The organism is Amycolatopsis sp. cmx-8-4 (genome assembly GCF_046548675.1).
Classification (GTDB): Bacteria; Actinomycetota; Actinomycetes; order Mycobacteriales; family Pseudonocardiaceae; genus Amycolatopsis.
Window position 1 is genome coordinate 335,766 of record NZ_JAEBDZ010000003.1, and the last position, 54,103, is coordinate 389,868.

Annotated in this window: 60 protein-coding genes, 2 tRNA genes and 1 pseudogene (1 of these 63 running past the window's edge); 42 read left to right on the forward strand and 21 right to left on the reverse strand. The window is 68.5% G+C overall.

Annotation, left to right across the window (positions count from 1 at the left end; translation table 11 throughout):
* Positions 1–668, reverse strand: the beginning of a protein-coding gene (locus ACLJQZ_RS07665; RefSeq protein WP_410619359.1) for a penicillin acylase family protein. Its footprint begins 2,551 nt before the window's first position; only the first 668 of its 3,219 coding nucleotides appear in the window; the start codon lies at positions 666–668; its stop codon lies beyond the left edge, outside the window.
* Between the two features lie 141 nt (positions 669–809).
* Between ACLJQZ_RS07665 and ACLJQZ_RS07670 the strand changes: the two genes are divergently transcribed.
* From ACLJQZ_RS07670 to ACLJQZ_RS07695, 6 genes are all read left to right on the forward strand, one after another.
* Entirely contained in the window at positions 810–1,184 is a 375-nt protein-coding gene (locus ACLJQZ_RS07670) for an FKBP-type peptidyl-prolyl cis-trans isomerase (RefSeq protein ID WP_410619360.1), read from the forward strand.
* A gap of 101 nt (positions 1,185–1,285) precedes the next feature.
* Positions 1,286–2,041 carry a S1 family peptidase gene (locus ACLJQZ_RS07675; RefSeq protein ID WP_410619361.1) on the forward strand — a complete coding sequence of 252 codons (756 nt, stop codon included), beginning with the start codon at positions 1,286–1,288 and terminating at the stop codon, positions 2,039–2,041.
* 141 nt (positions 2,042–2,182) lie between these two features.
* The gene (locus ACLJQZ_RS07680; protein WP_410619362.1) at positions 2,183–2,935 is read left to right on the forward strand and encodes a S1 family peptidase; all 753 of its coding nucleotides are present in this window, start codon (positions 2,183–2,185) and stop codon (positions 2,933–2,935) included.
* A 114-nt stretch (positions 2,936–3,049) separates the two neighbouring features.
* On the forward strand, positions 3,050–3,790 hold the full coding sequence (locus ACLJQZ_RS07685; RefSeq protein ID WP_410619363.1) for a S1 family peptidase: 741 nt from the start codon (positions 3,050–3,052) through the stop codon (positions 3,788–3,790).
* A 113-nt stretch (positions 3,791–3,903) separates the two neighbouring features.
* A complete protein-coding gene (locus ACLJQZ_RS07690) occupies positions 3,904–4,212 on the forward strand; it encodes a type II toxin-antitoxin system RelE/ParE family toxin (RefSeq protein ID WP_410619364.1) in 309 nt (102 codons plus the stop codon).
* Positions 4,209–4,493 (forward strand): helix-turn-helix domain-containing protein, encoded by a 285-nt coding sequence (locus ACLJQZ_RS07695; protein ID WP_410619365.1) that lies wholly within the window; start codon positions 4,209–4,211, stop codon positions 4,491–4,493. Before ACLJQZ_RS07690 ends, ACLJQZ_RS07695 begins: the two co-directional genes overlap by 4 nt.
* Positions 4,494–4,723: 230 nt before the next feature.
* On the opposite strand, the gene ACLJQZ_RS07700 is transcribed toward ACLJQZ_RS07695, so the two are convergent.
* A tRNA-Leu gene (locus tag ACLJQZ_RS07700) sits at positions 4,724–4,806 on the reverse strand.
* A 130-nt stretch (positions 4,807–4,936) separates the two neighbouring features.
* Between ACLJQZ_RS07700 and ACLJQZ_RS07705 the strand changes: the two genes are divergently transcribed.
* The 7 genes from ACLJQZ_RS07705 to pknB all read left to right on the forward strand — a co-directional run bounded on the left by ACLJQZ_RS07705 (position 4,937) and on the right by pknB (position 14,404).
* Complete coding sequence (locus ACLJQZ_RS07705) at positions 4,937–6,193, forward strand: DUF3662 and FHA domain-containing protein (RefSeq protein WP_410619366.1); 1,257 nt, start codon at positions 4,937–4,939, stop codon at positions 6,191–6,193.
* A 100-nt stretch (positions 6,194–6,293) separates the two neighbouring features.
* Positions 6,294–6,755 (forward strand): FHA domain-containing protein FhaB, encoded by a 462-nt coding sequence (locus tag ACLJQZ_RS07710; RefSeq protein WP_247059705.1) that lies wholly within the window; start codon positions 6,294–6,296, stop codon positions 6,753–6,755.
* The gene (locus tag ACLJQZ_RS07715; RefSeq protein WP_410619367.1) at positions 6,752–8,149 is read left to right on the forward strand and encodes a PP2C family protein-serine/threonine phosphatase; all 1,398 of its coding nucleotides are present in this window, start codon (positions 6,752–6,754) and stop codon (positions 8,147–8,149) included. Before ACLJQZ_RS07710 ends, ACLJQZ_RS07715 begins: the two co-directional genes overlap by 4 nt.
* The gene (locus ACLJQZ_RS07720) at positions 8,149–9,633 is read left to right on the forward strand and encodes an FtsW/RodA/SpoVE family cell cycle protein (protein ID WP_410619368.1); all 1,485 of its coding nucleotides are present in this window, start codon (positions 8,149–8,151) and stop codon (positions 9,631–9,633) included. Before ACLJQZ_RS07715 ends, ACLJQZ_RS07720 begins: the two co-directional genes overlap by 1 nt.
* Positions 9,630–11,099 (forward strand): peptidoglycan D,D-transpeptidase FtsI family protein, encoded by a 1,470-nt coding sequence (locus ACLJQZ_RS07725; protein WP_410619369.1) that lies wholly within the window; start codon positions 9,630–9,632, stop codon positions 11,097–11,099. The genes ACLJQZ_RS07720 and ACLJQZ_RS07725 overlap by 4 nt, the downstream gene beginning before the upstream one ends.
* 3 nt (positions 11,100–11,102) lie before the next feature.
* Entirely contained in the window at positions 11,103–12,434 is a 1,332-nt protein-coding gene (locus ACLJQZ_RS07730; RefSeq protein ID WP_410619370.1) for a serine/threonine-protein kinase, read from the forward strand.
* Positions 12,431–14,404, forward strand: coding sequence for a Stk1 family PASTA domain-containing Ser/Thr kinase (gene pknB / locus ACLJQZ_RS07735; protein WP_410619371.1), 1,974 nt, complete (start codon positions 12,431–12,433; stop codon positions 14,402–14,404). The genes ACLJQZ_RS07730 and pknB overlap by 4 nt, the downstream gene beginning before the upstream one ends.
* A 50-nt stretch (positions 14,405–14,454) precedes the next feature.
* Here the strand turns inward: pknB and ACLJQZ_RS07740 are convergent, their stop codons facing one another.
* The 4 genes from ACLJQZ_RS07740 to ACLJQZ_RS07755 form a co-directional block, all read right to left on the reverse strand.
* On the reverse strand, positions 14,455–14,769 hold the full coding sequence (locus tag ACLJQZ_RS07740; protein WP_326945464.1) for an effector-associated constant component EACC1: 315 nt from the start codon (positions 14,767–14,769) through the stop codon (positions 14,455–14,457).
* 100 nt (positions 14,770–14,869) lie between these two features.
* On the reverse strand, positions 14,870–15,511 hold the full coding sequence (locus tag ACLJQZ_RS07745; protein ID WP_410619372.1) for a hypothetical protein: 642 nt from the start codon (positions 15,509–15,511) through the stop codon (positions 14,870–14,872).
* Positions 15,499–16,299 (reverse strand): ABC transporter ATP-binding protein, encoded by an 801-nt coding sequence (locus ACLJQZ_RS07750; protein WP_410619373.1) that lies wholly within the window; start codon positions 16,297–16,299, stop codon positions 15,499–15,501. Before ACLJQZ_RS07750 ends, ACLJQZ_RS07745 begins: the two co-directional genes overlap by 13 nt.
* Complete coding sequence (locus tag ACLJQZ_RS07755; RefSeq protein ID WP_410619374.1) at positions 16,296–16,940, reverse strand: aminodeoxychorismate/anthranilate synthase component II; 645 nt, start codon at positions 16,938–16,940, stop codon at positions 16,296–16,298. The genes ACLJQZ_RS07750 and ACLJQZ_RS07755 overlap by 4 nt, the downstream gene beginning before the upstream one ends.
* 111 nt (positions 16,941–17,051) lie before the next feature.
* Here ACLJQZ_RS07755 and ACLJQZ_RS07760 point away from each other — a divergent pair, with 111 nt between their 5' ends.
* Positions 17,052–18,371, forward strand: a complete 1,320-nt coding sequence (locus ACLJQZ_RS07760; RefSeq protein ID WP_410619561.1) for an FAD-dependent oxidoreductase — start codon at positions 17,052–17,054, stop codon at positions 18,369–18,371.
* Positions 18,372–18,587: 216 nt separating this feature from the next.
* Here the strand turns inward: ACLJQZ_RS07760 and ACLJQZ_RS07765 are convergent, their stop codons facing one another.
* Both ACLJQZ_RS07765 and ACLJQZ_RS07770 read right to left on the reverse strand, forming a co-directional pair.
* Positions 18,588–19,244 (reverse strand): response regulator, encoded by a 657-nt coding sequence (locus ACLJQZ_RS07765; protein ID WP_410619375.1) that lies wholly within the window; start codon positions 19,242–19,244, stop codon positions 18,588–18,590.
* Complete coding sequence (locus tag ACLJQZ_RS07770; protein ID WP_410619376.1) at positions 19,184–21,019, reverse strand: histidine kinase; 1,836 nt, start codon at positions 21,017–21,019, stop codon at positions 19,184–19,186. Before ACLJQZ_RS07770 ends, ACLJQZ_RS07765 begins: the two co-directional genes overlap by 61 nt.
* A gap of 168 nt (positions 21,020–21,187) precedes the next feature.
* Here ACLJQZ_RS07770 and ACLJQZ_RS07775 point away from each other — a divergent pair, with 168 nt between their 5' ends.
* From ACLJQZ_RS07775 to ACLJQZ_RS07785, 3 genes are all read left to right on the forward strand, one after another.
* Complete coding sequence (locus ACLJQZ_RS07775; protein WP_410619377.1) at positions 21,188–21,898, forward strand: ABC transporter ATP-binding protein; 711 nt, start codon at positions 21,188–21,190, stop codon at positions 21,896–21,898.
* A 13-nt stretch (positions 21,899–21,911) separates the two neighbouring features.
* Positions 21,912–22,646: an ABC transporter permease gene (locus ACLJQZ_RS07780; protein ID WP_410619378.1), complete on the forward strand. Its 735-nt coding sequence runs from the start codon at positions 21,912–21,914 to the stop codon at positions 22,644–22,646.
* A gap of 100 nt (positions 22,647–22,746) precedes the next feature.
* Complete coding sequence (locus ACLJQZ_RS07785) at positions 22,747–23,139, forward strand: SCO5389 family protein (RefSeq protein ID WP_410619379.1); 393 nt, start codon at positions 22,747–22,749, stop codon at positions 23,137–23,139.
* A 118-nt stretch (positions 23,140–23,257) separates the two neighbouring features.
* On the opposite strand, the gene ACLJQZ_RS07790 is transcribed toward ACLJQZ_RS07785, so the two are convergent.
* Both ACLJQZ_RS07790 and ACLJQZ_RS07795 read right to left on the reverse strand, forming a co-directional pair.
* On the reverse strand, positions 23,258–23,413 hold the full coding sequence (locus ACLJQZ_RS07790; protein ID WP_410619380.1) for a hypothetical protein: 156 nt from the start codon (positions 23,411–23,413) through the stop codon (positions 23,258–23,260).
* Positions 23,413–24,414: a class E sortase gene (locus ACLJQZ_RS07795; protein WP_410619381.1), complete on the reverse strand. Its 1,002-nt coding sequence runs from the start codon at positions 24,412–24,414 to the stop codon at positions 23,413–23,415. The genes ACLJQZ_RS07790 and ACLJQZ_RS07795 overlap by 1 nt, the downstream gene beginning before the upstream one ends.
* Before the next feature lie 243 nt (positions 24,415–24,657).
* On the opposite strand from ACLJQZ_RS07795, the gene crgA reads away from it, so the two are divergent.
* Positions 24,658–24,924, forward strand: a complete 267-nt coding sequence (gene crgA, locus ACLJQZ_RS07800; protein ID WP_176173814.1) for a cell division protein CrgA — start codon at positions 24,658–24,660, stop codon at positions 24,922–24,924.
* Between the two features lie 112 nt (positions 24,925–25,036).
* Entirely contained in the window at positions 25,037–25,414 is a 378-nt protein-coding gene (locus ACLJQZ_RS07805) for a PH domain-containing protein (RefSeq protein WP_410619382.1), read from the forward strand.
* On the opposite strand, the gene ACLJQZ_RS07810 is transcribed toward ACLJQZ_RS07805, so the two are convergent.
* On the reverse strand, positions 25,411–26,367 hold the full coding sequence (locus ACLJQZ_RS07810; protein WP_410619383.1) for a rhomboid family intramembrane serine protease: 957 nt from the start codon (positions 26,365–26,367) through the stop codon (positions 25,411–25,413). The two genes, ACLJQZ_RS07805 and ACLJQZ_RS07810, sit on opposite strands and share 4 nt — an antisense overlap.
* 33 nt (positions 26,368–26,400) lie before the next feature.
* On the reverse strand, positions 26,401–26,925 hold the full coding sequence (locus tag ACLJQZ_RS07815; RefSeq protein ID WP_410619384.1) for a peptidylprolyl isomerase: 525 nt from the start codon (positions 26,923–26,925) through the stop codon (positions 26,401–26,403).
* A gap of 89 nt (positions 26,926–27,014) precedes the next feature.
* Here ACLJQZ_RS07815 and ACLJQZ_RS07820 point away from each other — a divergent pair, with 89 nt between their 5' ends.
* Positions 27,015–27,578: a hypothetical protein gene (locus ACLJQZ_RS07820; RefSeq protein WP_410619385.1), complete on the forward strand. Its 564-nt coding sequence runs from the start codon at positions 27,015–27,017 to the stop codon at positions 27,576–27,578.
* Positions 27,579–27,641: 63 nt separating this feature from the next.
* Here the strand turns inward: ACLJQZ_RS07820 and ACLJQZ_RS07825 are convergent, their stop codons facing one another.
* Both ACLJQZ_RS07825 and ACLJQZ_RS07830 read right to left on the reverse strand, forming a co-directional pair.
* The gene (locus ACLJQZ_RS07825; protein ID WP_247059677.1) at positions 27,642–28,094 is read right to left on the reverse strand and encodes a DUF6918 family protein; all 453 of its coding nucleotides are present in this window, start codon (positions 28,092–28,094) and stop codon (positions 27,642–27,644) included.
* A gap of 147 nt (positions 28,095–28,241) precedes the next feature.
* Positions 28,242–28,775: a DUF2020 domain-containing protein gene (locus ACLJQZ_RS07830; RefSeq protein ID WP_410619386.1), complete on the reverse strand. Its 534-nt coding sequence runs from the start codon at positions 28,773–28,775 to the stop codon at positions 28,242–28,244.
* 161 nt (positions 28,776–28,936) lie between these two features.
* On the opposite strand from ACLJQZ_RS07830, the gene ACLJQZ_RS07835 reads away from it, so the two are divergent.
* The 5 genes from ACLJQZ_RS07835 (at position 28,937) to ACLJQZ_RS07855 (ending at position 33,103) form a co-directional block, all read left to right on the forward strand.
* Entirely contained in the window at positions 28,937–29,230 is a 294-nt protein-coding gene (locus ACLJQZ_RS07835; RefSeq protein ID WP_410619387.1) for a hypothetical protein, read from the forward strand.
* A gap of 95 nt (positions 29,231–29,325) precedes the next feature.
* Positions 29,326–29,961: a hypothetical protein gene (locus ACLJQZ_RS07840; RefSeq protein ID WP_410619388.1), complete on the forward strand. Its 636-nt coding sequence runs from the start codon at positions 29,326–29,328 to the stop codon at positions 29,959–29,961.
* Position 29,962: 1 nt separating this feature from the next.
* Complete coding sequence (locus tag ACLJQZ_RS07845; RefSeq protein ID WP_410619389.1) at positions 29,963–30,601, forward strand: pyridoxal 5'-phosphate synthase; 639 nt, start codon at positions 29,963–29,965, stop codon at positions 30,599–30,601.
* A 52-nt stretch (positions 30,602–30,653) separates the two neighbouring features.
* Entirely contained in the window at positions 30,654–31,658 is a 1,005-nt protein-coding gene (locus ACLJQZ_RS07850; RefSeq protein WP_410619390.1) for an SMP-30/gluconolactonase/LRE family protein, read from the forward strand.
* Between the two features lie 53 nt (positions 31,659–31,711).
* On the forward strand, positions 31,712–33,103 hold the full coding sequence (locus ACLJQZ_RS07855) for an alpha/beta fold hydrolase (RefSeq protein WP_410619391.1): 1,392 nt from the start codon (positions 31,712–31,714) through the stop codon (positions 33,101–33,103).
* Between the two features lie 46 nt (positions 33,104–33,149).
* On the opposite strand, the gene ACLJQZ_RS07860 is transcribed toward ACLJQZ_RS07855, so the two are convergent.
* Positions 33,150–33,222, reverse strand: a tRNA-Ala gene (locus ACLJQZ_RS07860).
* Positions 33,223–33,254: 32 nt separating this feature from the next.
* Positions 33,255–33,422, reverse strand: a complete 168-nt coding sequence (locus ACLJQZ_RS07865) for a DLW-39 family protein (RefSeq protein WP_086679331.1) — start codon at positions 33,420–33,422, stop codon at positions 33,255–33,257.
* 566 nt (positions 33,423–33,988) lie between these two features.
* Between ACLJQZ_RS07865 and ACLJQZ_RS07870 the strand changes: the two genes are divergently transcribed.
* Positions 33,989–34,792 carry an SDR family oxidoreductase gene (locus ACLJQZ_RS07870; protein ID WP_410619392.1) on the forward strand — a complete coding sequence of 268 codons (804 nt, stop codon included), beginning with the start codon at positions 33,989–33,991 and terminating at the stop codon, positions 34,790–34,792.
* A gap of 66 nt (positions 34,793–34,858) precedes the next feature.
* Positions 34,859–35,731: a helix-turn-helix transcriptional regulator gene (locus tag ACLJQZ_RS07875; protein ID WP_410619393.1), complete on the forward strand. Its 873-nt coding sequence runs from the start codon at positions 34,859–34,861 to the stop codon at positions 35,729–35,731.
* 373 nt (positions 35,732–36,104) lie between these two features.
* Here ACLJQZ_RS07875 and ACLJQZ_RS07880 read toward each other — a convergent pair whose 3' ends face one another.
* Entirely contained in the window at positions 36,105–38,567 is a 2,463-nt protein-coding gene (locus tag ACLJQZ_RS07880) for a hypothetical protein (RefSeq protein ID WP_410619394.1), read from the reverse strand.
* Positions 38,568–39,413: 846 nt separating this feature from the next.
* Positions 39,414–40,565, reverse strand: coding sequence for a helix-turn-helix domain-containing protein (locus ACLJQZ_RS07885; RefSeq protein WP_410619395.1), 1,152 nt, complete (start codon positions 40,563–40,565; stop codon positions 39,414–39,416).
* Positions 40,566–40,637: 72 nt separating this feature from the next.
* Between ACLJQZ_RS07885 and ACLJQZ_RS07890 the strand changes: the two genes are divergently transcribed.
* The 7 genes and pseudogenes from ACLJQZ_RS07890 to ACLJQZ_RS07920 all read left to right on the forward strand — a co-directional run bounded on the left by ACLJQZ_RS07890 (position 40,638) and on the right by ACLJQZ_RS07920 (position 43,426).
* A complete protein-coding gene (locus ACLJQZ_RS07890) occupies positions 40,638–40,877 on the forward strand; it encodes a hypothetical protein (protein ID WP_410619396.1) in 240 nt (79 codons plus the stop codon).
* On the forward strand, positions 40,874–41,071 hold the full coding sequence (locus ACLJQZ_RS07895) for a hypothetical protein (RefSeq protein WP_410619397.1): 198 nt from the start codon (positions 40,874–40,876) through the stop codon (positions 41,069–41,071). The genes ACLJQZ_RS07890 and ACLJQZ_RS07895 overlap by 4 nt, the downstream gene beginning before the upstream one ends.
* Positions 41,068–41,367: a hypothetical protein gene (locus ACLJQZ_RS07900; RefSeq protein ID WP_410619398.1), complete on the forward strand. Its 300-nt coding sequence runs from the start codon at positions 41,068–41,070 to the stop codon at positions 41,365–41,367. The genes ACLJQZ_RS07895 and ACLJQZ_RS07900 overlap by 4 nt, the downstream gene beginning before the upstream one ends.
* A gap of 49 nt (positions 41,368–41,416) precedes the next feature.
* A complete protein-coding gene (locus ACLJQZ_RS07905; RefSeq protein WP_410619399.1) occupies positions 41,417–41,626 on the forward strand; it encodes a hypothetical protein in 210 nt (69 codons plus the stop codon).
* Positions 41,623–41,823 (forward strand): annotated as a pseudogene (locus ACLJQZ_RS07910) (helix-turn-helix domain-containing protein); the annotation flags it as partial. The gene ACLJQZ_RS07905 and the pseudogene ACLJQZ_RS07910, both read left to right, overlap by 4 nt.
* Positions 41,824–42,414, forward strand: a complete 591-nt coding sequence (locus tag ACLJQZ_RS07915; RefSeq protein WP_410619562.1) for a Scr1 family TA system antitoxin-like transcriptional regulator — start codon at positions 41,824–41,826, stop codon at positions 42,412–42,414.
* Positions 42,415–42,529: 115 nt separating this feature from the next.
* On the forward strand, positions 42,530–43,426 hold the full coding sequence (locus ACLJQZ_RS07920) for a phosphotransferase family protein (protein ID WP_410619400.1): 897 nt from the start codon (positions 42,530–42,532) through the stop codon (positions 43,424–43,426).
* Here the strand turns inward: ACLJQZ_RS07920 and ACLJQZ_RS07925 are convergent.
* The gene (locus ACLJQZ_RS07925) at positions 43,385–44,755 is read right to left on the reverse strand and encodes a hypothetical protein (protein WP_410619401.1); all 1,371 of its coding nucleotides are present in this window, start codon (positions 44,753–44,755) and stop codon (positions 43,385–43,387) included. The two genes, ACLJQZ_RS07920 and ACLJQZ_RS07925, sit on opposite strands and share 42 nt — an antisense overlap.
* Positions 44,756–44,986: 231 nt before the next feature.
* Here ACLJQZ_RS07925 and ACLJQZ_RS07930 point away from each other — a divergent pair, with 231 nt between their 5' ends.
* A complete protein-coding gene (locus tag ACLJQZ_RS07930; RefSeq protein WP_410619402.1) occupies positions 44,987–45,187 on the forward strand; it encodes a hypothetical protein in 201 nt (66 codons plus the stop codon).
* On the opposite strand, the gene ACLJQZ_RS07935 is transcribed toward ACLJQZ_RS07930, so the two are convergent.
* A complete protein-coding gene (locus tag ACLJQZ_RS07935) occupies positions 45,184–45,528 on the reverse strand; it encodes a GntR family transcriptional regulator (protein ID WP_410619403.1) in 345 nt (114 codons plus the stop codon). The two genes, ACLJQZ_RS07930 and ACLJQZ_RS07935, sit on opposite strands and share 4 nt — an antisense overlap.
* Positions 45,529–45,680: 152 nt before the next feature.
* Between ACLJQZ_RS07935 and ACLJQZ_RS07940 the strand changes: the two genes are divergently transcribed.
* The 7 genes from ACLJQZ_RS07940 (at position 45,681) to xerC (ending at position 52,857) form a co-directional block, all read left to right on the forward strand.
* Positions 45,681–45,905: a hypothetical protein gene (locus ACLJQZ_RS07940; RefSeq protein ID WP_410619404.1), complete on the forward strand. Its 225-nt coding sequence runs from the start codon at positions 45,681–45,683 to the stop codon at positions 45,903–45,905.
* Positions 45,906–45,996: 91 nt separating this feature from the next.
* Positions 45,997–46,779 carry an ABC transporter permease gene (locus ACLJQZ_RS07945; protein ID WP_410619405.1) on the forward strand — a complete coding sequence of 261 codons (783 nt, stop codon included), beginning with the start codon at positions 45,997–45,999 and terminating at the stop codon, positions 46,777–46,779.
* Positions 46,779–48,950 (forward strand): cell division protein FtsK, encoded by a 2,172-nt coding sequence (locus tag ACLJQZ_RS07950; protein ID WP_410619406.1) that lies wholly within the window; start codon positions 46,779–46,781, stop codon positions 48,948–48,950. The genes ACLJQZ_RS07945 and ACLJQZ_RS07950 overlap by 1 nt, the downstream gene beginning before the upstream one ends.
* A 392-nt stretch (positions 48,951–49,342) precedes the next feature.
* On the forward strand, positions 49,343–49,933 hold the full coding sequence (locus ACLJQZ_RS07955; protein ID WP_410619407.1) for a hypothetical protein: 591 nt from the start codon (positions 49,343–49,345) through the stop codon (positions 49,931–49,933).
* Positions 49,933–51,492: a DUF3631 domain-containing protein gene (locus ACLJQZ_RS07960; RefSeq protein WP_410619408.1), complete on the forward strand. Its 1,560-nt coding sequence runs from the start codon at positions 49,933–49,935 to the stop codon at positions 51,490–51,492. The genes ACLJQZ_RS07955 and ACLJQZ_RS07960 overlap by 1 nt, the downstream gene beginning before the upstream one ends.
* Positions 51,489–51,719 carry a helix-turn-helix domain-containing protein gene (locus ACLJQZ_RS07965; protein WP_410619409.1) on the forward strand — a complete coding sequence of 77 codons (231 nt, stop codon included), beginning with the start codon at positions 51,489–51,491 and terminating at the stop codon, positions 51,717–51,719. Before ACLJQZ_RS07960 ends, ACLJQZ_RS07965 begins: the two co-directional genes overlap by 4 nt.
* Positions 51,703–52,857 carry a tyrosine recombinase XerC gene (gene xerC / locus ACLJQZ_RS07970; protein ID WP_410619410.1) on the forward strand — a complete coding sequence of 385 codons (1,155 nt, stop codon included), beginning with the start codon at positions 51,703–51,705 and terminating at the stop codon, positions 52,855–52,857. Before ACLJQZ_RS07965 ends, xerC begins: the two co-directional genes overlap by 17 nt.
* A 130-nt stretch (positions 52,858–52,987) precedes the next feature.
* On the opposite strand, the gene ACLJQZ_RS07975 is transcribed toward xerC, so the two are convergent.
* On the reverse strand, positions 52,988–53,962 hold the full coding sequence (locus ACLJQZ_RS07975) for a hypothetical protein (RefSeq protein WP_410619411.1): 975 nt from the start codon (positions 53,960–53,962) through the stop codon (positions 52,988–52,990).
* Positions 53,963–54,103: the final 141 nt, after the last annotated feature.

The window sequence follows — 54,103 nt, forward strand, 5'->3', positions numbered from 1 at the left end:
ACGTACGCCTGCGCGTCGGCGAGGCCCTGCGCGCCGCGCGGGCCCTTCGCGGCGACGTTGTCGATCTGCTGCTGCAGCTCGGCTTCGGTGTAGGGCGCGTTCGCGAAGAAGCTCTGCTCCAGCTCCCGGTTGGCCGCGGCGCCGCCGGCGAACGACGTCACCTGGCCGCGGGCGGCGTGGCGCAGGACGTCCATCAGCCACAGCCGGTCCTGCCCGGCCGCGTACCCGGCGCCGAACTCGGTGCCGGCGCGGGTGGTGCCGGTGATGTGCGGGACGCCGAGTGCCTTGTCCCGCACGATCGTCACGTCGGAGCGCGGCTGGGTCGTGCTGGCGACCTGGTCGGCGGCGACGCCGAACGACGAGTCGTTGAAGTACTGGTTGATCGTCCCGGTGGTCAGCGTCTGGTAGCCGCCGGCCAGCGAGGAGTACTTGCCGAGCTGGTCGGCCGCGTGCGCCGGGCGGGTGCCGAGCACCTTGTGCGCCAGGATGTCCGCGAGGGTGGCGTTGCCGTTTTCGCCGGGCGGCAGGATGTCGCTGCACTGCCCGCCGCAGTAGTCGTTGGGTGCCGCGGCCGCCTCGGCGGCCGGAGCGGTGACAGCGACCTGGGTGAGCCCGGCGACCAAGCCCGCCAAAGCCGTCAAGGTCAAGGTACGGATGCCGCGTCGCATCAGGGCTCCCTCGCAGGTCAAGGAGAGTGACGAAGCGCACGCTACCGAGCAGTAGCACACATGTGAAGAGTTTTCGCGTTTTTCAGCCCTTGGGCGTAGTCCGAACGGCGCAGCCTCGCGCGCGTGGGTACGGTGGCTGCCATGACCTTGGAAAAGCCCCAGATCGACCGCCCGGACGGCACCCCGCCGGCCGACCTCGAGATCACCGACATCACCGTCGGCGACGGCGTCGAGGCCACGCCCGGCAAGTCCGTCACCGTGCACTACGTCGGCGTCTCCCACTCGACCGGCGAGGAGTTCGACGCCTCCTGGAACCGCGGCGAGCCGCTGCGCTTCGGCCTCGGCGCCGGCCAGGTCATCTCCGGCTGGGACCAGGGTGTCGCGGGGATGAAGATCGGTGGCCGGCGCAAGCTCGTCATCCCGCCGCACCTGGGCTACGGCGACCGCGGCGCGGGCGGCGTCATCAAGCCCGGCGAGACCCTCATCTTCGTCGTCGACCTGGTCGGCGTGAACTGATTCCGCAGGCGGTGGCGGGACTTCCCGCCACCGCCGCACCGGGTTTCGCTACCCTCGCCCCCATCGCCGGCCGGACGCCGGCCCAACCAGGGGGGTTGAGAATGCGCATCCGCGCTTTGCTTTCCGCAGGTCTGTTCGCGCTCGCCGCGGCCGTCGTCACCGCGGCGCCGGCATCGGCCGTGGCCAACGGCGCCGACGTCCCGCAGGGGACGTTCAAGTTCGCCGCGAAGCTGACCATGACGGACATCCCGCGCACCGACGGCACGAAGTACAACAGCGCCTGCTCGGGTTCGCTGATCGCCAAGAAGTGGATCGTCACCGCCGGCCACTGCTTCCACGACGCGGCCCGCAACCCGGTCTCCGGCCCGGTCCCGTACCCGACGTCGGTGCTGCTGGGCACCACCACCGTCGACAAGCCGGGGATCACGCGCAACGTCGTGACGGTGTACCAGTCACCGAGCAACGACATCGCGATCGCCGAACTCGACAAGCCGGTCTTCGGCATCGAGCCGCTGTCGCTCGACCGCAAGGCGCCGGTCGTGGGCCAGAAGGTCGTGCTCGCGGGCTGGGGCAGCCTCACGTCGGTCGACCCGACACCGGGCACCAAGCTGCAGCAGGGCCTGATGAAGGTCGCGACGGTCGACCCGCTGTACACCGGCGTGACGGGCTTCGCCCCGACGTCGACGACGAGCGCGTGCACCTACGACTCGGGCGCCCCGTACTTCGTGCCGACGGGCAAGAGCGGCGGCCGCCTGGTCTCCATCGAGAGCGACGGCCCGGACTGCCCCCACGACCAGGCCGAGTCCACCGCGCGCGTCGACGTCGTCGCGGACTGGATCGCGTCGCACATCGGCTGATTCCCGGCAAAACGGCCCCGACGCCCGGCGTCGGGGCCGTTTTCTTACTCCGTGCAGCGCATTCCGACCCCGCGCACCGTCGCTACGCTCGAAGGTGATCACCGGCGCGAGCCGCCGGTGCGTGACAAGGGGGATCCACCGATGCGCGTACGCGCTGTGCTTTCCGCTGCCCTGCTCACCCTCGCCGCCGGTCTCGCGACCGCGGGCCCGGCTTCGGCCGTGGCCAACGGATCCGACGTCCCGGCGGGCCAGTTCAAGTTCGCCGCGAAACTCACGATGACGAACATCCCGAAGCCCGACGGCACGAAGTACAACAGCGCCTGCTCGGGCGCGTTGATCGCGGCGAAGTGGATCATCACCGCCGGCCACTGCTTCCACGACGCGAACCGCGTCCGCGTCTCCGGCCCGGTGCCGTACCCGACGTCGGTGCTGCTCGGCACGGTCAACCAGAGCACGCCGGGGGTGACGCGCAACGTGGTGACCGTCTACCAGGCCGCCGCGAACGACATCGCCATCGCGACCCTCGACGCCGACGTCACCGGCATCACGCCGCTGACGGTCAACCGTCTCACGCCGTCGCTCGGGCAGCAGCTGACGCTCGCCGGCTGGGGCAGCCTCACCGCCACCAACCCGGCGCCGTCGACGAAGCTGCAGCAGGGCACCGTGAAGGTCGGCCAGGTCGCCACGTCCACGCTGGGCGTGCAGGGCGTGGCTCCGACGTCGACGACGAGCGCCTGCGTGTACGACTCGGGCGCGCCGTACTTCGTCGCGGCCGGCACCGGCGGCCAGCTGGTGTCCGTCGAGTCGTCCGGGCCGGACTGCCCCCACAACCAGCTCGAGACGACGTCGCGGGTCGACGTCGTCGCGGATTGGATCTCTTCGCACACGGGCTGACTCCTTCCGGGCGTCACCCGGTGGGCCAACGGGTGACGCCCGGCCAGGGAATTCCCCCCGCCCGGCGGCGGCAATAACCTCGAACGTCGATCATCGATTCGACGAAGGGGAAGAATGCGCCTGCGCGCCCTGCTAGCCGCTGTTGTCCTGACCATCACCACCGCCCCTGCCGCCTTGGCCGCGCCAGGGATCGCCAACGGTTCAGACGTCCCCCAGGGTCAGTTCGGGTTCGTCGCGAAGCTCGCGATGACGAAGATCCCCCGCCCGGACGGTTCGACGTACAGCAGCTTCTGCACGGGCGCGCTGGTCGCGCCCGGATGGCTCTTGACGACAGGCCACTGCTTCCACGACGCGGCCCGCAACCGCGTCTCGGGCAAGGTCCCCTACCCGACGACGGCGACGCTGGGCCTCACGGACGAGGGCATCGAGTCCGGAGTGGCCCGCAAGGTGACCGAGGTGATCCAGGCGAAGGAGAACGACGTCGCGCTGGCCCGCCTGGACACCCCGGTGAGCACGGTGAAGCCCCTGCCGCTCAACCGCGCGCTCCCCAAGGTGGGCGACCAGCTGACCTTGGCGGGCTGGGGCAGCCTGACCAGCACGAACCCCAAGCCGGCCACCCGCATGCAGCAGGGCACGGTAGCGGTGGCGACGGTGGCCCCGACCACACTGGGAGTCCGCGGCGCGGCCCCGGCCATCACCACGAGCGCCTGCACGTACGACTCGGGAGCCCCGTACTTCACCCCGGCAGGCCTGGTGGCCCTGGAGGCAACGGGCCCCGGCTGCCCCCACGCGGGCATCGAAACAACGTCCCGGGCAGACATCCTGGCCGACTGGATCACCAAGACAACGGCTTAAACGAACACCTTAAGTACCCGAACTCATACCCAGAGTGAGATCGGTGGTCGCTCTCGATATAGCATCAAAGCTATGGATTGGGGTACCATCGAGCTGGAGCCAGAGGTTCACGCTTGGCTGAGAAGTCTGGACGAGAACGCGATCAACATGTCGCTTTCTACATCGACCTCTTGGCCGAGCGAGGCCCTTTGCTCGGCGAGCCCTACACGCGGCAGCTGGACGGAAAGCTTCGCGAGCTGCGCTTTTGGCTCTGCGAGCAGCCGACGCGGATCAGTTATTGGATCGCGTCAGGCAGGCGGATCATCCTGATGACGGTGTGGCCGAAGACGAGGATGCGCGAAACCGGTGAGGTCGAGCGAGCCAGACGGGCGCTACGCCGTTGTCAGGATGAACAGCACACCGTGGACGAGGAGGAGCCGTGAGCGACCGCAGCACGTGGGGCGAACTACGCAAAGAACTCGGCGTCGACCCAGCCCACCCGGCTTACGACGGAGCTCGACTGGCTTTCGAGCTAGGAGCCGAGGTGCGGATATTGCGCGAGCAGCGCGGCTGGACGCAGACCCAGCTGGCCGGACGCGCCGGGATGACACAGTCGGCCATCGCCAGGTTTGAAGCCGGCGGCACAACCCCCACCCTGCCGGTGCTGGAGCGCATAGCCGCAGCACTGCAGATGCGCCTGTCGATAGCCCTGACCCCCGCCTGACAAGGGCCTAAATACACCCACATCTAAGCCGCAAGCGAACACCACGCAGAGCCAAACGGGTGATATTCCCCACCAAGCCAAACCCCAAAACCCCCCGCAACGACCCCACTCAGCCACGCTGGAAGGTGAGAGAAGGCACCGTGGGGGATCCGGGGGGCTCGGCCCCCCGGGAGACACAAGGACAACGAGAAGAGGCCCCGACGCGCTAGCGTCGGGGCCTCTGAACAGCGTGGGCGAGGAGGGAGTTGAACCCTCACGTCCTTTCGGACACACGGACCTGAACCGTGCGCGTCTGCCATTCCGCCACTCGCCCGAGTGCTTCCTTGCGGCAGCGAGGAGAACACTAGCAGGTCGTTCGCACCGGTTTCACCGGGGGCCGTGTCGAGGCTCGCTCACCCGGATAGGATCGGGGCGGAAGCACAAGTGTGAGGAGGTTTTCCCCGGTGGGCCGCGCTGAGAGATTCGACAGGCGACTCGAGAACCTGGTGGGGAACACTTTCGCGCGCATGTTCGGTGGCAACGTCGTCACGCAGGAAGTGGCGATCGCACTCGAGCGGGAGAGTGAGGAGAACGTTCGTGAGCTGGCAGGCGGTCGGCAGCTCGCCCCGAATCACTACATCGTGTCCTTGGGGACGGCTGACCACGAGCGCATGGCCGGTGACGAGCAACGCGTTACCCAGGTGCTGGCGAAGGCGGTGGCCGAACACCTCGCCGCCGAAGGCCTGGACACCTATGGTGACGTCGTCGTATCACTCGAGCGCAACGAGGCGCTGCATACTGGACAGTTCAAGACCCGTTCGTCCGTCGATCCCGACGCCCGCCCCGCAGGCGCCGGTTCACCGCGGTCGGCACGACCCAGCAACGCAGGAGACCCAGCAATGAGCCAGCCCCCCGGCTACGGCCAATACGACCAGGGTGACCCGTACGGCCAGCAGGGCCAGTACGGCTACGGACAGCAGGCTGGCCAGCAGCCCGGGTACGACCAGGGTTACGGCCAGCAGCAGGGCGGCTACGAGCAGGGCGGCTACGGTCAGCAGCCCCCGGCCGGTGGCTATGAGCAGGGCGGCTACGGTCAGCAGCCCCCAGCCGGTGGCTATGAGCAGGGCGGTTACCAGCAGGGTGGCTACGAGCAGGGCGGTTACGCCCAGCAGCCCCCGCAGGGTGGCTACGATCAGGGTTACGCCCAGCCCCCCCAGGGTGGCGGCTACGACCAGGGCGGTTACGCGCAGCCCCAGCAGGGCGGCGGGTACGACCAGGGCGGCTACCAGCAGGGTGGCTACGACCAGTACGGCGGCCAGCAGCAGCAGGGCGGTTACGACCAGTACGGCCAGCAGCAGGCGTACGGCCAGCCGGCCGGCGACCCGTACGCGCAGCAGCAGGGTGGCTACGGCGCCCCCGCGGCGGCGCGTCAGCTCGCGGCGAGCCTGCAGCTGGACGACGGCTCGAACCGGACGTACTCCCTGAAGCAGGGTGGCAACGTCGTGGGCCGTGGCCAGGACGCGGACTTCCGGCTCCCCGACACCGGTGTCTCGCGCCGTCACCTGGAGATCACCTGGGACGGCCAGAGCGCGACGCTCGCCGACATCGGGTCGACGAACGGCACGACCGTGAACGGCACCCCGGTGCAGACCTGGCAGCTCGCGGACGGTGACGTCATCCGAGTGGGGCATTCGTCCCTGGTGTTCCGTACACAGGGCTGACTCCGGGCGCGAAATACTGTTCCCGCAGAATTGACGTGCGGGGGGACCGCGGCGTACCCGCGTCGCGGCTGCACGGAAGAGTCGGGAGCGGACACACCAAGTGCCAGAGCTGGTCGTACAACTCACCAGGGTGGGCTTCCTCGTGCTGCTCTGGCTCTTCGTGTTCGCTGCGCTCAGAGTCGTCCGCTCGGACCTCTACGCGGCGTCGGGCATGCGTGTCCAGGTGCCGACGTTCGGGCGCAAGAAGGAGAAGAAGCCGCGCGGCGGGAAGTCGCCGCAGCAGCTGCTGGTGACCCACGGGGCGCTCGCCGGGACCCGCATCGCGCTGGACGGCAGGCCGATCCTGATCGGCCGCGCCGACGACTCCACGTTGGTGCTCGACGACGACTACGCGTCGACCCGGCACGCCCGGATCGCCCAGCGCGGTGAGGACTGGTACGTGGAAGACCTGGGCTCGACGAACGGCACTTACCTGGACCGGGCTAAGGTCACTGCACCCCTCCGGGTCCCGCTCGGAGTCCCCATCCGGATCGGCAAGACGGTGATCGAGCTTCGCCCATGACTCTCGTCCTCCGCTATGCAGCCCGCAGCGACCGGGGCCTGGTGCGTTCGAGCAACCAGGACTCCGTGTACGCCGGCCCTCGCCTGCTCGCGCTCGCCGACGGCATGGGTGGGCATGCGGCGGGCGAAGTGGCCAGCAAGGTCGTCATCGCCTCCCTCGCCCCGCTCGACGACGACGAGCCGGGTGACGACCTCCTCGCCCAGCTGCGCGAGGCGGTGGCGAACGGCAACGCCGCGATCGCCGAGCTCGTCTCGCAGGACCCGGACCTCGACGGAATGGGCACCACGCTCACCGCCGTGCTGTTCGCCGGGACCCGGCTGGGCCTCGTGCACGTCGGCGACTCGCGCGCCTACCTGTTCCGGGGCAGCCAGTTCGCGCAGATCACGCGCGACGACAGCTTCGTCAACGAACTGCTCGAACAAGGCCGGATCACGCCCGAAGAAGCGGCGGTGCACCCGCAGCGGTCGCTGCTGCTGAAGGCGCTGACCGGGCACGAGGTCGAGCCGAGCCTCACCGTGCGTGAAGCGCGCCCAGGCGATCGGTACCTGATCTGCTCGGACGGCTTGTCCGGCATGGTCAGCGACGAGACGCTCGCGGAGGCCGTGCAGATCCCGGACCCGCAGCAGTGCGCGGACCGGATGATCGAGCTGGCGCTCAAGGGCGGCGGCACCGACAACGTCACGGTGATCATCGCCGACGTCGTCGACGTCGACTTCGGCGAGGACGCGCCCATCGTGGGCGGCGCCGCCGGGGACGGCAGCGACGAGCGACACCAGGGCGACTCGCCCGCGGCGCGCGCCCGGGCGCTGACCCAGCCCCCGCCGCAGCCGCGCCAGGAGCTGCCGCAGCCCACCGTGGATCCCAAGGCCAAGCGCCGGAAGCGGTTCCGCTGGCTGGCCGGCGCGCTGGTGGTGCTCGTGGTGCTCGCCGCGGCCGCCATCGCCACCCGCTACTTCGTGCTGAGTCAGTACTATGTCGGCGAAGGTGCGGACCAGGAGGTCGTGATCTACCGCGGCGTCCCCGGCAGCATCCTCGGCATCGACCTGCACACCTACGAGCAGGGCTCGTGCCCGCCGAACCAGGTGTGCACGGACAAGCTGCGCGTCAACCAGCTCCAGGAGGACGCTCGGCTGGCGGTGCAGAACGGCGTCAAGAAGGACAGCCTCGACGACGCCCGGAAGTACATCGACGACTTCCTGCAGCTGCACAAGCGCTTGAACAACTGCGCGCCGGCGGGGACCCAGCCGTCCCCGACGCCGACGCCTTCGGCCACGCCGACGACGACTCCGTCGGTACCGGCCGGTTCCACTGCTCCGTCGTCGGCGAACCAGCCTGCGGGGAGGGACTGCTCGACGCCGAGTTCGACGGCACCGACGACGGGAGGCGGTAACTGATGAGCCAGCCTGCCGCGAACACCGCCGAGCCGCTGGCGGCGCAGTTCCAGACGAACCCGCCGCGCGACGTGCCGACCCGGCGCAACACCGAACTGGTGCTGCTGGGGTTCGCGGCCTTCATCGTGACCATCGCGTTGGTCCTGGTGGAGGCGAACCAGGAGCAGGAACTCACCGCGTCGATCCTCTGGCTCGGGCTCGCCTACCTGGGCGTGCTGACCGGGGCGCACCTCGCGGTGCGCAAGTGGGCGCCGTACGCGGACCCGGTGCTGCTCCCCTGCGTCGCGCTGCTCAACGGCATCGGCCTGGTGATGATCCACCGGATCGACCTGGCCCAGGCCGAGAAAGCGCTGCAGAACGGCAAGGACTTCTCGCCGGACGTCACCAAGCAGGTGCTGTTCACGGTCGTCTCGCTGGCGTTGTTCATCGTGGTGCTGGTGGTCGTCAACGACCACCGCACGCTGACCCGCTACGGCTACACCGCCGGCCTGATCGGCATCGTCGCGCTCGCGCTGCCCGCACTGCTGCCGTCGAGCCTGTCCGAGGTCAACGGCGCCAAGGTGTGGCTGAAGCTGCCGGGCTTCTCGATCCAGCCGGGCGAGTTCGCGAAGATCCTGCTGATGATCTTCTTCGCCTCGTTCCTGGTGTCGAAGCGCGACCTGTTCATGGTGGCGGGCAGGAAGTTCCTCGGCGTCGAGCTGCCGCGAGCCCGTGACCTGGGCCCGATCCTGATCTCCGCCGTCGTCTGCATCGGCGTCCTGGTGTTCGAGAAGGACCTCGGCACGTCGCTGCTGTTCTTCAGCGTCATCCTGGTGATGCTCTACGTGGCGACCGAGCGGGCCATCTGGGTCGTGCTCGGGCTGAGCTTCTTCGTCGTCGGCTGCGTGATCGCCTACAACCTCTTCGGACACGTGCAGCAGCGCGTGGCCAACTGGCTGGACCCGCTGGCCACCTACGACGACGCCGGCGGCGGTTACCAGCTCGCGCAGGGCCTGTTCGGGCTCGGCACCGGCGGCGTCGGCGGCACCGGGCTCGGCGCGGGCCGGCCGGACATGGTGCCCGAGGCCGCCACCGACTTCATCACCGCGTCGATCGGCGAAGAGCTCGGCTTCATCGGGCTGGCCGCGGTCCTGATGCTGTACCTGCTGGTGGCGATGCGCGGCATGCGGAGCGCGCTCGCCGTGCGCGACACGTTCGGCAAGCTGCTCGGCGGCGGGCTGGCGTTCACCATGGTCATGCAGATCTTCGTCGTCGTCGGCGGCGTCACGAAACTCATCCCGGAGACCGGTATCACCGCCCCCTTCCTCTCCAAGGGTGGTTCGTCGCTGCTCGCGAACTACATCCTGGTCGCGCTGCTGCTGCGGATCTCCGACGCCGCCCGCAGGCCCGGCGCCCGGCCGAAGCCGCAGCAACCGCAGGCGCCGATCGCCGAAGCGCACACGGTGCTCGTGCAGCGCCCGCCGGCGAACGGGGGCGCCCAGGCATGAACACCCCGCTCCGCAAGGTCGGCATGGCGATGCTCGTGATGGTCGTCCTGCTGCTGGCCAACGCCACCTACATCCAGGTGGTGAAGGCAGACGACTACCGCACCGACTCCCGCAACGCCCGCGTGCTCTACGACGAGTTCGCGCGCCGGCGCGGCCAGATCGTGTCGCAGGCGAACGGCGAGGTGCTGGCGAAGGTCGACCCGTCGAACGACAAGTACAAGTACATCCGGTCCTACGTCGACGGCCCGATGTACGCGCCGGTCACCGGCTACTACTCGATCAACTACGGCTCCGGCGGCCTCGAGCGCGCCGAAGACGACGTGCTGAACGGCTCGGACCCGCGGCTGTTCGTCCGGCGGCTGTCGGACATGGTCACCGGGCGCGACCCGAGTGGCGGCAACGTCCGGCTGACCATCGACCCGGCCGTGCAGAAGGCCGCGTACGACCTGATGACGCAGCGGAACTACACCGGCGCCGTCGTCGCGCTGGAGCCCAGCACCGGCCGGATCCTGGCGATGGTCTCGACGCCGTCGTACGACCCGAACCAGCTCGCGTCCCACACGTCGAAGACGCAGATCGACGCCTGGAACGCGAACATCAAGAACGACAAGAACCCCATGCTGAACCGGGCGATCTCGGAGACCTACCCGCCGGGCTCGACGTTCAAGCTGGTCACCGCCGCGGCCGCGCTCGAAGACGGCAAGGGCCCGGACACCCCGGTCAACCCGGCGCCGAACACGAAGCTGCCCGGCACGAGCGTCACGCTGGAGAACTACGCCGGCGAGGCCTGCCCCGGCGCCACGTTCAAGGACGCGCTCGCGCACTCCTGCAACGTGCCGTTCGCGGAGTTCGCCGGTCAGCTCGGCGCGGACAAGATGAAGGAGACCGCGGCGAACTACGGCATCGGCCAGACGGACCTGACCGTGCCGATGAAGGTGGCGCCGTCCACGGTCGGGCCACTGGACTCCCAGGGCGCGCTGTACCAGAGTGGCATCGGCCAGCGCGACGTGCGGCTCACCCCGCTGCAGGACTGCCTGCTCGCCGCGACCGTGGCCAACAACGGGATGGCGATGAAACCGCAGCTGGTGCAGTCGGTGCTGGCACCGGACCTGTCCACCATCGAGGACTACAGCCCCACCGAGCTCACCGGCACACCGGCGCTGTCGTCGTCGAATGCCGCGATCCTCAAGGACATGATGATCGCTTCCGAGGGCTTCACCAAGGGCGGCGGCAAGCGCCCGGACATCCAGATCGCGTCGAAGACCGGCACCGCCGAGCACGGCACGGACTCCAAGAACACCGCCCCGCACGCCTGGTACACCGCGTTCGCCCCGGCGAACGACCCGAAGATCGCGGTCGCCGTGATCGTCGAGGACGGCGGTAACCGCGGGCTCGCGGCCACCGGCGGCTCGGTCGCCGCGGAAATCGGCCGCGCGGCGATCAACGCCAAACTCGGGGGTGGATAGCGCATGCTGTCCTCCGGTCAGCTACTGGCCGAGCGCTACAAGCTGACGAGCCGGATCGCCGTCGGCGGGATGGGCGAGGTCTGGCAGGCCAGCGACACCCGGCTGGACCGGACCGTGGCCGTCAAGATCCTCAAGGCCGAACTCTCCGGCGACGCCGAGTTCCTCCACCGCTTCCGCACCGAGGCGCGGATGACGGCGTCCTTGAACCACCCCGGCATCGCCGCGGTGCACGACTACGGCGAGACCCTCTTCGACGGCGACCTGTCGATCGCGTACCTGGTGATGGAGCTCGTCGACGGCGACCCGCTGGCCGGGTTGCTCGCCAAGCACGGCCGGCTGTCGGCGGAGTTCACGCTCGACATGCTGGAGCAGGCGGGCAACGCGCTGCAGGCCGCGCACGAGCGGGGCCTGGTCCACCGCGACGTCAAGCCGGGCAACATCCTGGTGACGCCGGCGGGCCAGGTGAAGATCACCGACTTCGGCGTGGCGAAGGCGGCCGACGCGGCGCCGGTCACCCGGTCCGGCATGGTCATGGGCACGGCGCACTACATCGCGCCGGAGCAGGCGCTCGGGCACCCGGCGGAACCGGCGTCCGACGTCTACTCGCTGGCGGTGTGCGGTTACGAATGCCTCGCCGGGCACCGGCCGTTCCTGTCCGAGAACGCCGTGACGGTCGCGATGATGCACATCCGCGACATCGCACCGCCGCTGCCGCCGGACGTCCCGCCCGCCGCGCGCGCGGTGATCGAGGCGACGCTGGTGAAGGATCCGCGGCAGCGCTACAGCAGCGGCGGCGAGTTCGCGGCCGCCGTCGCCGCGGTGCGCGCCGGGATGCCGCTGCCGGCGCCGTCCGGGCTGGTCAACGCGTCCTACTCGACCGGTCAGCAACCGGTCCAGCAGCAGCCGGTCCAGCAGCAACAGCCGATTTCGCAGCAGATTCCGCAGCAGCAGCCGCACATGCCGGTCGGGCCGCCGTCGCCCGCGATGAACCCGATGCCCGTCATCGGCCCGCCGTCCCGGCCCGCGATGCGTCCGCCCATGGTGCCGGCCGCCCGCAAGAAGTCCCAGTGGGGCTGGTGGGCGCTGCTGGCCGCGATCCTGCTCGTCGTCCTGGTGGCGGGCATCGTGCTGATCGCGAAGATGATCGGCAACTCCGGTTCGCCGCCACACAGTGGCCAGACGACGAGCCAGGTGGTCCCGGGCAGACAGCCGCCCGCGGGGGATCCGCCCGCTTCTTCGAGCGCCTACCCGGCGGACACTCCCGGCACGACCGACGATGGCCAGCAAGGCATCATGAACACACCTTGGACGGAATGGAACGGCACCCAGAGATGAGCACACCCAGACTGCTCTCCAACCGGTACGAGCTGGGCGAAACGCTCGGCTACGGAGGCATGTCCGAGGTCCATCACGGCCAGGACGTGCGTCTCGGCCGGGAAGTCGCGATCAAGATCCTCCGTGCCGACCTCGCCAGGGACCCGCAGTTCCAGGAGCGCTTCCGCCGGGAAGCGCAGAACTCCGCCGCGCTGAACCACCCGGCGATCGTCGCGGTCTACGACACCGGCGAAGCGAACACCGACTTCGGTCAGCTGCCGTACATCGTCATGGAGTTCGTCGAGGGCCGGACGCTGCGCGATATCGTCAAGACCGAAGGCCCGATGTCCCAGAAGCGGGCGATGGAGGTCATGGCCGACGTCTGCGCGGCGCTCGACTTCTCGCACCGCCACGGCATCGTCCACCGCGACGTCAAGCCGGCCAACGTGATGATCACGAAGAACGGCGCCGTCAAGGTGATGGACTTCGGCATCGCGCGCGCGATGCACGACGGCCAGTCCGCGATGACCCAGACCGCCGCGGTGATCGGCACGGCGCAGTACCTGTCGCCGGAACAGGCCCGCGGTGAGTCGGTCGACGCCCGGTCCGACGTCTACGCCGCCGGTTGCGTGCTGTACGAACTGATCACCGGCGAGCCGCCGTTCACCGGCGACTCCCCCGTCGCGGTGGCCTACCAGCACGTCCGGGAGGACCCGAACCCGCCGTCGTCGGTGAACCCGGCGGTCGCGCCCGAGCTGGACGCCGTCGTGCTGAAGGCGCTGGCGAAGGGCCCGGCGAACCGCTACCAGTCGGCCGCGGAGATGCGCTCGGACCTGGTGCGCACGCTTTCGGGTCAGCGCCCGGCCGCGCCGATGGTGATGTCCGAAGACGAGCGCACGCAGGTGATGAACTCCGACCGGCGGCAGCCGCAGCGCTACGAGGAGTACGCCGAGCCGGACGACGAGGACCCGAAGGCCAAGCGCCGGCGGCGCACGATCCTGGCCGCGCTGGCGGCGGTGTTCGTGCTGGGCGCGGTGCTGCTGATCATGTGGCTGTCGGGCTCGTTCAAGAGCACGCCGGGCACGGTCGCGATCCCCGACGTGGTGCACCAGACGGTCCCGCAGGCGCGGGAAACCCTGACGGGCGCCGGGTTCAACTCGATCGGGACCAAGAACGTCACCTGCGGGGTGCAGCCGACCGACGGCAGCCCGCAGTGCGAGCAGGGTGACGTCAACCGGGTCATCAAGATCGACCCCGCGTCCGGGACGCCGGTGAGCACCGACGCGAAGATCACGCTGTACGTGGGGGTCGCGCCGGGCAAGGCCCGCGTACCGGACCTCAAGAACAAGACGCGTGACGCGGCGCAGCAGGCGCTGACCGACGCGAAGCTGACGCTGGACTCGAACGTCACCGAGGTCGAGGTCGACGACCCGAACCAGGCCGGCTTGGTGCAGCAGCAGACCCCGACCGCGGATTCCGAGGTCGACGAAGGCACGAGCGTCAAGATCACGATCGCCAAGTCGAAGGAACTGAAGCAGGTCCAGGACTTCACGGGTAAGCCGTACTCGCAGGCCGACTCGGCGCTGCGAGGCCAGGGCCTCAAGACGAAGCGCGTCGACCAGGCTTCGGACAGCGTTCCGAAGGACAGCGTCATCACCCAGAACCCGAACGGCGGTTCGGTGATCGCGGGCACCGTGATCACCCTCACGGTGTCGACGGGTCCGGAGCAGACCGACAAGATCGAGATGCCGAACCTGTCCGGCATGACGACCGACGAGGCGCAGTCGAAGCTGCAGAGCATGGGCTGGACCGGAAACCTCCGGACGCAGTCCGACAAGACCAGCAAGGAACCCGAAGGCACGATCACCAAGCAGAACGTGTCGCCGGGCGCCCAGATCGACAAGAACCAGGCGATCACGGTGTCGGTGTCGGAAGGCAACGGCGGCGGCTTCCCGTTCCCGACGACGCCGACGGGCACCCCCGGCGGCTGACGGATCCACGAGAAAGGCCCGCACGGTTCGCCGTGCGGGCCTTCTTCGTTTCAGGCTTTGTCGAGAAACCCTTGGACCGCGCCGAGAACCTGCTCGGCGTCGCTGCCGGCGCCGCAGTCGATGTCCAGCTCTTCGGCGGCCCCCGAGCGCTTGACCTTCAGCGAGACGCCGGACTGGCAGCGGCGCAGCCACCCGAACAGCGAGCGGCAGAAGACGCCGGCGGAGTTGCTCGTCACGCCGACGAGGACGGCGTCGAAGAGCTGGACCCGGCCGCGGAGCTCGTCCTCGCCGCGCAACCACGCCGCGAGGTCCCGGAGCTCACCATCGGAGTTCGGGACGGTGATCGCTACGATCCCAGCCGTCACCCGGTCTCCCTTCACCCAGAACCGGAGAGGACCCGAACCTTAGTCGTGTTCGAGGACCCCCGGGAAGCCTCGCCGGGCAATTGAAGATTGCAAATTGCACTCAGGAACGGCGCTGCACGAGCCGGGAGACGACCACGAAGCTGACGGCCAGGACCACCGCCGACGTCACCACCGCCAGCACCAGCGGACCACCGACCGGATCTTCGTTCGTCAAGGCCTGCAGCAGCGGGTGGACCAGCGGGATCTTCGCTAGCAGCACGACGACCAGGGTGATGACAGCGGCCAGGACCGTCCAGCCGATCCGGCGAACCAGCAGCCGCGAGCACGGCAGCGCGATCGCGATCCCGAGCAGCGCGCACGCGATGTGGGCGAGCAGGCCGATGCCCAGCGCGGCCGGCTGGACCTTGAACGACTTGAGCGCCGACCACGCCTCGGTGATCACCGTCAGGACCAGCGAGCAGCCCAGCACGGTCAGCACCGCGCCGGTGATCAGCCGTCGCCACTGCCGCGCGTGGCTCAGGGTCACCAGGCGCTGCACCGGATCTTCGATGTCGAGCAGCGCGATCGTCAGCCAGCACGACACGACCAGCAGCCCGCCGGCACTCACCCCGAACAACGGCAGCGGCGGCGAGTGCGGGTCGGCGTAGAGGATCACGCAGAGCGCGAGGTAGGCCAGCAGCGCGGGCAGGTACCGCTGCGAATGTCCCAGCAGCGCCAGGTAATACCGCGTCAACGCGAGCACGGCGCGACCTCCCGGACCGACCAGCCGTCCTTCAACGCGCGCAGCAGCACGGCGTCGACGGAATCGACGTCGACGGTGAGCACGACCCGGGCGTCTTCGACGACCGCGTGCCGCACGCCGGGCTCGTCCGCCCAGTCGGTGCCGTGCCCGCGCAACACGATCCGGGTAGCCGGCGCGGTGGTTTCGGGGTTTTCTTCGGTGAGCCGGCCGACGTCCATCAGGTGCACGACGTCGGCATGGTCGTGCACCACCTGCGGCCGGTGGTCGGTGAACACGACGCTCGCGCCGCGCGCCCGCGTCTCGTCGACGAGCTCGCCGAGGATCGCGTGCGTGGCGACGTCGAGCCCGGACCACGGCTCGTCGAGGATCAGCAGGTCCGGCCGCACCAGCACGGCCTGGGCGAGCCCGACCTTCTGCGCGTTGCCCTTGGACAGCGTCCGCAACGGCGCCGCCGGGCCGCCGACCAGCGCGAGCCGCTCGAGCAGCGGGTCGATCGCCGACAGGTCGGTGAGACCGCGAATGCGTCCCATGTGCCGCAGGTAGGCGCGCGCGCCCATCCGCTGGCCGGCCGGGAAGCGGTCCGGCAGGTAGCCGATCCGCGGGCTGCCGGTGACGGTGCCGGTGGTGGCGTGCGAGACGCCGGCCATGATCCGCAGCAGCGTCGACTTGCCGGAGCCGTTGGTACCGAGGATGCCCACGACCCGCCCGGGTTCCACGTTCAGGTCGACGTCGTGGAGGACGAAGTCCCCGCGCCCGTACCGCTTACCGACGCCCTCGAGCCGGATCACGCAACGGCGGCCTTCTGCAGCGCCTTCGTCGCGCGCTCCAGCTCGGCCACGCGCTGCGGGTCGACGGGGTACCCGGCCGTGGCCATCCAGTTGGCCAGCATGCGGTGGCCGCCCTCGGTGAGCACGGACTCGGGGTGGAACTGGACGCCTTCCAGCGGCAGCTCGCGGTGACGCATGCCCATCACGATGCCGGTCGCGGTGCGGCCGGTGACCTCGAAGACGTCGTCCGGGATCGTCTCCGGGAGCACCGTCAGGGAGTGGTAGCGGGTGGCCGTGAACTCTTCCGGCAAGCCTTTCAGGACGCCGACGCCGGCGTGACGCACCTGGCTCGTCTTGCCGTGCAGCAGTTCGGGAGCGCGGTCGACGGTCGCGCCGTAGACGACGCCGAGCGCCTGGTGACCGAGGCAGACGCCGAGCATCGGGGTCGACGTCTCGGCGCACTTGCGGATGACGTCCATGCTCTGACCAGCGCGTTCGGGGGTGCCGGGGCCGGGTGAGACGAGCACGGCGTCGAACTCGGAGACGCGGTCGAGGTCCACGACGTCGTTGCGCCAGACCGTGCAGTCCGCGCCGAGCTGGGCCAGGTACTGGACCAGGTTGTAGACGAAGCTGTCGTAGTTGTCGACGACCAAGACGCGCATGCGACGAGCTTACCGGCTCCCACTGGCTGGACCGTACCGCAAATCACATTTTAGGTTAGGGCAACCTAACTTACCGTGGTAAGCGTGAGCCGATCTCTTCGTGTAGCCGTGGTGGGTGCCGGTCCTGCCGGGATCTACGCCGCCGACATCCTGGACAAGTCCGACGCCGACGTCACGATCGATCTGTTCGAACGGATGCCGGCGCCGTTCGGCCTGATCCGGTACGGCGTCGCGCCCGACCACCCGCGCATCAAGGGCATCGTGACCGCGCTGCACAAGGTGCTGGACAAGCCGAACATCCGGCTGCTGGGCAACATCGACTACGGCACCGACATCAAGCTCGACGAGCTGCGCGAGTTCTACGACGCGGTGATCTTCTCGACGGGCGCGTCCGCCGACCGCGCGCTCGACATCCCGGGCGTCGACCTCGACGGCAGCTACGGCGCCGCCGACTTCGTCTCCTGGTACGACGGCCACCCGGACGTCGCGCGCACTTGGCCGCTGAACGCGTCTTCGGTCGCCGTGCTCGGCGTCGGCAACGTCGCGCTGGACGTCGCCCGCATCCTCGCGAAGACGGCCGACGAGCTGCTGACCACGGACATCCCGGACAACGTCTACCAGGGCCTCAAGGCGAGCCCGGTGACCGACGTCCACGTGTTCGGCCGCCGCGGCCCCGCGCAGGCGAAGTTCACGCCGCTGGAGCTGCGCGAGCTGGACCACTCGCCGAACGTCGAGGTCATCGTCGCGCCCGAGGACATCGAGTTCGACGAGGGCAGCGTCGCCGCGCTGCGGGCGTCGAAGCAGATCGACATGGTCGTGAAGACGTTGCAGGAGTGGGCGATCCGCGACCCGGGTTCCCGCCCTCGCCGCTTGCACCTGCACTTCTTCCACTCGCCGTCGGAGGTCTTGGGCGCCGACGGCCGGGTGACGGGCCTCCGCACGGAACACACGGAACTGACCGGCGACGGCAATGTGCGTGGCACGGGCGAGTTCCACGACTGGGACGTCCAGGCGGTGTACCGCGCGGTGGGCTACCTGTCGTCGCACCTGCCGGAACTGCCGTTCGACCACGTGAACGGCGTGGTCCCGAACCAGGCGGGCCGCGTGCTGGACCTGGACGAGAACCAGCTCCCGGGCGTGTACGTGACGGGCTGGATCAAGCGCGGCCCGATCGGCCTGATCGGCCACACGAAGGGCGACGCCGCGGAGACGATCGCGAGCCTCCTGGCCGACGCCGACACGCTGACGGCCCCGAAACACCAAGCGCCGGACGCGATCCTGGACTTCCTGGCCGCACGCGGAATCCCGTTCACGACGTGGGAAGGCTGGACCAAGCTCGACTCGCACGAGAAGTCCGTGGGGCTCGCGGCCGGTCGAGAGCGGATCAAGGTGGTGGAGCGCGAGGAGATGACCCGGGTCTCGCGCAGCTGAGTTTCCCCAACGCCGTGGCGGCCACCCCCGGGTAGGCCGGACTGGCCGCCAAGGACCAGACCCAACACCCCGATTTCGGCCCACTCACCTCACAAAACAGCCCCCACCCATCCCTGGGGGGCGTCCCCTGTCCAGCGTATCGGGACCCGGTCGCTCAAAAGGGTGACGCGGTGAATCTGTGGACAACTCGGGCGCTGTGGATGGTTTTGTTGCGCGTCAGCTCGCGCCCAGGTAAGCGAGCACCGCCAGGACGCGGCGGTTCGTGTCGTCCGAGGCCGTGATGGTCAGCTTGGCGAAGATGTTCGCCGTGTGTTTGCCGACCGCTCCTTCGCTGAAGTGCAGCCGCGCGGCGATCGCCGCGTTCGAACAGCCCTCCGCCATCAGGCCCAGGACTTCGCGTTCGCGTGCGGTCAGAGCCGCCAGTGGGTCGGATGGGTTGCCCGCCAGGAGCTTGGCGATCACCTCCGGGTCCATCACCGTGCCGCCGGCGGCGACCCTGCGGACCGCGTCGATGAACTGGTCCGCGTTGAACACGCGGTCCTTCAACAGGTAGCCGATCGCGCCGGTGCCGTCAGCGAGCAACTCACGCGCGTACAGCTGCTCGACGTGCTGGGACAGCACCAAGATCGGCAAACCCGGAATGTCGCGGCGGACCGCCAACGCCACCTGGATGCCTTCGTCCGTGTTCGTGGGCGGCATGCGAACGTCCACAATGGACACGTCAGGCCGGAGGGAACGCAACGCCGACTCCAGTTCCGGGCCGGTGCCGACCGCCGCGACGACGTCGAAGCCGTGCGCGGCCAGCAGGTGCGTCAGGCCGTCTCGGAGGAGGTACTGGTCTTCGGCGATGACGGTCCGGGGTCGAGCTGGCACGGGATCTCCACGGTCGCCCTCGTCGGCCCGCCGGTCGGGCTGATCAGCGTCAACCTACCGTCGAAGCCGCCGAGCCGGCGCTCGATCCCGCGCAGGCCCGAGCCCCGCGCCGGGTTCGCGCCGCCGGGGCCGTCGTCGGTCACCGTCAGCGTCAGCACGCCGTCCTCGAACGCCACGTCGATGGCCGCGCGACGCGAGCCGTGCTTGGCCGCGTTGCCCAGCAGCTCCGACACCGCGAAGTACGCGCACGCCTCCACCGGCTCCTCGACGCGCCCGGGCAGCGAGCCGGTGACTTCCGCTTTCACCGGGCTGTCCAGCGCGATCGCGCGCACCGCGTCCAGCAGCCCGCGCTCGGACAGCACCGGCGGGTGGATGCCGCGGATCAGCACCCGCAGCTCGGCGAGCGCCTCCGCCGACGCCGACCGCAGCTCGGCCGCCAGCCGTTTCGCCGCCGCCGGGTCGTGGTCCACCAGCGCTTCGACCGCGCCGAGCTTCATCCCCATCGCGACCAGCCGCGACTGGATCCCGTCGTGCAGGTCGCGCTCGATCCGCCGCAGCTCCGCGGCCTGCGCGACGGTGACGTCCGTACGCGTCTGCTTCAGCCGTTCGACGCGCTGCGCGAGCCGGGACGCCTCGGTCGGCCCCAGCAGCAGCCGCGCGAACTTGCCCGCGTGCTTCGCCAAGAACGTCGTCGGAGCCAGCCCGAGGACGAACGCGGCGAGCGCGAGCGGCGTCACCGCGAGCGCGTGCCAGGTGTCCGGCGGCCCGCCGAAGAACCCCGGCCAGGTGACGCCCCACGTCGCCATGATCGGCCGCCAGATCCACAGGTCGAGTAGGCCGAGGAAACCCCCGAACACCAGCACGGCCGTCGGCAGCGCCAGCAGCGCCGAACCCAGCGGCAGGACGACGGCCGCGAGCACGTCGCGCCAGGTCGCGCGGTCGCGCAGCACCCACCGCGTGCGCGAAAGCTGCATCGGCCACCACGGCTCTTCGTAGAGTTGCTGGCCCACCTGGAAAAGCCCGTCGGGCCGCGGGGTCGGCAATGGCGGCGGCGGCAGGTACGGGGACAGGATCCGCACGCCCGTCCAGTTGCCGACTTCGCGGCGCAGGGTGTTCGCGATGTCCCGGCTCCACCGCACCACCGGCGCCGCCATCGGCGGGGCCACCAGCAGCAGGGCCACCGGCCACACCGCGAACGCCGTGAGCACCAGCGAAAGCGCGAAGATCCCCAGCTGGTGCCCGAGCGAATCCAGCCGCCGGTGCATCCACCGCAAGGCACCGATCTTCGACACCGCACCGGGACGGCGGCCGATCCACCAGCGCGTCCAGTGGCCGTAACCGCGCAGCGCTAACGGCCCGCCGAGCAGGGCGAACACCGGCAGCAGCAGCGTGACCAGCGGGTTCACCAGCTGCCAGCTGAACTCGCGCTGCGCCGCCGGATCTTCCATCACCCACGTGAGCCGACGGCTCCAGCTGATCCAGAACGCGCGCTTGTAGAGCGTGTTGCCGTCGCGGTACCAGCCGTCGCGTTCCCGTTCCGGTGCCGGCGGCTCGGGTCGGTACGGCGGCTCGACCTCGACGCCGCACCAGCGCGCGGACAGCGTCCGGACCGTCGCCGAGCGGTGCCGGGCCCACTCGATCGCGGGGCCGAGGAAGAAGACCAAGCCGAGGCACAGCAACGCGAAGGCGACCAGCTCGACCAGGACGTCGAACCAGCTCAGCAACGCGAACGCCGCGAGCGCGAACGCCCGGCCGACCGCACGCACGTAGGCCATCTCCCACCTCCTGTCCCGTGATCCTCGCCGATCGACGCGCACCCGCGCACTGCCCGCAGCTCCCCGGCCGGGGTGGTCCCAGCCCCACCCCGGCGTCAGCAAAACCCTACTTGAGCTGGGGATTCAGCAGGATTCTCCGGACGCTCCCGAGTTCGTAGCGTTCGAGCCATGCCCCTCATCGAAGTCACCGACCTCCACAAGCGCTACGGCGACCGGGTCGCGGTCGACGGCGTTTCGTTCTCCGTCGACCGCGGCGAAATCTTCGGCATCCTCGGCACGAACGGCGCCGGGAAGACCACCACGGTCGAATGCCTCCAGGGTCTTCGCCAGGCCGACGCCGGCACGCTGTCGGTGCTCGGCCTGAATCCCGCGACCGATCGGGCGGCGCTGACCCGCCGCGTCGGCGTCCAGCTCCAGGAGAGCCGGCTGCCCGCGAAGCTGCGGGTGCGCGAGGCGCTGGAGCTGTTCGCCTCCTTCTACGCCGAGCCGGCCGACGTCGATGTCCTGCTCGACCGGCTCGACCTGCGGGACCACGCCCGCAGCTACTTCGGCAAGCTCTCCGGCGGCCAGAAGCAGCGCGTCTCGATCGCGCTCGCGCTGGTCGGGAACCCGGAGCTGGCGATCCTCGACGAGCTGACCACCGGCCTGGACCCGCACGCCCGCCGCGACACCTGGAAGCTCGTCGAAGCCATCCGCGACGCCGGGGTCACGGTCCTGCTCGTCACGCACTTCATGGACGAAGCCGAACGCCTCTGCGACCGCGTCGCGATCTTCGACGCCGGGCGCGTGGTCGCCACCGGCACCCCCGCCGAACTCCGCGCCGCCGCCGGAGAATCCACTTTGGACGACGCGTTCGTGTCCCTGACCGGCCGCGCCTGAGGAGAACCAGACCGTGCACACCTTCGCGAAGATCACCGCCACCGAAGCGAAACTGTTCCTGCGCACGCCGATGTGGGCCGTGGCCGGGTTGCTGCTGCCGACGGGCGTCCTGCTCGCCGTCGGCCTCATCCCGGGCATGACCGAGCCGAGCGAGATCACCGGCGGGTACCGGTTCATCGACCTGTGGGTGCCGTCGCTGATCGTCATCAGCATCGGCATCCTCGCGCTGCAGTCCATCCCGGCCGCCGTCGCGACCTACCGCGAACAGGGCGTGCTGAGACGCCTGGCCACGACGCCGGTGCACCCGGCGTACCTGCTCGGCGCGCAACTGCTCGTCCACGTCGTGATCGCGCTGGCCGGCGTCGCGCTGACCCTGGGTCTCGCCGCCGCCGTGTTCGACGTCCCGCTGCCGAAGCACCCGCTGGCGTTCGTGGTGACCCTGCTCCTCGGCATCGTCTCGGTGTTCGCGCTCGGCCTGCTCGCCGCGGCGGTCGCGCGCACGGCGAAGAGCGCCGGCGGCATCGCGGCGATCGCGTTCCTGCCGATCATGTTCTTCGGCGGCGTCTACCTGCCGCGGCCGCTGCTGCCCGAGGTGCTGCGCCGGATCGGCGACTACCTCCCGCCGGGCGCCCAGCCGCTGCAGGACGCCTGGGTCGGCCCCGGCGTCCAGCCGCTGCAGCTGGTGGTGCTCGCGGCGTTCGCCGTGATCGGGACGGCGGCCGCCGCACGGCTCTTCCGCTGGGAGTGACCGGCCCTTCCGCCATAATGGTGATGATCATCGTTTTCTCTTGTGGCCGGACCACCCGGCCGGTAGCCAAGAGGGTGGCCCTGCTCAAACTGGAGGTTCGATGTCCCTGGACGTGTCACCCGCGCTGCTGGAGAAGGCCGAGCGCGGGGAGGTCTCCGACGCCGAGTTCGTCACCTGCGTCAAGGAATCCCTGCCCTACGCCTGGGAAGTCATCACCGGCGTCATCGCCGACGCCGAGGGCGCCGCGGACGGCTTCGCCGACAACGAGACGCCGCCGCCGAGCGAGGCCGCCCGCGGCCAGCTGCTGCGGGCGCTGGCGTCGGACGCGATCCGCGGCGGCCTCGAGCGGCACTTCGGCGTCAAGCTGGCGTTCCAGAACTGCCACCGGATCGCCGTGTTCAAGAACTCCGAGCTCGACGGCAACCGCTACCGCGCGTTCGTCTCGCCGCGCGGGCAGCTGCTCAACCAAAGCCCGGAGCTGCGGGACTGCTAGCACGCAGCTCGGTGCCGATCCGCGCGCAAGTCTCCTCCGGCGTGCCGGCCGCCACGAGCATCAGCACGTGGGCGACGCCGGTGCGCCGGAGGCCGCTGACCAGGAAGAATCCCGAACCTCAGTTGACCGCGACCTCGTTGAACCACAGCCGCGGCTCGAGCCACGGGAACACGATGAACATCAGCAGGGCGACCACGCCGAGCGCGAGGACGACGGACACCGTCAGCTTCGCCGCGAACGGGCCTGGCAGCTTCCGCCAGATCCAGCCGTACATCAGGCCTCCCCGATCTTCGAGAGCAGGTCGCCGTAGTCCTTGACCTGGTTCTTCGGCACCTGCTGGGTGAGCACCGAGGTGATGATGAGCCGTTGCTGGGCGGAGAACTGCGGGTGGCACGTCGTGAGCGTGAGCAGCGCGGCCTGCTGGGCCTTCGGCAGCGTCTCGGCGTCCTTGTACGGGACCGGGTTCACCGCGGTGCCCTGGCTGGGCAGCACGACCTTGCGGCCGAAGGTCTCGCTGTACGCGCCGCCCTCTTCGGCGTTCGTGTCGCGCAGCGTCGAGACGCCCTTGCACCGTGGGTCGGCACCCTTGCCGCCGGCCCAGTCCTTCATCTCGTCGTCGTACGGGAGGACCTTGTAGATGTAGAAGTCCGTCGAAGTCTCGATCACGATCTGGTCACAAGATGAGAGGTTGTCCAGATCGTTGAACGGGGCACCCTTGCCGACGCGGTGGCCGGCGACGGCGAAGTTGCCGGGCTCGCCGGGCAGCGCCGTGCCCTTGTAGTGGCCGGGACCGACTTCGAGCGAGGCGTCGTCGGTGCCCTCCTGGATGGTGAAGTTGTAGTCGACGCCGAAGGTCGGGATGTGGATCCGGGCGAACGCCTTGCCGTCGACCAGCTCGGGGTGCAGCGTCCGGTCGTGCGCCCACTCGCCGTTGAGCTGGTCACTCGCCTCGGACTGCTTGCCCGCCGAGAACAGGTCGGTCACGTACAGCTCGTAGACCATGAACAGCAGCACGACCAGGCCGAGCGTGATGAGGATTTCGCCGGCCGTGCGGATGGCGACGCCGCCCTTGCCCAGCGGGGCCGGGGCGGGTTTCTCCTTGGTCGCGGTGCCGCCCTTCCCGACCGGGGCGAAGACGACGGTCTCCTCGGCCGCGCCCGGCGGCGGGACGGGGCCGGTGTAGCGGCGGGGCGGCGGGCCCTGCGGACGCCGTGGCGGGGGCCCCTGCGGCGCCTGGCCGCGCGGCGGCGTCGGGGGCTGGCGGCGTTGGGGCACGGGCCGCTGTCCGGGGTGTCTGCGCCGGTCGTCATCCGGTCCTTCGCGCGTAGCCACGCAAGCTCCTCTCAAGCCGCGTCGAACCCTGGGTGACGCATGCGTCACGGTCCGGGAAATCCGACCACTCCTGGACGCTGCTTTACTGCGGTCGTTTACGTTAACGTGTGCGGGTGGCGCTGGTTGCGCACCCTAAGCGGGACAGCGCCACCAGACGAGCCCGAAGAGCACCGCGAGGAACACACGATGCCCAAGTCCAAGGTCCGCAAGAAGACCGCTTACACCCCGCCTGCCGACCGGCGTACGCCGGTGAAGGTGCGGGCCGCAGGCCCTACCGGCCTCGCCTGGAAGATCCCGATGTTCGGGTTGATGATCCTGGGCCTGGTGTGGCTGCTGGTGAACTACATCGCCGGGGACAAGATCTCCTGGATGGCCGACCTCGGCAACTGGAACTTCGCCGGTGGGTTCGCGCTGATGATCGCGGGTCTGCTGATGACGATGCGCTGGCGCTGATTATTACTCCGAATGGCGGCTTGACGCCGAATTACACCGGTGTGACTCATCCCCAGTGTGGATAACCCCTGTGGATAACTACCCCACCTCGTGGGCGCCACGTCGAGCCCTTGTGGTATCCGCGTGGGCCGTCACGGCGTTGCTGGTGCTCGGCGTTGTTGTCGACGCCTTGACCGACGACCGCGGCGGCCTGGTGCTGTTCGCCCTGGCGGCGGTGGCTGTCGGCGCCTTCGCGGCGCACACCACGCTCGTCCGGCCCCGGCTGGCCGCCGACGCCGAGGGCCTGCTGACCAGGACGCTCGGCGGCACGCAGCGGCTGCCATGGGCCCAGACCCGGACCCGGCTGCGCACCACGCGCCGGCTGGGCCGCGACGGCGTCACCCTCGAGATCGAGCACGACGACCAGTTGTACGTCTTCGGGTGGCTGGAGCTCGGCGAGGACCCGCGGGACGTCCTGGACGTCCTCAGCTCCCTGCGCGCGCGCAGCTAGACGCAGTTGTAGAGCTGCAACCCGCGGTACGGGACGAGGCCGCACGTCTGGGCGGCGAACTGGCTGTCCTTGTAGACCAGCAGGCCGACGATCGCGACGACGATGATCGCGAGCCCGGTGATCTGCCAGCGCCGCTGGTCGGCCTCCGGCGCGTAGAGCAGCGCGACGGCGACCAGCGCCCCGGTCACCAGGCCGCCGACGTGCGCGTAGATCGAGATGCCCGGGATGCCGAACGTGATGAAGGCGTTCAGGGCGAGGGTGATGATCAGCCCGGTCGGGTTCAATCGCAGCTTCAGCACGATCACCGCGTACGCGCCCATCAGGCCGAACAGCGCGCCGGACGCGCCGGCCGTCGACTTCTGCGGGTCGTCGAACAGCAGCACCGCGGCGGACGCGCCGAGCATCGAGATGAAGTAGAGCGCCAGGTAGCGGCCGCGGCCGCAGACCTGCTCCAGGGACCGGCCCATCATCCAGAGCGAGAACATGTTGACCGCGACGTGGATCGGCCCGAAGTGCAGGAACCCGCTGGTCAGGACCCGCCACCACTCGCCGCCGCCGAGGGTCGCGCTGCCGTAGAGCTCGCCGTACTGGAAGAAGCTCGAGTAGTCGTTGTTCGTGAGGCTCTTCGCCTGGAACGCCGTGAACAGGAAGACCAGGACGTTCACCGCGAGGATGACCTGCGTGACGAGCACCGACTGGGACAGCCGCGCGCCGAAGACGGTGCGCTGGCCGAAGCCGGCTTCCTGGTAGCCGCGTTGCTGCCGGCGTTGCTGCTGGCTGCCGGCGTGCACGCAGTCGGTGCACTGGAAGCCGACCGGGGCCTCCTGGAGGCAGTCCGGGCACGCCGGACGCCCGCACCGGGAACAGCTCAGCCCGGTCGGGCGGTTCGGGTGCCACCAGCACCCGGGCAGTGCGGCCTGGGGATTTGCGGCGGGGTTCGGCGGTTGGCTCACGATAGGAACCAACCTACCGAAACTCCCGGACGCTCAGCCCTCGTGGTCGATCGTGACCTTCTCGATGACGACGTCGGACAGCGGACGGTCCGCCGGCCCGGTCGAGGCACGGCCGATCGCGTCGACGACGTTGCGCGACTCCTGGTCGGCCACCTCGCCGAAGATCGTGTGCTTGAAGTTCAGGTGGCTGGTCGGCGCCACGGTGATGAAGAACTGCGAGCCGTTGGTGCCGGGCCCGGCGTTCGCCATGGCCAGCAGGTACGGCTTGCTGAACTGCAGCTCCGGGTGGAACTCGTCGCCGAACTTGTAGCCCGGGCCGCCGCGGCCGGTCCCGGTCGGGTCGCCGCCCTGCAGCATGAAGCCGTCGATGACGCGGTGGAAGATCGAGCCGTCGTAGAACGGGCCGGAGTTCGTGCCCGCCGCGTTCGGCTGGGTGTACTCCTTGGTGCCCTCCGCGAGACCGACGAAGTTCGCGACCGTCTTGGGCGCGTGGTCGGGGAGCAGGATCAGGTTGATGTCACCCTGGTTGGTGTGCAGCGTCGCTTTCACGCGCTTCATCGTGCCATCTGCGGCGGCGCGCGGGGAAAAGGGGCACGATAGGTTACGGGCAACAGAGCAGTGTCAAAACGATTGATGAGGTGAAGGCCATGTCCCGGGCGACAGCCCAGGCCGTCGATGCCGCCGACAAGCTTGTCTCCGAAGGAGCCAAGACCGGCCGCCGCGTGCAGAAACAGCTCGCGAAGAAGACGGAACTGACCCGCAAGGAGCTCAAGAAGAGCTCGAAGGCCGCCCGCAAGGAGGCCCTCGCCCGGCTCTCCGAGCTGCGCAAGCCTGGTCGCAAGGCGAAGAAGGCCGCCATCAAGGCCGCGAAGGCGGCCGGTGACTCGAAGCGTCGCGGCAAGAAGGACTTCAAGTCCGCGAAGAAGGACTTCGCCGCTGCCGTCGTCGAGGCGAAGGCTGCTGCCAAGGGCACCCGCAGCCGTCGTCGCTGGCCGTGGCTGCTCGGGCTGGTCGTGGTCGGCGCCGGTGCCGCCTACGTGCTGCGCTCGAAGCAGGAGCCGCCGGTCGCCCCGGCGCCGCCGAAGGCCACCCCGCCTGCTCCGCCGAAGCCGGCTGAAGCAGTGAAGCCCGCCGCGGCTCCGGCTCCCAAGCCGGCTCCGCAGGCGAACGGCAAGGCGCCGTCCTCGTCGCCCGCCGAAAAGAAGAACTGAAGACGACGCGAAGAGGCCCCCGGGGGTGCACCGGGGGCCTCTTCAGTCGTGCTCAGGTGCCGCTCAGACCGCGGCGGCGTGCTTGTCGACCAGCTGGCCGAGACGGGGCAGCGCCTCTTCGACGTTCTTCTTGCCGTTCGGGCGGAGCTTGCCGTAGACCTTCTTGATGCTGTCGCGGCTGCTGCGCTCCGCGCGCGAGTCGGTGACGCTCAGCAGCGCGTCGGACGCCTCGTCCGAGCGGCTGGTCAGGTAGGCACCGAAGTCGCTGCCGCCCTTGGCGCGGAAGTCGCCGTAGAACGGCTCGAGCGCGCCCACGAAGTCGGGCAGCAGCGTGTCGACGGCCGAGGGGATGATGCCCGGCTTGATCTTCTTGACCGCGGCGAAGCCGGTCTTGACGACGGCACCCGAAACGCCGCCCTTGTCCGAGACCTCAGCGTCCACGAGGCCTTCGAAGTCGCTCACGACAGCCGGGCGACGGCTGGAGTCGAGCAGGATGTCCTTGAGGGTGTCAGCCACGAATCTAGTCCTTTGTCGTTGCAGAGTTGGTGCCCCGCCCCGGGGTGGGGATTCCCCGGCGGCTGCGGTGCGCGAGTCCACGAAGCCTGCGCGTGACGCACAGGGTAATACAAGATCAACTTCACTCACCCGTGTGGCTACGACTACCTAGAGCTTCAGGGCCGTGATGGCCTTTCTCACCACGGAGCGTGCCTTCACGCTCTGCTTCTGGTTGGTCGTCGCGACGATGGCCGCGGCCCCTTTCGAGACCGCGTAGACGGCGCCGTCGTCGGTCGACTGGTAGCCGCCCTTCCACCCCGTCGGGTCGTTGGCCGGGTTGGACGTCTCGACCGGCGCCGCCTTGTTGACCAGCGCCGTTGCGACGCTCGCCGCCCCGACGTACACCTGGACGGTCAGCTGGATCTTGCCGTCCGGGCGGTAGAAGAAGCACGCCGGATGGGGCTGGTCGGCGGACACGCGTACCTTCGAAACGTGCTGCCCGTTCGCGTCGGCCACGAACTGGCTGTCGAGGTACGGGCAGTCCTCGGTCGCCCCCGGCTGGGGATCCGGTGGCAGTTCGGTGCCCGCCGCCGCACCGGCGGACTTGGACGGCTGACTGGGAGTCGCGGTCCCGGACACGATGGTGGCGCTGCAGCCGGCGAGGAGAGCCACGGCGGGCGCGAGAAGTACGAGTCGTCGCATAGCGCGCTCAGTCAATCATGTCCAGTCACACGAGTGAGTGCGGTCGAAAGTTCAAGTACCGCTCAGTATCGGACCAATCACACATTGTGTTCCCTGGAAGCTTAGGGTCTCCTAACCTGGCTGTCACGTTTCTTTCCAACAGCCAGCCCGAGAGACGACGAATGAAGCTGTTCGACAAGGGTCGAGACCACGTGATGGCGCTCTTCCGCATTGTGTTCGGTTTTCTGTTCCTGTGCCACGGCGCTTCACGGCTTTTCGGCCTGTTCGGGGCCAAAGCGGCGGAATTCGGGTCCTGGCCGACGTGGTGGGCCTCGCTGCTGCCGGTCGAGAACGGCGGCGAAGCGGCCGTGCTGTTCTGCTGGGGCTTCCTGGTCATCGCGTTCGCCGACCGCGGCCTCTGGTCGGTCGCGGGCGCGTTCCGCCGGGCCCCCGCCCAGCTGGAAACCGCAGCTTGACGCGGCCGGCCTGACGGCGTCGGCACCGCCCGGCATGGGAGCATGACCGGGCGGTGTCCGGCCGTGTCCGTCTTCGGCGAGGGAGGTCTCCCCGCGTGCTCACCTCCGAGCAGTACCTCGGTGCGGTGGCCGAGCGCATCCAGCGCTCCGGTGGCCGGCTGAACTCCGTGCAGTTCGGGCCCGCGGTCGCCGTGGTCGGCCTGTTCACCGAGTCGGTGATGCTCTCGACGATGAACTACTGCGTGGTCGCCTGCGCCGTCCCGGAGGTCACCGCCGCCGCGCTGTACGACTTCACCAGCCGCGCTACCCAGCACGCCCGCGCGAACGTCATGGGCACCGTCGGCTGGACGGCGGCCTCGGTCGTCATCGCCGGGCTCATCGGCCAGCGCGTCTACCCGGACGCCGCGCAGGCCGCGTCGGCGAAGTCGGGCAACCAGTTCGGCGGCGAGACGCGGATGGTCGCCGTCGACGTCTCGGCCGGGCAGATGTACGCGTTCGTCGGCGGGAAGTTCTGGGGCGCCGCGGTGCAGGGCTCGGTCAACGCGAAGCTGACGTACTGCTTCCCGCAGCCCGCCGAGGTCTACCAGCAGGTGCAGTGGCAAGCGCAACAACAACAGCAGCAGCTGCCGCCCGCACCGCCGGGTCCGCAGCCGGGCCAGCTGCCGCCGCCGGGCTGGCAGCAGCAACAGCCGCACCACCCGCCGCAGCACCAGCCCCCGTACGGTTACTGACATGGTCGCGTTGCGCGGATGGCCGTCGTTCCCCGAAGAGCTCCCGGCGTTCACGCCGGAAACGGCGTCGCCGGACCCCCGGGAGCTGTTCCTGGAGTGGCTGACCGAAGCCGGTGAGCACGTGCTGGCGCCGCACGCCGTCACACTGTCCACTGTGGACGCCGATGGCGCGCCGGACGCCCGCGTGGTGATCCTCAAGGACGTCGGCCCCGGCGGCTGGGCGGTCGCCACCAGCTCGGAAAGCCCGAAAGGCCTGCAGCTGCGCAAGGATCCGCGCGCGGCGTTGACGTTCTTCTGGCCCGGCCGCGGCCGGCAGGTGCGGCTGCGCGGGCCGGTCTCCCCCGCCGCGCCCGAGGTGTCCGCCGAGGACTTCCTGGCGCGGCCGCCGGCGTCGCGCGTCGAGGCGTTCATCGGGCACCAGTCGCAGGTGCTGAGCGACCCGGCCGAACTCGACACAGCGGCCGCGGAAGCCGCGCGTTGGGTGGCAGAAAACCCCGGCGTGGCCCCGGAAACCTGGACGCGCTACCTCGTCGACCCGGACGAAGTCGAGTTCTGGCAAGCGAGCCACGACCGCCGGCACGTGCGGCTGCGGTATCGGAAGGCCGACGGCGAGTGGGTCCGCGAACGCCTCTGGCCTTGACGCACCGGGGGCGGCGCGGGTAGGTAGGAAATCCGACAAAACGGAGGCCTTGATGCGCCGAACCGTCGTCCCCGCCGCCACCGCCGCGTTGTCCGCCGGGCTGTTGTCCGGTGCGTCCGCCGGTGAAGTGCCCTCATCGCAGCGTCCCGCCGTCTTCGAGACGGTGTTCGCGTCACCGCTCGGCCTCGAAGGCCTCACCACCGACGGCCGCGGAAACCTCTACACGCCCGCGCGCGGCGCCGATCCGTGCCCGGTCTACCGCGTCGCGGCGACCGGCGGCCCGGCCGCGGTCGTCGGCACGATCCCCGCGCCGTGCGGCCCGGCCGGGCTGACCTTCGACCGCTGCGGGCGGCTGTACGTCGCGAACGCCGACACCGTCGTGTCGTTCGTGCCGGACGCCGCGAGCCCGCCGGCCGCGACGGTGTTCGCCCGCGGCGTTCCCGGCGCGAACGGCCTGGCGTTCGACCGGGCCGGGGCGCTGTGGATCTCCGACGGCGGCACCGGCCAGGGCCGCGTGTGGCGGGTGGGCAGCGACGGCGTCGCCGCTGAGGTGTTCCGCGTCCAGCCGCTGGTCAGCGACGTCATCGCGGGTGGCGTCGGCCGGGACGTGCGCGGCTTGCCACCCGGCACCGTGACGATCACGCCGACCGGCCGGACCGCCGCGGACACCGCCGGCTCGCAGCACATCGTCGCGAACGGCCTGGCGTTCACCGAGGACGGCACGCTCCTGGTCGCGGACACCGCGCGCGGCGCACTCTGGCGCGTCCCGATGGACCGCGCGGGCAACGTCTGGACGGCGGCGAACGAGCGCAACGCGATCGTGCTGGCCCGGCGCGACGGCCGCGTCGTCGAGTACTTCCGGAACCCGGCCGACGCGACGACGAAGCTGCGCAACGGCGGGCCGCTGGAGTTCCCGACCAGCCCGGTGCTGCTGCCGGCCGGCCGCTTGTGCGTCACCCAGTCCGACGGCGGCCGGCGGGACAACTCGCCGAACACGGCGGGTGAGGTCGGGCCCGGGAAAGCCGCGCTGGCGAAGGTTTCCTGCGTCAGACGGTGAGACGGTCCGTTCGGGGGTTTACGGCGCCGGGGCCGGTGGGGCCATGATGGATCATGCGTTCGAAACTGCTGACCGCCGGGCTGGTCCTGGCGCTGACCGCCGCACTTGGGGGTGTGGCCGCGGCCGACACGCGTCCCGGGGGACGACCGACGCTGACGGACTCGCACCCGTGCCCGGGCCAACCGGGCTTCACGTGCTCGACCCTGACCGTCCCGCTCGACCACACCGGCCGCGTCCCGGGCACGCTGAAACTGCCGATCGCGGCCGCGGACAACGTCGACGCGCCGAAGGGCGTGCTCCTGTTCCTCACCGGCGGCCCCGGCCAGGGCGGCGTCGGCACCATCACGCGGATCGCCACCCAGCGGCTGCCGGAGGTCGCGAAGGACTACCGGTTCGTCATGCTGGACCAGCGCGGCACCGGCCCGTCGGGGGCGCTCCTGTGCCCGGGCCTGCAGGCGCAGATGGGCAGTTCGGACATCGCGACGCCGACGCCGGACGCCGTCACCGAATGCGCCCGCATCCTCGGTGACACGGCACCGCTCTACTCGACGGACCAGACGGTCGCGGACTTCGACCAGCTGCGGCAGGCGCTGAACGTGCCGAAAATGGTCGTCGACGGCGTTTCGTACGGCTCGTTCACGGCCGCGCGGTACGCGATCGCGCACCCGGGCAACGTCAGCAAGGTCGTGCTGGACTCGGTGCTCCCGCACCACGCGACGGCGTCGGCCTCGCTGTACCTGACCGGCCTCCAGGCCGAGGCCCGCGTCCTGCGGCTGGCCTGCGCGACGCCCCCGGCGTGCGGCTACGACCCGGCCGAGGACCTCGCGTGGGTGGTCCGCCACCGAAGCACGGCGGACGGCGTGAAGATCTTCGACACGATCGTCTCGTACGAGTTCAGCGACCCGTCGTACCGAAACCCGGCGGCGGGCGACATCATCGGCGCCCTCCACCAGGCCCGCGGCGGTTCGAGTGGCCCCCTGAACGACCTGCTGGAGGCGTACAGGTCGGGCGGCGACAACCCGGCATCGTTCAGCGCGGGCCTCCACGCGGCGACGCTGTGCGCCGACCAGCGCTTCCCCTGGGGCTCGGCGACGACCCCGGTCTCCCTGCGCCAGCCACTGCTTTCGCTGACGGCGCGGGCGTTGCCACCGCAGGCGACGTGGCCGTACACCACGGCGGTGGCGACGCAGCAGGGGTTCGTCCAGAGCTGCCTGCCGTGGCCGGCCGAGCGGCCGGGCTCGAACCCGTCGTCAAGGCTGCCGAACGTCCCGGTCCTGCTGCTGAACGGCGACCACGACCTGTCGACGCCGCTGGAGTGGGCGAAGGAGGAGGCTCGCCAGGCACCGCGGGGGAAGCTGGTGGTGGTCCCGGGAGCATCCCACTCGATCCAGAACCGCGAGCTGGGCCACGCGGGCCGCGACGCGGTGATCGCCTTCCTCGGCTGAACGACCTCAGGGCCAGGTCAACGGCTGACCTGGCCCTGAGGGGTTGTGGAGCTGAGGGGAATCGAACCCCTGACCCCCGCCTTGCAAAGGCGGTGCTCTACCAATTGAGCTACAGCCCCGGGTGCGGACGGCGGACCGCCCGCACGAAGACTCAGTTGTGGGACGCGCCCGCCGGCTTGGCCGGGGTGGTTCCGTTGTTGGAGGGGACCGGAGCGGTCGCCTCGCGCCAGAGGTCGGCCTCGGCCTTCGCCGCCTTGTTGCGCTTGACCACGAACAGGACGCCGCCCGCGATAACCGCGAGTGCCAGCAGCTTCTTCACCGAAGCCCCCTTCTCAGCTTGCTTCCCTTACCCCGCGATGTTACTGCACTCGCCCAGCACGAGATCGACCGGTGCCGCAGCGCCCTGTTCCACGTGGAACCACCAGAAACACTGGTAACCCACGTCACACCAGGCCGGAAATACCGCACCGAGCGCCGTCGTTGTACAAGGTGGTCGACCACCAACTCAGCCCTGCCGGTACTTCTCTTCCCGGCAGGGCTGACCTGTGCTCTGGGCCGGATCGGCAGGTCATGCCTGCTCGTCAGGAGGACCCGGCCGTCCGGGAGGGTCACCGCGGCGCTGACCCTGGTCGCTCGGACAGCCCAGTCTGCCGGCTGCCGACCACTGGCATCGAGCGCCCACAGCACCGAGCAGCCTTTGCCGAGCGGGCTGTACGGCACTGGACCGATGCCCGGCTTCTCCAAATGTCGGAATGACCTCGGCTTCGCGAGGGTGGCTCTCACAGTACCTGTATCACCAGGATCTCCCAGAAGTCCAAGATGCCTGTCAACCTGACTGGAAGCGTCGGCAACTTTCCGTTTCCACGACATAAGGAACGAATACCAATGGCGGACAACCAGTTCACCACCCACGCAGACCTTTTCGATCTGAGTGGGAAGTACGCACTCGTCACGGGCGGCACCAGGGGCATTGGGATGATGATTGCGCGCGGCCTTCTGCAGGCGGGCGCCCGCGTCGTCATCAGCTCGCGCAATGCGGATACGTGCGCGGAGGCACAGCATCTACTTTCCGAATTCGGCGACGTTCAAGCAATTCCCGCAGACCTTTCCCGGCACGACGAGTGTCAGCGCCTCGCTGATCTTGTCAAGGCCGACTCGGAACGCCTGGACATCCTCGTCAACAACGCGGGAGCGATGTGGCGCGAGCCGCTGGAGACGTTCCCGGACGAGGCCTGGGACGCGGTGATCGACCTCAACCTCAAGTCGCCGTTCTGGCTGATCCAGGCGCTGCTCCCCGCACTTCGCAGGGCGGGCACCGCCGATGATCCCGCGCGGGTCGTCAACATCGGCAGTATCGCCGCCATCCACGTCGCCGCGTCGCCCAACTACTCGTACGCCAGCAGCAAAGCGGGACTTCACCAACTCACCAGAGTGCTCGCCAGGGAACTGGGCCCACAGCACGTCACCGTGAACGCGGTAGCCCCAGGGCCGTTCCCGTCGCAGATGATGGCGTCCACGCTCGATGCCATCGGCGACACGATCGCGGCGAAGGCCCCTCTGCGCCGGCTCGGCCGCGACGACGACATGGCCGGTATCGCCGTGTTCCTCGCCAGCCGGGCCGCGTCCTACCTCACGGGCACCATCATCCCGGTCGACGGCGGCATCGCCACGACCGCAACAGGTACCTAGGCGTCGGCGCGAGGCGGGTACCAGCAGAACCTCCCTCCGCCTGCGGACACGGCCTACCGTGACGAGGTGGCCACGATCGATCTGCGCACCGAGATCAAGGAATTCCTGAGCTCCCGCCGCTCGCGGATCACGCCCGAGCGGGCCGGACTGCCCGCCTACGGCGGCAACCGCCGGGTCAAAGGTCTGCGTCGCGAAGAGGTAGCTCTGCTGGCCGGGGTATCGGTCGACTACTACGTGCGCATGGAGCGCGGCGGCCTCGCCGGCGCCTCCGACGGGGTGCTCGACGCGTTGGCCACTGCCTTGCAGCTCGACGAGGCCGAGCGCGATCACCTGGTCCACCTCGCGCGGCAGTCCAGGGCGCCCAGCGGTCCACGCCGCCGGCGACCCGTCGTGACGGTGCGTCCGGCGCTTCAGCAGGTGCTCGACGCCATCACCGATGCGCCGGCGTGGATTTGCAACGGCCGTTATGACGTGCTGGCCGTGAATCACCTTGCCCGCGCGCTGTATTCACCGGTGCTGGCCGACACGCGACGGCCGGCGAACACCGCGCGGTTCTTGTACCTGGATCCCGAATCGGCAAGAAAGTTCTTCGTCGACTACGACCGAATCGCCGGCGACGCGGCCGCGAAGCTACGCATGGAAGCCGGCCGCAATCCGCACGACGAGAAGCTGATCGCTCTGGTCGGTGAGTTGTCGACACGCAGTGAACTATTTCGGCAGCGGTGGGCTTCTCAGGACGTTCGGCTCCACCGATCCGGACGCAAGCGTCTGCACCATCCGGTAGTGGGCCAGCTCGACCTGGACGTCGAGTCGATGGAGCTGCCCGCCGAACCCGGCCTGCACCTGACCGTCTACACCGCGCCCGCCGGCACGGCGACCGCGGACGGTCTGGCCCTATTGGCGTCCTGGGCGGCCAGCCAGGTTGCTCTGGAAGCCTGAGACGCAACCCACGCTGGGTCAGGAACGAGACGCACCGTGGGGGTCTGGGGGCTCGGCCCCCAGGGCAAAAAAACCCGGTTGTGCGTAGGCTTTCTCTACGCACAACCGGGCCAATCGGGTGGGCCTACCAGGACTTGAACCTGGGACCTCTTCGTTATCAGGCCAAGATCACCCGTCTGTGATCAAGGCGAAGGTCCCCCGACCCCGCGACTCAACGTCCGTGGATGTCCACCGCGGTGCGGGGCAATGCAGGACCATTGTCAGGCGGTTTGTCAGGCCAGATATCCAGCCTGACCAGCAAGTTTCGCGTATTGCACAACTGAGCGCACCAAGCCATCGCACAGGACGGGCTGTTCTAAATCGTCGCACTAGGTCAGCTCGGCTCGGCGTCGTCGTCGGGCGCTGCCCGCTCTTCGGCTACGGGCCCAAAACGGAATGCACCCGCAGTTCGATCGAGCAGGCCTTCACTGACGTAGTCCCACGTCTGATCCGGGTCGCGTTCTCGAAGCTGGTCGGCGAAAGCGGCATCACGAGCATCATCCTGCTCCTGAGTGAGTGGATCCCAGGCGAACGGGTCGACACCTAAGGTCGAGTAGACCTGGTCCTCGAACAGTTGGTCGGTGGTGAGCAGCAGCCGGGGCCGGTCGGGCAGTCTTCGCTCTGCCACCCGAATAGCCTCGCACTTCCGGGCCGGCTCAGTCACAACCAGAACATCCCAGGGTGCTTCTAGCACGTCAGCGACCTTATTCATGGAGTTCTGGGCCTTCTGGTCAACTCCTGCCCTCCGTCGCTTGACCTCCACAGGGACGAGTGTTCCATCCGTGAACAGCAGGATGACGTCAGCTTCGCCGACGACCTGGCCGGTACCAGGGTCGACAAACTCGACACCGGGATGGGCACCCACGAGTCCTCGGTCCTGAAATAGTTCGACGAGCCAGCGGAGCGCCAAGACATGTCCAAGGCTGTCTGTTTCGAGTACCCGGCGCAGCGGCTCGCCGACACGGTAAGTGAACCGGAGGTCACGCGGACCGTACGGCTGCAAGATCTCTCGCCCACAACCGACGCAGGCGATCGGAGGTGGGACGGCAGCCATCGGGAGCCAGGCGGAGGCACCGCACGCGGGGCATCGAATATCCGCGCCGCGAACAAGCAAATGCCGCCTCTCCGCCCAAGACACCCAGCGTTGAGCGGCCGGCTCGCCACCACATGCGGAAACGAACTCTTCAAACGAAACGGCTCTGCCTTCACCGGGAGGCGCAACGACCGGATCATCCCGGCCTAAAAGCTCGGCGGCCCTTTCGAGTGCAACGGGATCGGCCCCACTCGCGCGGAGTTCCCTAACAGTCTCTTTCCAGCGTCGCTTCCACCAGGCCATACCGCTAAGCTCTGCCATCCTGTAGAGCAATTCAATAAGGCCATGATGTGCGAGCCATCGGATAAATCCGATCTCCCCCAGCCCTCGGATCAAGGTTGCAGCCGCAATCCCCGCCTGGGATTCTCTTACGTCGAGCCCACGAGTTTGCGCAACCGCTGCGAGACAGGTCCACGACGACGGCCAAGCGACTTCGACGGTCTCCCGTTGGCTCAGCCAAGGCACCGAAACCTGAGCGGCACCAGCCTGAAAACGTGCCCAGAACTCCGTTCCACGCATAGTCGGGTCTCGCGGAAGCGGGGAATCGGTGACTTTTACATCGAGAATCAAAGATGCGGAGCGCACCCCCTCTTGCGCGTTGCGCAAGACCTCGCGGTCTGCGTCAGAGATCGGATCGAGCCGAGTGCGCCCTCCTTGCCACGTGCTGACGTGGCTCCGAGGACGCCCAGGCGCAGGGCCATAAGTGAGGACGTCCTCATACGGAACGGCAAGGGCACCCGGGGAGGCCGCTACCAGTCGGACAAGAGTATCGACGGGGACGGAACAGCTGACCAAATGACACTTTCCGCCACCAAAGCCGAACATGGTCGCTCTACCAGGCTCCTGCAGTACTCGGAGTGCGTCAGGAGTGATCTGGTCAGCAGGCAGCCCGATCGGCAATACGCGGCGGTCACCATGCGCGGCCCGCAGGTTCCACAGGAGCGCAAGATCGTCAACCGAACCTTCGGTCAAAGCGACGATGATATTAGGGCCAGCCGCGCGCCGAGTGACATAGGGTCGCGGAAGGGGAGATTGACCCTCACCGAGAAACGACGTATCGGGTTCAAGGCCGTAAGCAAGGAACATATTCGCAAAACGTCGTGGCGTGATGACGTCGCCATTCGTTATCCGGGAAATTAGATCGTCAAGTGAGCCACGAACGGCGACATGCCGTACCGGCACAATTTCGTCAAACTGCAAGTCTTCACGAAGATGATGAAGCTTGCTCAACTCAGCGCTTGGCGTCGTCGGCAGTGTCCCCAGGACCGCGCCATAGATCGGTCTCCACGGGTCATCAGAATCGAGGCTGCACACTTCAATCGGCCGCCAACGGTCTCGCGGCTCGTGCGCTGCGATCATCAACGCCGGAAAGTCCCAAGGACGACTCTGCGCGACTCGAAACGGCAGTTCAACCTGGACATCCTGCAGTCCCCCCACTCCGTCGACCTGCTCAGTGTCGAGCAGGCGGCCATACGGTGTTGAGACGACTCCGTCGCGAACTGGTAAAAGCGGCTGGCCTGCGCCACCCCAGACCTGGCAGAGACGGGCGATCTCCGTGAGCACGGCGGCAAAGTCTTCGATTTGCACAGGACGCGCCAACCGTTCGGGCCGCAGGTCGGTGGATACCTCGTGCTGACCTTCGAGTAAGCCGTCGCCCAATAACCCGTGTATGGCACGCGGGCTTGCCACAGACCAATCACTCATAGGGGCCACGGTAACCAAGGAACCTTGAACCTTCATCGCGACACTCAACTTGCAACTGCGACCGAACCGAACCTGGTGATCGGCGCGCTCCAGCTGGAGCAGATCGGTCGAAGAGGACGACCAACAGGCCGACCGTATCTCGACGGCCGGTCTTCTGCCCTTTCTGGAAGTTGGCCGGGTATGAGTGGAGTCGGTCCGTGCCGGACACGATCCGGTCACCGAGGTTGCTCGTTTGGCACCTTCGGACGATCCTGACAGCCGAAGTGCCGGGCGAAGCTTTGGCGCTCCGCCCGGCAGCTACGGATCAGTGCAGCATGTTGATGATCGCGGTAATGATCAGGATCAACAGCTTCACGTACTGCGTGTGTAGCTCGACGGAACGGCGTCGGCCAGGGGTTACGGCCCTGGCCTGACGCTTCCGTCTCTTTCTGTCGTTCGCATCGTTTGACACGATTGTCGTCTCCTGGACGGCTTGCCTCATGTCGAGGCGGTGGATGTCCCGGCGCAACCGGATGATGTCGGGACTGGTGTTGACCGCTGGTGCTCGTGACCCCGTACGCGGCTGGACGACATGTTGACTCCCCCGGAAGGCCGAAAGCAATTCAGGGTGGGGACCCATCTGTGGATAAACCTGGGGACAGCCCCTGCACACCTCTACCGCCAAGTCCTCCAACCTGGGGATGCAATGAGGACAAAGCACCCTGACCTGCGGAGACTATTTGTCGATTTCGCGAGCACGTTCGCTACTTGGGTGTAAGTAGCTGTCGGCGTGTCGCGCGCCTTCGGCGTGTCGCACCACAGCCGTTTGGAAAGTTCTGGTTGGCAGAGGGCCGGCCCGCGGCCGCATTAGGAGGCTTTGATCAATCCCATCCGGTCGGCCATACCGCGGACCTCGCGGGCCACGCCTTCGCGTCGGGCGCGGGCCAGCATCGTGGAGATGATCTCCCGAACGAAGAGGTTCGTCCGGGTCCGGATGTGCCCCAGTTTCTCGGCCTGTACCAGGAGTGCCAGCACCTCTTCGTCGGGCCGGCGGATGCCGTAGAGCGCGCGGGCGTGCTCGATCAGGAACGTCGTGCGGCGCGAGTCGATCGTCAGCTCGGCCGGGGCGACGGTCGCGGCGAGCTGCGCTGCCTCGGTGTGGTCGCCTCGTTCGAGTGCTGAGGAGATGCGCCAGAGCACCACGTTGGCCGGGCTGAACAGCAGAAAGTTCCGGTTGCCGAACTCGACGTGCTCGGCCAGGCCGGCCGCTTCGTCGAGCGCTGCGGCAGCGTCCCCGCCCAGCACCGACTCGGTGTAGCCCGAGGTCAGGGTGAGCGCGCCGCGCACGTCGTAGGCGTCGGCCGGCACGTAGTCCAGCGCACGTTCGGCGAGTTTGCCGGCTCGTTTGTGCGCGCCGAGACCGGAGAGAGCCTGCGTGCGCGCGAACTCGGCGAGCGCGATCCAGCCCGGCTCGCCGAGCCGCACCGCGGCCTCGTGACCGCGGTCCGCCGCGATCCACGCCAGCTCGAAGGCGCCCAAGCCCTTGGTGAGAAGTGCTGTGGTGTGCGTCGCGGTGACGATCGACCGGAGTGCTTCCGGACTGGCGACATGGGTGTGGAGTGCCAGCAGCAGGTCAGGGAGCCGGGCGCCGACTTCGGCGTCCTGGTTCGCCTGGCGCAGCGCGGCGAGCAGTTGTGTCTCGGACAGCAGCTGGCCGAGGTCGCCGATCGGCGGCTCGGTGCCGTCGAGGTCGGTGCTCAGCAGGGCGTCGCGGATCGCGGGGATGGCAGTGTCGGCCTGGGGGTCGCGGATCTCCAGGCCGTCGCCGGTGATGTCGGACAGGCTGACGCGCAGGGCGCCGGCGATCGCGACGAGCGTCGAGCGCTTGTCGATTGCCGTGCGTTCGTTCTCGATCTTGGACAGGTAGCCCTTGGACAGGCCGGATAGGCCTGCGAGCTGGTCCAGGGACAGGCCGCGCCAGCGGCGGAGGCGTCGGATCGTCGTGCCGATCGAGTCCATGAGGTCAGCGTACATACCTAGGTTTCCCAGAAGGAAACCTTTGTGACCTGCATCTTTGTACGGTCACTCACTATGCGTGACCCACTACGTTCCCGCCAAGCCACCGAAGGCGTCGACTCGCAGGGCATTCCCGCCCTCGTTGAGATCGAAGTGCGGGACGACGGCCGGATCGCGCTGACCAGCTCGACGCCGCCAGGACAACCGATCTTTTTCGGCGCCGAGCGGGCCGCTCAGCTGCGGAATCAGCTGGGCAACGCGCTGACGATTTCCCTGCGGGAGGCGCGGACGGCTCCGCCGGGTGGCACGTCATGAGCAGCGACTCCAACGACGACCGGACGACGTTCAGGTGCTGCGGTTCCCTGTTCAACACCGGCGGCCAGCGGGTCAACGAGATCGACCTGAGTACCTACCGGTCCCCGAAGACGCTCGCGGACATGACCGATACCGACTGGGAGCTGGCCGCCGACGCGCTCAGAAAGTTCGAGATCGAGCGAGGAATCCGGTGACCGCGCTGGACGACCTCCGGACGTCGCCCGGTACGACGTCTCCGCGCGACTTCTGGGAGTGGCACGAGTTCACCGGCGGCGACGGGTGGGCTCACCTGTACCTGCACTCCGAGCTGACCAACACCCGGCTCTCGATGCTGCTGCCCTGGTGCCTGATCAACGACCGGTTCCCGCTGGAACACGACAGGCCCAGCATCAGCCGCAGTCGGGTGATCCCGAAGCCTGGCCGGAGCTGCCCGGTCTGCGCGAGCCAGAACGAGCACCGGCGGATCGGGGCGCGGCGTGCACGCTCGTGACCGAGAACTGCTCGCCGGCCTCTCGAAGGTGAACTCCAGGATCGGGAACGTGACGGTCGAGCTGCTGTCCATGCAGGCGGATGACGCCGGCTACGCAGCCGGGTTGCGCACGCTCGCCAGCCAGCTGGTGCAGATCGGTGCGGCTCTCGCGCAGCGCGCCGGTGAGTTGGACGGGAACCAGCTCGACCCGCCGGAGCTGGTGCAGCTCGAAGAGCTGACAAGACAAATCGACAACAGAACGGAACGGTCCGAACCGTGACCCGAGGTACATCGAACCGGCCGGCAATCATCGCCATTGCGCAGGCGCTCCGCAGCCTTCGTCAGGAGAGCAGAGTCAGCCTTCGCCAGGTCGCAAGGAAGACGCAGATCAGCCCGTCCAGGCTGTCAGGGCTCGAAACCGGCCGCCGAGTGGACGCCACGACGATGGCTTACCTCCTCGGCGTAATCGGAGTCCCCGTGACCACGCTGAAGCGGCTCATCGACATCGCGGATCGCGTAGACGAACCCGACTACTTCGATCCGACCGGGCGCGATGAAGGCATGCTGCGCGTCGGGTTCGAACGGTTGTCAACACAGGTTTTCGAGTGGTCTCCGACGTTGTTTCCGAAGACGCTGCGCTCCGCTGGCTACTCCCGCGCGATCCAGGAGTCGGGCCTGCCCAACCCCGATACCACCACGCGTGACCTTGTCCCGGCGGAGGCTCGTGTCAGCTCGGCGGACGAGTCGAAGCCGATGTACACGTTCCTGCTCGGCGAGGCCGCCACACGGCCCGATGCCTGCTCGCCGAGCGTGCTCTACGAGCAGATCGAGGAAGTGGCGACGGTGTCAAAACTGCTGCGTATTTCGATCAGCGTCGTTCCGGCGTCATTTTGCCCGACCGGTTTGGTCGAGCCGTTCACCCTGTACGAGGACCACCTTGGCGCTTTCGCGGTCGCCATACCGCACCACCGCGGCACGGCCTTCCTCACCAACGAAGCCTCCGTGAAGTTCTACGCGAAGACGGCCAAGTGGCTCCGTGGCGGTATGGCTCAAGACCCGTGGCCCTGACCGGCTCCCGGCCGGCACGTCCTGCCCTCCCCAGGCGGCGTGCCGGCCGGGTCTTCACCGTGCCGGTACTCAACCCCAAGCTCTAGCCTGAGCAAGGCACCGATAGAGGAGTCTGATGACCACGACGAAGGCCTTCACGTCAGAGCGGACACAAGCCGTCTTCGAGGCGGCCTGTGCCTTCGCCGGGCTGGACGCGGCCGGCGCGAAGCGAGTCCGGTTCGGGGAGAACGCGATCTTTCGGCTGGCTGACAGCTCTGCGGTGGTCCGCGTCGGCCGCTCGATCCCGGCGGCGACGAAGGAAGTGCTCGTGGCCGGCTGGCTCGCCGAGAACACGTTCCCTGCTGCGACGTCGCTGAGCGGACACGAGCAACCGTTCGTCGAGGACGGGCTACCCGTCACGTTCTGGAACTGCCTCGAAGAGGACGACACCCCCATCAGCCCGGCGGAGTTCGGGAAGCTACTTCACGACCTGCACGCGCTCCCCCATCCGACGGATTTTCGCCTGCCGGCGTTCTCCCCGATGCCGAAGGTCGAGCCGCGCCTACAAGAGCTGAAGGGCAAGCTGTCCGAGGGTGACCTCGACTTCCTGCGCGACCGGTACGAGGAGCTCTCCGAGAAGTTCCGAGACCTCGAGTTCCCGCTGCCCGCCGGCCCGGTACACGGCGACGCGCACCCGGGGAACGTCATGCGCGCCCCGGACAGGACGCTGAACCTGATCGACTTCGAGGACTTCGCCTTCGGGCCACGCGAGTGGGACGCGGCCGTGCTTTCGGTCCGCCACCAGGCATTCGGGTGGGCATCCGAAACCGAGTACGACTCGTACACGGAGGCCTACGGCTTCGACCCCATCGGATGGTCGGGCTTCCCCGTGCTCAGGGCTACCCGAGAGCTGAACATGACCATGTGGCTCTCACAAACCGTGGACGAATCCGCCGAGGTCAAGGCCGAGGTGGAGAAGCGGATCTCCGACCTACGCGACGATCAGGCGCCCCGCCACTGGAAGGTTTTCTGACGGCAGGTGGACGTCGGCGAAGTCGAGGAACTCCTTCACCAACGGGTCGCCGGCGTGCCCGCCCAGCCGCCCGCGGAAGTCGTCGAGGTACGAACGGACCCGGAACGACTTCAGCTTGGCTGCCGTCTCGACGACGGACCTGGCCACGTCCAGCGCCTCTTCGAGGTTCCCACCCTGAAGGTGCGCCGTGGCCAGCACGGTCCGGCAGAACGAGAGGCTCCTGACGTAGGTGGACGCCGAGACCGCGATGGACGCGGCGGCGTGGTGGTTGGCCAGCTCGGCGTTCCCGATGTCGCGGAAGCAGTGCGCGAACTCGGCGTGCAGCTCGGCTTCGTCGAAGTAGTGGATCCACTCAGGATCGTTCTCCCGGATGCCCTGGCCGTGCCAGCGCTCGGCCGTCAGCAGAGCGGCCGTGACGTCCTCCTGCCGGCCGAGCGACGCCAGCGCCCTCGCCTCCATCGCGTGGAACAGCGCCATCGTGGTCGGGGTGGCATAGCCGTTGGCGCCCTTGTACGCGGCTCGCGCCAGGTCGACCGCCCGCTGGTAATACCCGAGGAAGTTCGCCTGGTGCGACATCCCCGCGAGAATTCGGCCGCACAGCGGCTTGTCGCCGGCCGCCTTGGCCAGGCGGAACGCCTGCGTCAGGTAGCGCTGCGCGAGCCCGTGCGCGCCCGTGTCGTACGCCGTCCAGCCGGCCAGCCGCGTCAAGGCGGCGACCTCCCGGAAGTACTCGCGCCCGATCGGGTGTTGCGGAGATACGTGCCTGATGTTCGGCAAGATCTCCTGGTCGAGGAACGAAGCGACGAGCGACTTCGGCCGGCCGCCGCCGTACTTATAGTCGAAGCTGCTGAACATCGCGGTTGCCTCACGAACCGACTCGACGTCCACCAGGGTGATCGAGCGCGGCTCGGCCGGCGGCCGAGATCCCTCGTTGTCGGAGTCGGTCAGCCAGCGGATGACCAGGCCGCTCCACGCTTCCGGCACGACGGCCAGCGGACCGACCCGCTTCGGCGTCCGCAACTCGAGTTCGGTGATCGCGCCCAGCGCGACCAGGCTGTGAGCGATCTCCTCGGGGTAATCCAGGCCGACATCGTCTGACGTGGGCTCGCCGGCGCCACCGAAGCCGATCTCCTCCAGACTGACGGGCCGGCCGAGCAACTCGCCGAGGACAGCGGCGATCAGCTGGCAGGTGCGCGAGTGCGGCTTCGTGCCGTCGAGCCAGCGCTTGACCGACACGTGGTCCGCGCTGACCAGCTCGCCCCCGTCTTTCTGACTGCGTTCGCGCACACGGCGGGCGAAGCCCTTGTTCGTGGCCCCCGCCTGTCGCATAACTGCAGCTAGAAGTGCGTTCGGCTGCTTCCCCGTGTCGACCACCGATACCTCCGAAGGTCATTAAAGCACCCCCCGTGCACCCCCCACGTGCAAAAACGCACCCCCGCGTGCACACTGCTGCACCCCCGCCTCTCCGCGGTTTCCTGAGTTCATCAGCGACAACACCGGCTCGAAACACCGAGCCGGACGGGCCACCAGAGGCCGGTCGCGGGACCAGAGGAGACAACGATGGCGAAGAACAACTTCCCGATGATGAAGAGCGGCGGCGGCCTGCTCAGCAAGGCGGTCGGCCTGGTGGTGACGCTCGCGATCATCGTGCTGATCGTGAAGTACCCGGCCGACTCGGCGAGCTGGGCCAGCGGAGCCGCCCACGGCGCCGGCGCGGTGATCGACGGCGTCGTGCAGTTTCTGCGCGCCCTGTTCGGCTAGCGCTCTTCCAACTTCCGCTCGATCTCGCCGAGACGCTTTCGGATCTCGGCAATGGCCTGCCAGACCCGCTCATCCCCCGAGGCCTCGGGGCGAGCCGCGGAGTCACCTTCGGCCGGCTGGGTACGGACGAACGAACCCTTGCCGTGCCGGATCACCACCAGGCCCTCTTCACGGAGCTGGGCAACCGCGCTCTTGGCCGTGTTCACGGCGACTCCCCACGAGTCGGCGAGTTCCTGGTAGGTGGGCAGCTGGGAGCCAGGTCCGTACTCCCCCGACGTGATCGCGGCCCGAAGGCCGGCGGCTACTTGCAAGAACGGCGCACGCGGATCGTCCGGGTCCATAGATGCCATCTCACCAGCATATGTCAGGTGACTTAGCTAAGTCAGTTCTCACCGGTCAGTTGACAGAGTTAATAGACAGGACTTACTTTGGGTTCCGGTCGACACCGACCGCTCCTGAACAGGAGACCTACGAATCGTTGGAGCACATCCCCATGGACGACCTCATCCCCTTGCCCAGCTACGCGCCGGACGGCCTGACCGAGCAGGACATCGACGTGATGATCGCCGAGTACTTCGTGACGGCGGCGGAGCAGAACTCGGAGAGCCCCAGGCCCGCGGCAATCGCGGATCGCGTCGCGACGCACCGGCACATCCGGCGCAACAACCGCCAGACCGTCAATTCCGCCCTGCGGGCGCGGCCCGACGCGGCTGCTTGATTTCGCCCCGGCCCGGCGCACGGAACCGCCAAGAACCACCCGCCGGACCGGGCTCCTCCCAACCACTTCCAAGCCAGTCAGGAGAAACCTCATGGTAGGGCTCAACACGCCCACGAACACCCGAAGCGCGTACCCCGCTTCGGTCGCCGACCTCCTGCCCCGAGTCCGCGAGTTCATGGCGGACCTGGGCGAGGTCCCGTCCCGGAACCGGATCATGACCGAGTTCAAGGTGGGCGCACCGAAGGCGACCGCGCTCCTCGCCGCGCTGAGCGACGACACCAAGACCGAGCCCGTGCGGAAGCTGCACGCCGTGACCGAACCGGCCGCGAGCGAAGGCCCGGAATCGGGTCCGGAAGTTCTGGCAAAGCCGGCTGACGACGACGGAGACGCGCAGGTAATCGAGGCCGCAGACCCGGGGACGACGCCGAGGCGCGCGATCAAGCTCTGGCCCGTGCTGCTTCTCGCTCTCCCCGCGTTCGTGGCGGTCTGGAGTGGCTGGGTCGGGCTCGGCCGGCTGACCGGGTTCGGCCCGATCCAGCTCCTGCCGGGGATCTGGGATCACCTGACGATCAACTCGGCGATCACGCTCCCGATCGGAGTCGAGACCTACGCGGCGTTCGCCCTGCGGGTCTGGCTGTCCCCGTTGACCCGGACCCACCGCGTCCGCAGCTTCGCGAAGTGGTCCGCCCTGGGCTCGCTCGTGCTCGGCATGGTCGGCCAGGTCGCCTACCACCTGATGTCCGCCGCGGACGTCGAGCGCGCTCCTTGGCCGGTAACCACGCTCGTCGCCTGCCTGCCGGTCGGCGTGCTCGGCTGCGGCGCCGCCCTTGCGCACCTCGTGCGCGACACCACTGACCAGGAGGTGAACGACTGATGAGTACCACCAACGAGCCGCACGGCGGCCGCGTGATCGCGTTCCCGAGCACGCCCACCCCTGACCCGGACCCGTTCGTCATCGACGCCGAGTCCAGCGACGAAGCTGCGGAGCAGTCGCCTGCCGTCGCGGTCGACCGCTCGGCCTCGGACGGTTCGTCGTGGCTGGACCGCCTGCGCTCGCAGAACCGTCAGCCGATCATCCCCCGGTACCTCAAGTCCACCGCGGACGCGAAGGACGCGGCGAAGTGGGTGGGCAAGCACTACGCCCACAAGGCCGGCTACCACACTGCGCGGTCACCGCTCTACGCGCTCCGGCTCGCGGTGCGTTCTCCTCGCGGCCTCGTGATCCTGCTGGCTGCGACAGCCCGACACGTGACCGACGCCGAAGGGCGTCCGGCCCGCTCGGAAACCGCGACCGCCGACAAGGCCGACCTGTACTTGAAGCTCTCGCAGCAGCGCGATCGGCGAGTCGTGCTCCGGCTGATTCAGCTCGGTCTCGTGGCGACGGTCGGTCTGGTCCTGGTGTTCACGCTGCCGAGCGTCCTGCCGGAGTGGGTTCTCTGGGCTTGCGGCGCGATCGCGGTCGCCCTGCTGGGAAAGCTCGGGTCCACTCGGGACAACCCGGTCGTCTCGTCTCGCGCAGTGCTGTCGACGCAGGTCCAGAAGCTCACGAGCGACAACGTCGTTCAGGCGCTGTCCGTGCTCGGCATCGCGGGCATCAACCAGGCTCTCAGCAAGAACCCGAACGCGATCGGGTTCACGGCACCGATCACCCGGGACGGCCCCGGCTGGCGCGCCGACGTCGACCTTCCGCCCGGCGTCACGGTCTCCGAAGTGGTCGAGCGGCGGGCGAAGCTCGCCTCAGGTCTCGGCCGTCCTCTCGGGTGCGTCTGGCCGGAGGGCAACGCGGAGGTGCACCCCGGGCGGATGGTCCTCTGGGTCGGTGACCAGGACTTGTCCAAGTCGCGCCAGGCGGCTTGGCCGCTGCGGAAGCTCGGCAAGGTCGACCTGTTCAAGCCGCAGCCGTTCGGCACCGACCAGCGCGGCCGGTGGGTGGACGTCACCCTGATGTTCATCTCGATGGTCATCGGCGCGATACCGCGGATGGGAAAGACGTTCACGCTGCGCGAGCTGCTGCTGATCGCGGCGCTGGACCCGAGGGCCGAGCTGCACTCGTTCGACCTCAAGGGAACCGGCGACCTTTCGCCGCTGGCGCCGGTGTCCCACCGGTACCGCGCCGGCGACGAGCCGGACGACATCGCGTACGCCGTCACCGACCTGCGAGCGCTCGCCGGCGAACTGCGGCGGCGCGCGAAGGTCATCCGCGAACTGCCGAAGGATCTGTGCCCGGAAAACAAGGTCACGCCGGAGCTGGCCGACAAGAAGTCCCTCGGTCTGCACCCGATCGTGATCGGTGTCGACGAGTGTCAGAAGTGGTTCGAGCATCCCGATTACGGCGCGGAGATCGAGGAGGTCTGCACCGACCTGGTGAAGCGCGGCCCCGCCTTGGGAATCGTGATCATGATGGCGACGCAGCGACCGGACGCGAAGAGCATCCCGACCGCGATCAGCGACAACGCCGTGATGCGGTTCTGCCTCAAGGTCACCGGTCAGCAGGCCAACGACATGGTTCTCGGCACTTCGTCCTACCGGAACGGCATCCGCGCAACCACGCTGTCCTTTCGGGACAAGGGGATCGGATACCTGGCCGGCGAAGGCGACGAGCCACGCATCACCCGCGGTGTCTACATCGACGGCCCGGACGCCGAGAAGATCGCGAACCGCGCTCGAACGGCACGGCTGGCGGCCGGACGGCTGACCGGCTACGCCGCTGGCCTCGACCTCGCGCCCGATGAGGAAGAGGACACGAGCACGCTGCTCGCCGACGTGCTGGCCGCGATCGGCGACGCCGAGAAGGTGTGGTCGGAACGCATCGTCGACCGGCTGGCCGAGCTTCGGCCGGCGGTCTACGGCCCGTGGGCCGAGCTGCCGACCGGTGCCGCGAAGGCAACGCAGCTTTCCAGCGCGCTCAAGCCGTTCGGGATTGCGACGAAACAGGTTTGGGGCAACGACCTGGACGCCGGCAAGGGCGCCAACCGGATGGGCGTCAAGCGCGAATGGATCGCCGACGCTCTTACCGAGCGTGACCGAAACCGCAAGAGCGGATAGCTCTCCGCGGGGCTCTAGGTCTAGAGCCTGCTGCCTCTAGACCTAGAGCCCCCTCTAGACCACCAAAGCAACGCTGATCAGCGCCCTAGCACCTAGAGGCGCAGGCCGAATGCGGCCAAAAACAGCCTCGGAGGCTTCGTTGAACCCCCTCAGCAACCCGAACGTCCTGTTCCTCATCGTTCTTGCGGTCGTCACCCTTGGTTACTCCTGGTCGTGCGCTGTCTACCCCTACCGGCCGTGCCGTTCCTGCCGGGGCATCGGAGCTTTTCGCTCCCCGCTGCTCCGCGCGATCCGGCTCTGCCGCCGGTGCGGCGGAACCGGCCGCACGCTCCGCGCCGGCCGCCGCGCCTACAACTCCTGCCGCCGCGCTCGGCAGTCGTACCGCGATCTGCGTGACCGCGACCGCCGCGACGAGAACCGCTGACTCCGCAGCTCAACCGAAGGGCTCACCCATGACAACCACACTTCTCAACCCCGAGCGTCAGTTCCTGGGCTGCGTCATGCAGGTTCGGCACACCGCGGCCCGCCGGCTGCTTGCCGGAATGCGTGCCGACGACTTCGGCTCACCGGTCGCCGCTCACGTGCTCCAGCTCGTCATCGAACTGACCGCCGCCGGCCACGCACCGACACCGATAGCCGTGATGGATCACGCTCGTGAGAAGACGATCTGCAGCCCGCGGTCCGGCGGCGCGAACCGGCTGCGCAGCCTCGGCCTCTGGATCGTCGAAACGTACACGAACGGCCCGATCCTCCCGCCGCCGTACTACGGCTCCTGGCTGAAAGCCCTCGTACTGAAGGACGCGTACCGCCGCGCCGTTCGGGAGCACGCGGCCCGCCTGGTGCAAGCCGTCGAGGACGACTCGCCGACGGACGTTCTCCGCCACCGGCTCGACGACACCGAACGCCTCGACGACTTGTGGCAGCGCTACCGCGATGCCGGAGGCAACGACGAACCGACCGCACGCCTGGAGGTGGCTGCCTGATGTCCGAAATAGACGACACCCTGTCCGTGATCGACTTCGTCATCTCCGACGAGCCAGCGCCTCACTGCCAGCAGTGCAGCCGCCCCCGCGGCGACTCACCGTCCGGCGACTTCTGCTCGGAGAACTGCCAGCGCGTCTGGCGCGGCCGCCACATCGCGGCGAAGCCGGCCGAGGACGGCGGTGCCCAGCCGAGCGAGGCGCTGCCGGAGACCGCGCCGGTCACCTCGCTGGCATGGCTCGGCCCGGCGCCGGCCGCGGCCTACGCGAAGCCGGGTCACGAAGTTCTCGACTCGGTCGTGACGTTCGTGTCGCGCTTCTCGGCCTTCGCCAACGAGCACGCCGCGCCGACGCTGGCGCTCTGGTACGCGCACACGCACATCGCGGAGCGGCTGTATGTCACGCCGCGTCTCATCCTCGACTCGGCGGAGCCCGGGAGCGGCAAGACACGCGTGCTGGAGGTCGCCCAGTACCTCGTCGCCAAGCCGGAGATGACCATCAGCATCACCCCGGCCGCGATCTTCCGGATGCTCGCCGACGGCCCAATGACGCTGCTGTTCGACGAGATCGACGCCGTGTTCAACCCGAAGACAGGCGGGAACAACGAAGACCTCCGCGCGCTGCTCAACGCCGGCTACAAGCGCTCGGCGACAGTGACGCGGTGCGTCGGCGACGCCAAGAGCATGAACGTCACGCGGTTCCCGGTCTACGCCCCGGTCGCGCTCGCCGGGATCGCCGGCGGCATGCCGGACACCATCACCACCCGCGCGATCACCGTCCACATGCGCAAACGCCGCTTCGACGAAGTCGTCGAGGAGTTCATCGAAGAAGACGTCGAACGCGAGTCGGCACCGGTCCGCGCCGAGCTGGCGGGATGGGTCGGACGCGTCGGCGACGAGGTGAGCCGCGCCCGACCAGACCGGCCGGACGGCGTGCGTGACCGTGCTGCGGAGATCTGGCGCCCGCTCCTGGCCATCGCGGACGCGGCCGGCGGGCACTGGCCGGAGACGGCGCGGCGGGCGTGCGGGCACTTCGTGCTCGAAGCCAACGCACAACCCGTGTCGATCGGCGTGCGGCTGCTGGCCGACGTCCGGCAGATCTTCGCCGCGGAGAACACCGACCGCATGGTGACGGCCGAGCTGATTCGCGAGCTTCACGCCGTCGAGGACGGCCCGTGGACGGACCTTCAGGGAAAGTCGCTCGACAGCCGCCGCCTGGCGAAGGAACTCGATCGATACCTGGTCCGGCCGAAAGACCTGAAGGTCAGCGGCAAGACGCTGAAGGGATACCGCATCGACGGCGACGGCGGGCTCGCCGACGCCTGGAGCCGCTACCTCCCGCCGCTCGAAACGGGGGCGACATCCGCGACCAGCGCGACCCCGCAGGTCAGCGCCGCACCGGGCCTCTCGGGGTCGTCGACCTCGGCCGCGACCTCCGCAACCAGGGTCGCGGACGGTCGCGGCGCCCAAGTGCCGCTCGCACCTGTGCTGACCAGCTCGGTTGCGGAGGTCGCGGACGTCGCGCCCGCCAAGCCCGACCACGACAACGAGGGGGACCGATGAACGCCGTATCCATGCCGGTCGCCGTGCCCGAACGGCATCTCTACCGGATCACCGAAGCGATGCGGCTGCTGTCGATGAGCCGCTCGGTCATCTACGAGCAGTTGCGCTCGGGGCGCCTGCGCTCGGTCAAACAGGGACGCGCCCGGCTCGTCCCGGCAGTCGCCATCCAGCAGTACGTCCAACTGCTCATGAACGAAGCGGAGGTCAGCTATGACGAAACGGCGTAGCCGCGGAGACGGTGGCCTCCGCTGGTCGGAAAGCCGTCAGCGCTGGATCGCTGAGGTCACGGTCGGCTACACACCGGCCGGAAAGCGGAAGGTCCGCTCCGCGTACGGCAAGACGAAGACCGAGGCGAAGGACAAACTCAAGGAGATGCTCCGCGAGCACGACGACGGCTTGCCACCGGAGGACCGGTCGTTCACGGTGGCTCAGGCGGTACGCGACTTCCTCGCGCACGGTCTGCCCCGGCGGTCAGCCTCGACCGTGGAGAAGCTGACGATCCTCGCCGACAAGCACATCGTCCCGCTCATCGGGCGCCGCAACGCACGGGAGCTGACCGCGGACGAGGTCGACACGTGGCTCGCCGGTAGGGCGAAGGTCGTGTCGACGCGGACGCTGCAAGAGCTGCTGTCGCTGCTCCGGCGGTCGCTGGCCAGGGCGCAGAAGCGGGAGAAGATCAAGCGCAACGTCGCGCTCCTCTGCGAGGTCCCGGAGGGACGGGCGGGCCGGCCGTCGAAGTCGTTGACCTTTGAACAGGCCGAGGCCGTTCTTGCAGCGGCCGAGTTCACCTCGATGCGCGCTTACATCGTGGTGTCGCTGCTGACCGGGGCTCGGACAGAGGAGATGCGGGCGCTCACGTGGTCGCACACCGATTTGGAGGGCAAGCCGGAATTAACCTCGCCGGTCCCCCCGCACGTCATGGTGTGGCGGTCGGTACGAGAAGGCGGCGACACCAAAACTGCGAAGTCGCGGCGTTCGCTGGCGCTGCCGAAACGGTGCATTGACGCCTTGCGGGCGCACCAGGCAAAGCAAGCGTTCGCGCGCAAGCTGGCCAGCGACAGCTGGGAGGAAAAGGGGTTGGTGTTCGCGTCGGCTGTCGGGCGTGAACTGGACGCGGCCAACGTCCGCCGTGCGTTCCGACGTGTACTAAAGAAGGCCGGCTTGAAACCGGAGGAGTGGACACCGCGTGAGCTACGCCACAGCTTCGTGTCACTGCTCTCCGACAGCGGCATGGAGTTGGAAAAGATCTCGCGGCTGGTAGGCCACAACGGGACGACCGTGACGGAGAAGGTCTACCGCCACCAGTTGCGCCCGGTGATCCAGCACGGCGCCGAAGCAATGGACCATATCTTCATCGGCAACTAGCGCGAAATCCGAGCAACCGCCGGTCCGGCCCGAACTGGCCGGACCGGCGTTATCCAATCGACATCAACCAACTCGCGACCCGGATAAGTTGACCAAGACATAGACCTCGATGACATCTTTGGGGTTTTGTTTAGCGGGACGCGCATCGGACGGGGCCCGCAGAGTGTCCGGTGATTAGCCATTGCGACCCCTCAACCCTGGTTAGGCTGAAAACGCCGAGCGCAGGGCCGCCCCTGATCATGTAGTCGCATGAGTTGATCGTGATCGTGCCACCGGGAGGCGGCTCGTTGACGTAGCTAGGCATGGACTCCGCGTAGTCATTTTTGCTAGTGACCTGCCGAGACAGCGCTGCGATGGCGGCCTCGCAACTCGGGAAGCCCAGATCAGCGGCGAACGCAGTCTGGACGTCATCTCGCATGCGACCACAAGCCTGAGGAACAAGATCCTGAGCGATCGCGTCGTAGACCTCACGGACTGCCTCGTTCGGATTTGTGCTCAAGATTCGATTTGTGTGATATGAACCGCCGTCACCAACGACGGTTGTTTCCTTGGAGCCGGGAAAGAGCCGCGACTCGAAATGCTGCACGGCTTCAGCAGCGCCATCATTGCCACCAATGTTGTAGCTGATGGCGGTAGCAGTGCCCAAGACAGCGACTAGGGCGACGACACCCATAATGATCCCGCCTGTGCTTATACGCACGGTGCGCTTGTCACCAACCACAAAGTCACGAGTGCGGAATCGACTACGGTCGCCCTGTCGAACGGTGACTTGGTTGCCATCGACGGTCGCACCGGCTGCGTCCTGACTGCTGTAGACGTCACGGACCGCCTGTCCGAGCTGATTGGCAAACTCCGGATCGGCTTTGGCAGCATCAGCCAGAACGGCGCTGACCATCGTCGCGCGGGCAGGGTCGTCGGGCTTTTCACGCAGACCCTGCAGCGCAGCGGAACCCGACGCGGTCTTGCTCAGTCGTGGCTCGATCAACTTGTATAGCCGGTCAACCGCTCCGTCACGAACTTTGTCGCCGAGTTGCTTCGCGCCCTGCGCCAAATAGCCAGCCACGAACGTGCCTGCGGCCGCGACCATGCTCGCGATGTCCTCCATACCCTCGTCCCCTCCCTACGAGTTGGTGATCTGAGTCACCAATCGACAGCCTACTGACCTCTGCGAAGTCCGAGAAGATGCACTAGCCGCCACGCAGGACTTGATGATGGGAACGTGCAGAGCGGAACAGAAGTCATGCGC

Coding starts and splice junctions, on each gene's coding strand:
- ACLJQZ_RS07670 (WP_410619360.1), top strand. CDS start 810: ATGACCTTGGAAAAGCCCCAGATCGACCGCCCGGACGGCACCCCGCCG.
- ACLJQZ_RS07675 (WP_410619361.1), top strand. CDS start 1,286: ATGCGCATCCGCGCTTTGCTTTCCGCAGGTCTGTTCGCGCTCGCCGCG.
- ACLJQZ_RS07680 (WP_410619362.1), top strand. CDS start 2,183: ATGCGCGTACGCGCTGTGCTTTCCGCTGCCCTGCTCACCCTCGCCGCC.
- ACLJQZ_RS07685 (WP_410619363.1), top strand. CDS start 3,050: ATGCGCCTGCGCGCCCTGCTAGCCGCTGTTGTCCTGACCATCACCACC.
- ACLJQZ_RS07715 (WP_410619367.1), top strand. CDS start 6,752: ATGACTCTCGTCCTCCGCTATGCAGCCCGCAGCGACCGGGGCCTGGTG.
- ACLJQZ_RS07720 (WP_410619368.1), top strand. CDS start 8,149: ATGAGCCAGCCTGCCGCGAACACCGCCGAGCCGCTGGCGGCGCAGTTC.
- ACLJQZ_RS07725 (WP_410619369.1), top strand. CDS start 9,630: ATGAACACCCCGCTCCGCAAGGTCGGCATGGCGATGCTCGTGATGGTC.
- ACLJQZ_RS07730 (WP_410619370.1), top strand. CDS start 11,103: ATGCTGTCCTCCGGTCAGCTACTGGCCGAGCGCTACAAGCTGACGAGC.
- pknB (WP_410619371.1), top strand. CDS start 12,431: ATGAGCACACCCAGACTGCTCTCCAACCGGTACGAGCTGGGCGAAACG.
- ACLJQZ_RS07755 (WP_410619374.1), bottom strand. CDS start 16,940: ATGCGCGTCTTGGTCGTCGACAACTACGACAGCTTCGTCTACAACCTG.
- ACLJQZ_RS07770 (WP_410619376.1), bottom strand. CDS start 21,019: ATGGCCTACGTGCGTGCGGTCGGCCGGGCGTTCGCGCTCGCGGCGTTC.
- ACLJQZ_RS07775 (WP_410619377.1), top strand. CDS start 21,188: ATGCCCCTCATCGAAGTCACCGACCTCCACAAGCGCTACGGCGACCGG.
- ACLJQZ_RS07785 (WP_410619379.1), top strand. CDS start 22,747: ATGTCCCTGGACGTGTCACCCGCGCTGCTGGAGAAGGCCGAGCGCGGG.
- ACLJQZ_RS07790 (WP_410619380.1), bottom strand. CDS start 23,413: ATGTACGGCTGGATCTGGCGGAAGCTGCCAGGCCCGTTCGCGGCGAAG.
- crgA (WP_176173814.1), top strand. CDS start 24,658: ATGCCCAAGTCCAAGGTCCGCAAGAAGACCGCTTACACCCCGCCTGCC.
- ACLJQZ_RS07815 (WP_410619384.1), bottom strand. CDS start 26,925: ATGAAGCGCGTGAAAGCGACGCTGCACACCAACCAGGGTGACATCAAC.
- ACLJQZ_RS07820 (WP_410619385.1), top strand. CDS start 27,015: ATGTCCCGGGCGACAGCCCAGGCCGTCGATGCCGCCGACAAGCTTGTC.
- ACLJQZ_RS07830 (WP_410619386.1), bottom strand. CDS start 28,775: ATGCGACGACTCGTACTTCTCGCGCCCGCCGTGGCTCTCCTCGCCGGC.
- ACLJQZ_RS07835 (WP_410619387.1), top strand. CDS start 28,937: ATGAAGCTGTTCGACAAGGGTCGAGACCACGTGATGGCGCTCTTCCGC.
- ACLJQZ_RS07845 (WP_410619389.1), top strand. CDS start 29,963: ATGGTCGCGTTGCGCGGATGGCCGTCGTTCCCCGAAGAGCTCCCGGCG.
- ACLJQZ_RS07850 (WP_410619390.1), top strand. CDS start 30,654: ATGCGCCGAACCGTCGTCCCCGCCGCCACCGCCGCGTTGTCCGCCGGG.
- ACLJQZ_RS07855 (WP_410619391.1), top strand. CDS start 31,712: ATGCGTTCGAAACTGCTGACCGCCGGGCTGGTCCTGGCGCTGACCGCC.
- ACLJQZ_RS07870 (WP_410619392.1), top strand. CDS start 33,989: ATGGCGGACAACCAGTTCACCACCCACGCAGACCTTTTCGATCTGAGT.
- ACLJQZ_RS07880 (WP_410619394.1), bottom strand. CDS start 38,567: ATGAGTGATTGGTCTGTGGCAAGCCCGCGTGCCATACACGGGTTATTG.
- ACLJQZ_RS07885 (WP_410619395.1), bottom strand. CDS start 40,565: ATGGACTCGATCGGCACGACGATCCGACGCCTCCGCCGCTGGCGCGGC.
- ACLJQZ_RS07890 (WP_410619396.1), top strand. CDS start 40,638: ATGCGTGACCCACTACGTTCCCGCCAAGCCACCGAAGGCGTCGACTCG.
- ACLJQZ_RS07895 (WP_410619397.1), top strand. CDS start 40,874: ATGAGCAGCGACTCCAACGACGACCGGACGACGTTCAGGTGCTGCGGT.
- ACLJQZ_RS07920 (WP_410619400.1), top strand. CDS start 42,530: ATGACCACGACGAAGGCCTTCACGTCAGAGCGGACACAAGCCGTCTTC.
- ACLJQZ_RS07925 (WP_410619401.1), bottom strand. CDS start 44,755: ATGCGACAGGCGGGGGCCACGAACAAGGGCTTCGCCCGCCGTGTGCGC.
- ACLJQZ_RS07930 (WP_410619402.1), top strand. CDS start 44,987: ATGGCGAAGAACAACTTCCCGATGATGAAGAGCGGCGGCGGCCTGCTC.
- ACLJQZ_RS07935 (WP_410619403.1), bottom strand. CDS start 45,528: ATGGACCCGGACGATCCGCGTGCGCCGTTCTTGCAAGTAGCCGCCGGC.
- ACLJQZ_RS07940 (WP_410619404.1), top strand. CDS start 45,681: ATGGACGACCTCATCCCCTTGCCCAGCTACGCGCCGGACGGCCTGACC.
- ACLJQZ_RS07945 (WP_410619405.1), top strand. CDS start 45,997: ATGGTAGGGCTCAACACGCCCACGAACACCCGAAGCGCGTACCCCGCT.
- ACLJQZ_RS07950 (WP_410619406.1), top strand. CDS start 46,779: ATGAGTACCACCAACGAGCCGCACGGCGGCCGCGTGATCGCGTTCCCG.
- ACLJQZ_RS07960 (WP_410619408.1), top strand. CDS start 49,933: ATGTCCGAAATAGACGACACCCTGTCCGTGATCGACTTCGTCATCTCC.
- ACLJQZ_RS07965 (WP_410619409.1), top strand. CDS start 51,489: ATGAACGCCGTATCCATGCCGGTCGCCGTGCCCGAACGGCATCTCTAC.
- xerC (WP_410619410.1), top strand. CDS start 51,703: ATGACGAAACGGCGTAGCCGCGGAGACGGTGGCCTCCGCTGGTCGGAA.
- ACLJQZ_RS07975 (WP_410619411.1), bottom strand. CDS start 53,962: ATGGAGGACATCGCGAGCATGGTCGCGGCCGCAGGCACGTTCGTGGCT.